Origin of the sequence: Stenotrophomonas sp. FR024 (genome assembly GCF_047500745.2) — a bacterium.
GTDB lineage: Bacteria > Pseudomonadota > Gammaproteobacteria > Xanthomonadales > Xanthomonadaceae > Stenotrophomonas > Stenotrophomonas maltophilia_A.
Window position 1 is genome coordinate 111,710 of record NZ_JAXAXM020000012.1, and the last position, 50,735, is coordinate 162,444.

At 62.7% G+C, this 50,735-nt stretch carries 55 protein-coding genes (1 of these 55 cut by a window edge); 26 read left to right on the forward strand and 29 right to left on the reverse strand.

Features of this window, described 5'->3' with window-relative positions; translation table 11 throughout:
• The 11 genes from ACMZ91_RS14330 to ACMZ91_RS14380 all read right to left on the reverse strand — a co-directional run.
• Positions 1-2,191, reverse strand: partial view of a VirB4 family type IV secretion/conjugal transfer ATPase gene (locus ACMZ91_RS14330; protein ID WP_414577175.1) — the 5' portion only. The gene continues 257 nt to the left of window position 1, outside the view; the window shows 2,191 of its 2,448 coding nt (coding positions 1-2,191); the start codon lies at positions 2,189-2,191; its stop codon lies beyond the left edge, outside the window.
• 81 nt (positions 2,192-2,272) lie between these two features.
• Positions 2,273-2,581: a VirB3 family type IV secretion system protein gene (locus ACMZ91_RS14335; RefSeq protein ID WP_006374695.1), complete on the reverse strand. Its 309-nt coding sequence runs from the start codon at positions 2,579-2,581 to the stop codon at positions 2,273-2,275.
• The gene (locus ACMZ91_RS14340) at positions 2,574-2,984 is read right to left on the reverse strand and encodes a TrbC/VirB2 family protein (protein WP_006374697.1); all 411 of its coding nucleotides are present in this window, start codon (positions 2,982-2,984) and stop codon (positions 2,574-2,576) included. Before ACMZ91_RS14340 ends, ACMZ91_RS14335 begins: the two co-directional genes overlap by 8 nt.
• 73 nt (positions 2,985-3,057) lie before the next feature.
• Positions 3,058-4,041 carry a lytic transglycosylase domain-containing protein gene (locus ACMZ91_RS14345; protein ID WP_071227599.1) on the reverse strand — a complete coding sequence of 328 codons (984 nt, stop codon included), beginning with the start codon at positions 4,039-4,041 and terminating at the stop codon, positions 3,058-3,060.
• Between the two features lie 3 nt (positions 4,042-4,044).
• Positions 4,045-5,088: a P-type DNA transfer ATPase VirB11 gene (virB11, locus tag ACMZ91_RS14350; RefSeq protein WP_049463036.1), complete on the reverse strand. Its 1,044-nt coding sequence runs from the start codon at positions 5,086-5,088 to the stop codon at positions 4,045-4,047.
• Between the two features lie 14 nt (positions 5,089-5,102).
• On the reverse strand, positions 5,103-6,356 hold the full coding sequence (locus ACMZ91_RS14355) for a TrbI/VirB10 family protein (protein WP_049463035.1): 1,254 nt from the start codon (positions 6,354-6,356) through the stop codon (positions 5,103-5,105).
• Positions 6,353-7,132: a TrbG/VirB9 family P-type conjugative transfer protein gene (locus ACMZ91_RS14360; protein WP_014037652.1), complete on the reverse strand. Its 780-nt coding sequence runs from the start codon at positions 7,130-7,132 to the stop codon at positions 6,353-6,355. The genes ACMZ91_RS14355 and ACMZ91_RS14360 overlap by 4 nt, the downstream gene beginning before the upstream one ends.
• Positions 7,129-8,184: a VirB8 family type IV secretion system protein gene (locus tag ACMZ91_RS14365; protein WP_049463034.1), complete on the reverse strand. Its 1,056-nt coding sequence runs from the start codon at positions 8,182-8,184 to the stop codon at positions 7,129-7,131. The genes ACMZ91_RS14360 and ACMZ91_RS14365 overlap by 4 nt, the downstream gene beginning before the upstream one ends.
• A gap of 89 nt (positions 8,185-8,273) precedes the next feature.
• Entirely contained in the window at positions 8,274-8,720 is a 447-nt protein-coding gene (locus tag ACMZ91_RS14370; RefSeq protein ID WP_049422460.1) for a hypothetical protein, read from the reverse strand.
• A gap of 427 nt (positions 8,721-9,147) precedes the next feature.
• A complete protein-coding gene (locus ACMZ91_RS14375) occupies positions 9,148-10,827 on the reverse strand; it encodes a type IV secretory system conjugative DNA transfer family protein (RefSeq protein ID WP_134950671.1) in 1,680 nt (559 codons plus the stop codon).
• A 36-nt stretch (positions 10,828-10,863) separates the two neighbouring features.
• Positions 10,864-11,121 (reverse strand): hypothetical protein, encoded by a 258-nt coding sequence (locus ACMZ91_RS14380; protein ID WP_006374755.1) that lies wholly within the window; start codon positions 11,119-11,121, stop codon positions 10,864-10,866.
• A 233-nt stretch (positions 11,122-11,354) separates the two neighbouring features.
• Here ACMZ91_RS14380 and ACMZ91_RS14385 point away from each other — a divergent pair, with 233 nt between their 5' ends.
• Positions 11,355-12,566, forward strand: a complete 1,212-nt coding sequence (locus ACMZ91_RS14385) for an MFS transporter (protein WP_005410130.1) — start codon at positions 11,355-11,357, stop codon at positions 12,564-12,566.
• 16 nt (positions 12,567-12,582) lie between these two features.
• On the opposite strand, the gene ACMZ91_RS14390 is transcribed toward ACMZ91_RS14385, so the two are convergent.
• Entirely contained in the window at positions 12,583-13,062 is a 480-nt protein-coding gene (locus ACMZ91_RS14390) for a MerR family transcriptional regulator (RefSeq protein ID WP_414577179.1), read from the reverse strand.
• Positions 13,063-13,151: 89 nt separating this feature from the next.
• Here ACMZ91_RS14390 and ACMZ91_RS14395 point away from each other — a divergent pair, with 89 nt between their 5' ends.
• From ACMZ91_RS14395 to ACMZ91_RS14425, 7 genes are all read left to right on the forward strand, one after another.
• Complete coding sequence (locus ACMZ91_RS14395) at positions 13,152-14,390, forward strand: NADH:flavin oxidoreductase/NADH oxidase family protein (RefSeq protein ID WP_134950672.1); 1,239 nt, start codon at positions 13,152-13,154, stop codon at positions 14,388-14,390.
• A gap of 93 nt (positions 14,391-14,483) precedes the next feature.
• Positions 14,484-14,960: a hypothetical protein gene (locus ACMZ91_RS14400; protein WP_049398236.1), complete on the forward strand. Its 477-nt coding sequence runs from the start codon at positions 14,484-14,486 to the stop codon at positions 14,958-14,960.
• Between the two features lie 70 nt (positions 14,961-15,030).
• On the forward strand, positions 15,031-15,738 hold the full coding sequence (locus tag ACMZ91_RS14405) for a hypothetical protein (protein ID WP_414577181.1): 708 nt from the start codon (positions 15,031-15,033) through the stop codon (positions 15,736-15,738).
• 86 nt (positions 15,739-15,824) lie between these two features.
• Positions 15,825-16,094 carry a hypothetical protein gene (locus ACMZ91_RS14410; RefSeq protein WP_414577183.1) on the forward strand — a complete coding sequence of 90 codons (270 nt, stop codon included), beginning with the start codon at positions 15,825-15,827 and terminating at the stop codon, positions 16,092-16,094.
• Positions 16,095-16,219: 125 nt separating this feature from the next.
• Entirely contained in the window at positions 16,220-16,465 is a 246-nt protein-coding gene (locus ACMZ91_RS14415; RefSeq protein WP_044570470.1) for a hypothetical protein, read from the forward strand.
• Positions 16,466-16,563: 98 nt separating this feature from the next.
• Complete coding sequence (locus ACMZ91_RS14420; protein ID WP_049422470.1) at positions 16,564-16,812, forward strand: hypothetical protein; 249 nt, start codon at positions 16,564-16,566, stop codon at positions 16,810-16,812.
• A 182-nt stretch (positions 16,813-16,994) separates the two neighbouring features.
• A complete protein-coding gene (locus tag ACMZ91_RS14425; protein ID WP_049422471.1) occupies positions 16,995-18,698 on the forward strand; it encodes an ATP-binding protein in 1,704 nt (567 codons plus the stop codon).
• An 8-nt stretch (positions 18,699-18,706) separates the two neighbouring features.
• Here the strand turns inward: ACMZ91_RS14425 and ACMZ91_RS14430 are convergent, their stop codons facing one another.
• A complete protein-coding gene (locus ACMZ91_RS14430) occupies positions 18,707-20,230 on the reverse strand; it encodes an FAD-dependent monooxygenase (RefSeq protein ID WP_414577185.1) in 1,524 nt (507 codons plus the stop codon).
• 82 nt (positions 20,231-20,312) lie between these two features.
• Here ACMZ91_RS14430 and ACMZ91_RS14435 point away from each other — a divergent pair, with 82 nt between their 5' ends.
• Positions 20,313-20,957, forward strand: coding sequence for a TetR/AcrR family transcriptional regulator (locus ACMZ91_RS14435; protein WP_049463028.1), 645 nt, complete (start codon positions 20,313-20,315; stop codon positions 20,955-20,957).
• Between the two features lie 74 nt (positions 20,958-21,031).
• Positions 21,032-23,173, forward strand: coding sequence for a TonB-dependent siderophore receptor (locus ACMZ91_RS14440; RefSeq protein ID WP_414577188.1), 2,142 nt, complete (start codon positions 21,032-21,034; stop codon positions 23,171-23,173).
• A 56-nt stretch (positions 23,174-23,229) separates the two neighbouring features.
• On the opposite strand, the gene ACMZ91_RS14445 is transcribed toward ACMZ91_RS14440, so the two are convergent.
• Positions 23,230-23,511 carry a hypothetical protein gene (locus ACMZ91_RS14445; protein ID WP_012511452.1) on the reverse strand — a complete coding sequence of 94 codons (282 nt, stop codon included), beginning with the start codon at positions 23,509-23,511 and terminating at the stop codon, positions 23,230-23,232.
• A gap of 208 nt (positions 23,512-23,719) precedes the next feature.
• Between ACMZ91_RS14445 and ACMZ91_RS14450 the strand changes: the two genes are divergently transcribed.
• From ACMZ91_RS14450 to ACMZ91_RS14485, 8 genes are all read left to right on the forward strand, one after another.
• Entirely contained in the window at positions 23,720-24,394 is a 675-nt protein-coding gene (locus ACMZ91_RS14450; protein WP_032128606.1) for a response regulator transcription factor, read from the forward strand.
• On the forward strand, positions 24,394-25,743 hold the full coding sequence (locus ACMZ91_RS14455; RefSeq protein ID WP_032128607.1) for a sensor histidine kinase: 1,350 nt from the start codon (positions 24,394-24,396) through the stop codon (positions 25,741-25,743). Before ACMZ91_RS14450 ends, ACMZ91_RS14455 begins: the two co-directional genes overlap by 1 nt.
• A gap of 341 nt (positions 25,744-26,084) precedes the next feature.
• Positions 26,085-26,483: a hypothetical protein gene (locus tag ACMZ91_RS14460; RefSeq protein ID WP_414577190.1), complete on the forward strand. Its 399-nt coding sequence runs from the start codon at positions 26,085-26,087 to the stop codon at positions 26,481-26,483.
• 135 nt (positions 26,484-26,618) lie between these two features.
• Positions 26,619-27,809: an efflux RND transporter periplasmic adaptor subunit gene (locus ACMZ91_RS14465; RefSeq protein WP_414577192.1), complete on the forward strand. Its 1,191-nt coding sequence runs from the start codon at positions 26,619-26,621 to the stop codon at positions 27,807-27,809.
• Positions 27,806-29,770: a MacB family efflux pump subunit gene (locus ACMZ91_RS14470; RefSeq protein WP_414577194.1), complete on the forward strand. Its 1,965-nt coding sequence runs from the start codon at positions 27,806-27,808 to the stop codon at positions 29,768-29,770. The genes ACMZ91_RS14465 and ACMZ91_RS14470 overlap by 4 nt, the downstream gene beginning before the upstream one ends.
• A 90-nt stretch (positions 29,771-29,860) precedes the next feature.
• The gene (locus ACMZ91_RS14475; protein ID WP_414577195.1) at positions 29,861-30,256 is read left to right on the forward strand and encodes a hypothetical protein; all 396 of its coding nucleotides are present in this window, start codon (positions 29,861-29,863) and stop codon (positions 30,254-30,256) included.
• Between the two features lie 27 nt (positions 30,257-30,283).
• Entirely contained in the window at positions 30,284-30,661 is a 378-nt protein-coding gene (locus ACMZ91_RS14480) for an EF-hand domain-containing protein (protein WP_414577197.1), read from the forward strand.
• Positions 30,662-30,776: 115 nt separating this feature from the next.
• On the forward strand, positions 30,777-30,974 hold the full coding sequence (locus ACMZ91_RS14485) for a hypothetical protein (RefSeq protein WP_032128612.1): 198 nt from the start codon (positions 30,777-30,779) through the stop codon (positions 30,972-30,974).
• A 293-nt stretch (positions 30,975-31,267) separates the two neighbouring features.
• Here ACMZ91_RS14485 and ACMZ91_RS14490 read toward each other — a convergent pair whose 3' ends face one another.
• The gene (locus tag ACMZ91_RS14490; protein ID WP_121503603.1) at positions 31,268-31,615 is read right to left on the reverse strand and encodes a winged helix-turn-helix transcriptional regulator; all 348 of its coding nucleotides are present in this window, start codon (positions 31,613-31,615) and stop codon (positions 31,268-31,270) included.
• A 101-nt stretch (positions 31,616-31,716) separates the two neighbouring features.
• Between ACMZ91_RS14490 and acuI the strand changes: the two genes are divergently transcribed.
• Entirely contained in the window at positions 31,717-32,706 is a 990-nt protein-coding gene (acuI, locus tag ACMZ91_RS14495; RefSeq protein ID WP_414577200.1) for an acrylyl-CoA reductase (NADPH), read from the forward strand.
• Positions 32,707-32,834: 128 nt separating this feature from the next.
• Positions 32,835-33,155 carry a hypothetical protein gene (locus tag ACMZ91_RS14500; protein ID WP_049463018.1) on the forward strand — a complete coding sequence of 107 codons (321 nt, stop codon included), beginning with the start codon at positions 32,835-32,837 and terminating at the stop codon, positions 33,153-33,155.
• 69 nt (positions 33,156-33,224) lie between these two features.
• Here ACMZ91_RS14500 and ACMZ91_RS14505 read toward each other — a convergent pair whose 3' ends face one another.
• Positions 33,225-33,449 (reverse strand): hypothetical protein, encoded by a 225-nt coding sequence (locus ACMZ91_RS14505; RefSeq protein WP_049463017.1) that lies wholly within the window; start codon positions 33,447-33,449, stop codon positions 33,225-33,227.
• Positions 33,450-33,612: 163 nt separating this feature from the next.
• Between ACMZ91_RS14505 and ACMZ91_RS14510 the strand changes: the two genes are divergently transcribed.
• Together ACMZ91_RS14510 and ACMZ91_RS14515 are read left to right on the forward strand one after the other, a co-directional pair.
• Positions 33,613-36,366 carry a UvrD-helicase domain-containing protein gene (locus ACMZ91_RS14510; protein WP_414577230.1) on the forward strand — a complete coding sequence of 918 codons (2,754 nt, stop codon included), beginning with the start codon at positions 33,613-33,615 and terminating at the stop codon, positions 36,364-36,366.
• A 60-nt stretch (positions 36,367-36,426) separates the two neighbouring features.
• Positions 36,427-36,627: a hypothetical protein gene (locus ACMZ91_RS14515; protein WP_478475998.1), complete on the forward strand. Its 201-nt coding sequence runs from the start codon at positions 36,427-36,429 to the stop codon at positions 36,625-36,627.
• A 90-nt stretch (positions 36,628-36,717) separates the two neighbouring features.
• On the opposite strand, the gene ACMZ91_RS14520 is transcribed toward ACMZ91_RS14515, so the two are convergent.
• The 4 genes from ACMZ91_RS14520 to ACMZ91_RS14535 all read right to left on the reverse strand — a co-directional run bounded on the left by ACMZ91_RS14520 (position 36,718) and on the right by ACMZ91_RS14535 (position 39,980).
• Positions 36,718-37,506, reverse strand: coding sequence for a DUF6988 family protein (locus ACMZ91_RS14520; protein ID WP_414577204.1), 789 nt, complete (start codon positions 37,504-37,506; stop codon positions 36,718-36,720).
• Positions 37,503-38,885, reverse strand: coding sequence for a competence protein CoiA family protein (locus ACMZ91_RS14525; RefSeq protein ID WP_414577206.1), 1,383 nt, complete (start codon positions 38,883-38,885; stop codon positions 37,503-37,505). The genes ACMZ91_RS14520 and ACMZ91_RS14525 overlap by 4 nt, the downstream gene beginning before the upstream one ends.
• Positions 38,886-39,082: 197 nt before the next feature.
• Entirely contained in the window at positions 39,083-39,790 is a 708-nt protein-coding gene (locus ACMZ91_RS14530) for an HNH endonuclease (protein ID WP_414577208.1), read from the reverse strand.
• A gap of 46 nt (positions 39,791-39,836) precedes the next feature.
• The gene (locus ACMZ91_RS14535) at positions 39,837-39,980 is read right to left on the reverse strand and encodes a ribbon-helix-helix protein, CopG family (protein WP_223276969.1); all 144 of its coding nucleotides are present in this window, start codon (positions 39,978-39,980) and stop codon (positions 39,837-39,839) included.
• A 322-nt stretch (positions 39,981-40,302) separates the two neighbouring features.
• Here ACMZ91_RS14535 and ACMZ91_RS14540 point away from each other — a divergent pair, with 322 nt between their 5' ends.
• Positions 40,303-40,608, forward strand: a complete 306-nt coding sequence (locus ACMZ91_RS14540) for a hypothetical protein (RefSeq protein WP_132810413.1) — start codon at positions 40,303-40,305, stop codon at positions 40,606-40,608.
• Positions 40,609-40,909: 301 nt separating this feature from the next.
• Entirely contained in the window at positions 40,910-41,224 is a 315-nt protein-coding gene (locus ACMZ91_RS14545) for a hypothetical protein (RefSeq protein ID WP_414577210.1), read from the forward strand.
• Between the two features lie 146 nt (positions 41,225-41,370).
• Here ACMZ91_RS14545 and ACMZ91_RS14550 read toward each other — a convergent pair whose 3' ends face one another.
• The 6 genes from ACMZ91_RS14550 to ACMZ91_RS14575 form a co-directional block, all read right to left on the reverse strand.
• Positions 41,371-43,113 (reverse strand): YeeR family protein, encoded by a 1,743-nt coding sequence (locus ACMZ91_RS14550; protein ID WP_414577211.1) that lies wholly within the window; start codon positions 43,111-43,113, stop codon positions 41,371-41,373.
• 28 nt (positions 43,114-43,141) lie between these two features.
• Positions 43,142-43,561, reverse strand: a complete 420-nt coding sequence (locus ACMZ91_RS14555; protein WP_414577213.1) for a hypothetical protein — start codon at positions 43,559-43,561, stop codon at positions 43,142-43,144.
• Between the two features lie 431 nt (positions 43,562-43,992).
• Positions 43,993-44,412, reverse strand: a complete 420-nt coding sequence (locus ACMZ91_RS14560; RefSeq protein WP_414577214.1) for a hypothetical protein — start codon at positions 44,410-44,412, stop codon at positions 43,993-43,995.
• A 2-nt stretch (positions 44,413-44,414) separates the two neighbouring features.
• Positions 44,415-44,933, reverse strand: coding sequence for an H-NS family nucleoid-associated regulatory protein (locus tag ACMZ91_RS14565; RefSeq protein ID WP_478476000.1), 519 nt, complete (start codon positions 44,931-44,933; stop codon positions 44,415-44,417).
• Positions 44,934-45,038: 105 nt separating this feature from the next.
• Positions 45,039-45,452 (reverse strand): hypothetical protein, encoded by a 414-nt coding sequence (locus ACMZ91_RS14570; RefSeq protein WP_414577218.1) that lies wholly within the window; start codon positions 45,450-45,452, stop codon positions 45,039-45,041.
• A gap of 31 nt (positions 45,453-45,483) precedes the next feature.
• Positions 45,484-45,699, reverse strand: a complete 216-nt coding sequence (locus ACMZ91_RS14575; RefSeq protein WP_414577220.1) for a hypothetical protein — start codon at positions 45,697-45,699, stop codon at positions 45,484-45,486.
• Between the two features lie 467 nt (positions 45,700-46,166).
• On the opposite strand from ACMZ91_RS14575, the gene ACMZ91_RS14580 reads away from it, so the two are divergent.
• The gene (locus ACMZ91_RS14580) at positions 46,167-46,643 is read left to right on the forward strand and encodes a hypothetical protein (protein ID WP_414577222.1); all 477 of its coding nucleotides are present in this window, start codon (positions 46,167-46,169) and stop codon (positions 46,641-46,643) included.
• Positions 46,644-46,808: 165 nt separating this feature from the next.
• A complete protein-coding gene (locus ACMZ91_RS14585) occupies positions 46,809-47,147 on the forward strand; it encodes a nucleotidyltransferase domain-containing protein (RefSeq protein ID WP_046272133.1) in 339 nt (112 codons plus the stop codon).
• Positions 47,148-47,285: 138 nt separating this feature from the next.
• Here the strand turns inward: ACMZ91_RS14585 and ACMZ91_RS14590 are convergent, their stop codons facing one another.
• Genes ACMZ91_RS14590 through ACMZ91_RS14600 form a run of 3 tightly spaced genes read right to left on the reverse strand, consistent with a single transcriptional unit; the run spans position 47,286 to position 50,574 of the window.
• Complete coding sequence (locus ACMZ91_RS14590) at positions 47,286-48,077, reverse strand: hypothetical protein (RefSeq protein ID WP_414577224.1); 792 nt, start codon at positions 48,075-48,077, stop codon at positions 47,286-47,288.
• Positions 48,074-49,843, reverse strand: a complete 1,770-nt coding sequence (locus ACMZ91_RS14595; protein ID WP_414577226.1) for an ATP-dependent nuclease — start codon at positions 49,841-49,843, stop codon at positions 48,074-48,076. Before ACMZ91_RS14595 ends, ACMZ91_RS14590 begins: the two co-directional genes overlap by 4 nt.
• A 23-nt stretch (positions 49,844-49,866) precedes the next feature.
• Positions 49,867-50,574 (reverse strand): hypothetical protein, encoded by a 708-nt coding sequence (locus ACMZ91_RS14600; protein ID WP_414577228.1) that lies wholly within the window; start codon positions 50,572-50,574, stop codon positions 49,867-49,869.
• Between the last annotated feature and the right edge of the window lie 161 nt (positions 50,575-50,735).

Consider the following 50,735-nt stretch of genomic DNA (forward strand, 5'->3'; position numbering starts at 1 on the left):
AGCGCTCGTCCAAGGCGGTAACCACATTGAACTCGGCCTCGGTCAACTTCAGGCCATCCATGTAGTCGCTCTTGCTGGCATTCGGGTTCGGCAGCAGGATCAGGGTAGCGGTCTGTTCGATCAGGGCGGCGGAGATATCACTCTTCAGCGCGTCCTCCGGGCTCTGTGTGGCAAAGATGCCGAGACCATTCTGCTTACGGATGGTCTTCTGCTTGTTCTTCGCGAACTCCTTCAGGCCACCCTCGCCATCCAGGATCTTCCAGAACTCGTCCATCACATAGATCAGCGGACGGCCGTCGATCAGCGACTCCAGGCGGTGCAGCAGGTAATTAATGACCGGCACGCGCACTTCAGGGTTGTCGATGATGTCGGTGTAGTCGAAGCCGATGATGTTGGCCTTGCTCAGGTCAACGGTATCGATCGGATTATCGAACACCCAGCCCAGCGAGTTGCCCGAGGTCCAGCGGCGCATGCGCGCGTAGAGGCCATCGTCGCCCATGTTGGGCAGGCTCTTCTGGAAGTTGGTCATGCTGCGCAGGTGCATCGGCGTATCGAGCATGCTTTCCACGGCGCGGTAGATGTCTTCTTCCTCGCGGGCGCTGTACTCGCGCTTGCCGGCCAGCACCTTGATCAGGTCGGCCAGGAACTGCACGTTGGCTTCGTTGTTCTCGCACTGGAACGGATTGAAGCCGGTCGGCGCGCCGTTCTCCAGGGCCAGATAGTTACCTCCGCAGGCACGCACGAAGATCTCAGCACCGCGGTCCTTGTCGAAGAAGAAGATGGTCGGCGAGGGCTCGTACTTCTGCACCTGGCTGAGCAGGAAGTTGATCAGCGCGGTCTTACCGGTACCGGACTTGCCGATCACCATGGTGTTGGCGATCGCCTTCTCGCCCAGCGAGTTTTCCGACGGATGGGTCGCGTGGAAATTGAAGTAGTACGGCTGGCCGTTGGTGGTCTGCAACGTGGTGACGCAGTCGCCCCACGGATTGTTGTGCTGCTTGCCGGTGGCGAAGTTGTGCAGCGGCGACAGGCCCAGGAAGTTCAGCGAACTGACATTGGCCAGGCGAGTGCGGTAGCGCCAGTTACCCGGCAGCTGCGAATAGAAGGACGAGGTAACCGCCAGGTCTTCCTTGGTCGACACGAATCCGGCGTTTGACAGCTCGGCACGGGTCGAGGCGACGTTCTGCGAAAGCTTGGCCTGCGTGTCGCCGTAGACCGCCATGATGAAGTGGTATTCACCCAGCACGAAGTTGCCCGACGACAGCTGATCCATGGCCTGGTCGAGCTCGACGATCTGGCTGACCGCCTTGTCGCCGGAGGAGATCATCATGCCCTTGGTGCGGTCGAGCACCTTCAGCGCATCCTGACGCCCCATCGGGCTGAACGAATGGGTGATGACGTACTCGTAGTCCAGATATTTCAGACCGTTGAGGATGCCCGGATAGGTCCCCTCGGCATACTCCTTGATGTTCAGAATGGCGCCGTAGTGATTGGCACCATTCGGGGTATTGATCGCGAAATCGCCCGTCTTAGCCGAGAACATATGGCGGCTGACCGGCAGGTAATCCTTGATCGGTGCCGAAAGCACCGGCACCGGCTCGTCGATGCGATTGATCAGGTAGCCGAACAGCTCCAGCGTTTCCGAAAACACAACGCCATTCTTGGCTTCGTACATACCCAGTCGATACGGCGCGTAGTCGCGGATCACGGCCTCGACGTTGCCGGCCAGTTCCATCAACTTCTCTACCGCCTGCTCCTGCTCGGCGCGCAGCTTGTCCACGTTCGCCGACTTTTCGACGAAGCGTTTACCCGCCACCACCGGGCGGTAGATCATGGTCAGGTACAGCTCGTTCTGCATGATGCGCTGCGAGGACAGCATGCCCATGTACTGGTCGGACACGTCCTGGTTGAAGCGCTGCTTGTAGCTGCTCTTGCCCTTCAGCGTGCGGCGGCGACGGATGTCGTGCACCCAGAAAGCCACGTTGACAAAGTCCGGTGCGCGCTGGGTCTGCAGCAGGCGGTTGAACGTGTTGTGGCGATGCTCGAGCTCCCACTCCTCTCGGCCGACAAACGGCAGCCCTTCCAGATGCCAGGTCAGCAGGTAGTCGCCGCCCGTGGTCTTGACCACGTTCGGGGCGACATGCGACGACAACGGGATGAACTCACTGATGGAGGTGTCAGGGCTGAACATACGACTGCTTCCAAAGAGGTACTGCCAAGAAGTTTCAAGAGACCTGGCGGGCGCGGATGCCCGCCAGGCCGGATCCGGACCTCAATCCATTCGGGCCGGCTTGTTGCGGTAATGGTTGGGGTTGAGCACCCACATGCCATCGTGCTCCTGCACGTTGCGCACCTTCAGCTTGAACATCAGGCGCAGGCCCAGCAGACGGAAGATCATCTCGTCACGCTTGGCCATGTGCCGCATGATGAAGACCGCCACCGGAATGGTGAGCAGGAACCAGAAGTTCGTGTACATGCTGAGCAGCAACAGCCCGCCTGCCACCATGAAGAATGGCAGGTAGGGAACGCCCAGGAACATCGCTGGACGCGTGCAGCCGCGGAACACGACGTTCTTATGCACTGTAGTACTGGATCACGTGGTTGATCAGGTAGGAGGTGCTGGTGCCACCACCGCACTTGCCGTCGCTGCCATCACCCAGCAGCATGCGCGCGATCTGGCCTGCGGCGCCGATCAGCACGCCACCGATCAGGATCGGGGCGACGTCAGCGATGCGCTTGTGCGCGAAGGCGATCTGGTAACCAGCGAAGATCACCGCGATGGTGACCACGGCGATCGAGGCGATGTTCAGCAGGCCGTTGATGTTGTTGAAGAAGCTGCAGACCTTCTTGTCGGTGCCGCCGAAGTCGGTGGCGCCGTTGGCGAAGACTTGCGGGGCAAACAGTGCGCCGACGAACAGAGTGGCCATCAGCAGGGTCTTCAGCGTGCGCTGGGCCTGGACGAGGTCGAGATTGGATCGCTTCATGGATTGATTTCCTTGTTGATGGACTAACACAACTGAATCGACCAGCCGGGGGACTGGCCGTACCACGACTTCGTCAGAACACGAAGGCCGCATCCCCTGCGGGAATCTGCTGCACCGGTGCGGACTGTGCCGGTGCGTTATATGAACTGCCATTGCCGGCCACTGGCTGATTGCGCTCATTCCAGGGCCGCAACATCACAGGGCCCTCGTTGCTGCCACCTGCAGCACCTGGCAACTGCTGCGGCATGGCCATCGCCTGCGCCGGACCCTGCTGAGGCAGCTGCTGCGGCATGCCACCGGCCTGTTGCTGCGGATAGGCGGCCCCTTGGGTGGGCTGCGCCTGCGGCTGCATCATCCGATCCACCGAGCCCAGTACCACTTTGGAAAGCGCCTGGTCGGCGATGTTCAGCAGGCTGCCCCGCGCCATTGCACCGGTGGACGGATACACGACATACGCACGTGCCGGGTCCTCCGACGGCACGTACACCGGGCCACTCGCCTGCGCAACGATGCGCGCCTGCGCCGGCGAAGCGAGCTGCGGGTGATGCTCGACCTTCACGCTGCGGCGTTCGCCGCGACTCACCACGTCGATCGGTGCAACACCATTGCTGGCAAGCTGCTGCCCACGGCGCATCGAGTCATAGACCTTCTGCACATAGCCATGGCGGAAGCCAGTCTCGAAATTGCCCGAGTAGTAGCAACTGAATGACTTGCCCCAGTCACCACCGGAGCGCTTGTAGCACTCGGCGAGGATGCGCGAACCGGCCTGCAGGTTCGGGCACTGCTGGAAGGCCTTCTCGTAGGAATCCAGACCGTACTTGCCGAGGTTGTAGCGATTGACCTGGGCCAGGCCAATGGAGAAGTTGTAGCCCTTCTCCTCCAGCATGCGAACGGTGGCCAGCGCCTCGTCCAGGGCCTTGGGCTGGCGCACCAAGGCACCGCCGACCACGCCGATGGCGTAAGGGTTGCGCGACGATTCCACGTTGATGACGTGCTGCATCACGTCCATCGAGACGGCCATTTCCGGGCACGCCATCATTTCCAGTCCTGGCAGCATTGGTCAGCCCTCCTGCCCCTGGGCACGCCCAGGATTGAAATCAATACCGGTGATATAGCGCGAGCCTGCGTGCGCCTTGATATGCACGACGATGTCGATGGTCATCATCAGCAGTCGCTTGATCACGTTGAATTCCAGGCCCGAACCTTCGGTCGAGGCCTTGACCATCAGCGCCAGCTGATCCCAGGTCTGCTCCGGGCTGCCGGCATGGCAACTGGTGATCGAGCCCGGATGGCCCGATGCGCAGTTGCGGATGAAGTAGAACGCCTCGTCACCGCGCAGCTCGGCCAGGATGATGCGCTCGGGTTTCATGCGCAGACAGGCTTCCATGCAGCTCTTTGCGCTGACATTGCTGGTGCTCTGCCCCCCCTTGGAGTACAGCAGGTGCACCACATTGGGTTGGGTCAGAAACAGCTCGCGCGCATCCTCGATCGTGACCAGGCGTTCGTTGTCGGGGATATGATTGACCAGCGCTTTCATGAAGGTGGTCTTGCCGCTGCCGGTCGCACCGGATACGACGATGTTCTTGCGGTACATGACCGCACGCCGGAAGAACTCGGCGTACTCGCGCTGCTGGCGCAGCTCCAGCAGCTCGCGATCCTGCTCGCTCAGACTGCCATCCTGTTCCAGAATCTGGTTGAAGAAACCATCCTCGTGGTACTGGGTGAGCGACTTGGTGTGCTTGGACGGCAGGCGGATAGTGATCGAAACCTTGCCGGCATCGCAGGCAGGCGGAATTACGAACTGCGCACGCTGCCCGGTCGGGAAGGTCAGCGAGACGACCGGATCAGCATCGGTGATGCGCTGGCCGGTATTGCTCTCATTGACGACGGCCGTGCAGAACTGCCGGGCCCGCTCGAAGGTCAGGCTCGGCACGTCTACCCGCTGCCACCCCGCCCGGGTTTCCAGGTACAGCTCACCGGGACGGTTGATGCAGATTTCCGTCACTTCCGGGGAAGTCATGTACTCGGCGATGCCCAGCACTTCGTACTGATAGCGCAGGAAATCGCTGGAGACGAGGGCGAGGGGTGACACTTCGGCGTCCATGATCGTTCGTTGGGTTACCGGCGGGGGTGGAGCACGTTGGTGAAGTCGACGTCCTTGGCGACGTAGACGTTCACGATCGTGCCCTGGTTGATGGTGACTGTCGGCGGACGACGGTTGCTGCTGAGTGCCTCGTTGGCCAGGCGCTCCATCGTGCGTGCGGTAGCACTCTCATAGGGCGACTGCACCGTCATGCCGTTGTTGGCGATGGTGGTCGTCTCCGGACCGTGTTCGGCAGCCGCGTACTTGAAGGCATCGGAAATCAGGCTGATCATCAGCGCCGAGGCGATACGGCTGCCCCAGTGCGCGCTGTACTGGCCCGGATGACCGGCGCCGCCCAGCTGATCCACGCCCGGGCTGGACATCGCAACATCGATGCCATTGGGGGTGGTGATGCGATCCCAGATCACTTCCACGCGCTTGCCGATCGGACCACCGCCGTAGGCGCCATAGATCTTGGAGCCCTTGGGCAGCAGCAGGTTGCGACCGTTGATCGAGTACACCGGCTCGGTCAGCAGGCACGACGTGTAGCCGGCCAGATCGGTGATGATGCGGGTTTCCAGCACGCACCGCAGGTAGGTGCCGCGCACCAGCAGCGCATCGGGGCTCTGGATGTAGGTGGCACTGGAAACGTCTTCCACATCCGGCCCACGGCGGATCTTCTGCTGCCCCTGCTGGTTGGGCATCATGTTCGCAAGCAGCGCCTGGCGGGTCTGTTCGTCGAGCGCACTGCGCTGCGGTTGCGCGCGATTGCCTGCCGCAAGCGCGGCATCATCCACGCCAGCCATCCGGCGCTCGACCAGCGTCGGCTCACGGGGTCCCATGGCTTCCGGCCGGGATGCGATGGGCACCAGCTTCGGACCTTCGTCCTGTGGCATCGGCGGAAGCATGGGAATCGGTTCGGCGGCAGTCGGCGGCGCCTGCGGAGGCGGCGCAACGTCCGGCAATGTCGGCGTGCTGGCACGTGCGACATCCGGCACCTTCTGCACGGCGTCATCACTATCCTGGCCCTTGCGGAACAGCAGGAAGCCCATTGCCATCAGCAGCAGCACGATGCCGCCGAGGAACAGCAGGGCCTTGCGATTCAACCGCTGCTCTTCGGCCGAGCGCAGCTGCGGCGCGGCCGCATCAAGGTCCGGCGCTGGCTCGGCCTGGGCCGTGCCGAAGTAGGGATTCGACGGCGCGTCCGGGGCACCCTGTGCGCCATACGGGCTCTGGCTCTCGTCGCGTCCGTTGTTCGGGTCGTTTCCGGGAGTGTTCTGCTGGCTCATTTCTTCACGTTCCTTCGCAGGCCGACGACGAAGTCGCCGTGGCGGATGACCAGGTACGGGTGCGTCCCGTGCACGATCAGCGTATTGCCTTCAACCGTGGTGTTGACCACGAAGTCTTCACCGTATTCCGTTTCGCGACCGAAAACCGCCGGGAAGATGCCGGTCTTGTACTCCGGCGAATTCGGCAGTTTCAGATAGGTGAAACGACCATCGTCATAGGCGTTGACCGGGATCAGCCATCCCATCTTCTTCGCCTTGCTGGTCGAATAGGAGTAGTTGAAGTTGTACTGGCGGTCCTTGGCCAGTTCAGAGCTCAACAATGGCTTGGCCTCTTCTTCGACCGCTTCCTGGGCGACGCCGAACACGGTGTCGTTCGGATAGACGAAGGCGATCTTGTACTGCACGCCTGCACGACGCGCCTGTTCCAGCTGGCGCCAGTCAGTGGCTACCACCTTCAGCTCGAAGATGTAGGAGTGGGTCTCGGTGCGCACCATCATGTTGGTGTCCACGTCGACGTTCTTCGGCTTGAGGTAGAACACGTTCTCGCGGCGGGTCAGCTCCCAGCCGCTGCTGAAGCCGGTGCTGTAGTCGAGGATCTTCTCGTTCGGGCTCAACTCGATCTGGGTGGTCAGGCCCAGGCCGGTGCGAACCGGATAGATGCGGTCCTTCTCGTACTCGTAGTGGTCCACCGCCTGCGCCATCGCTGCTGCTGAAAACAACAGCGACAACATCGACAGCAGCGCCAGCGCGCTTCCCCTGATATTTCGACTACTCATCGGTTGCTTGCTCCATCAGCAGTTCCGGTGGAATTGTTCTGCGCCGGCCTCATGGCCGGCTGTCCGGGCATGGCGTGCCCCGGCGTTACTTGCCCCTGCACCGGCTGACCCGGCATGGGTTGACCCTGTACGGGCTGGCCCGGCATCGCCTGACCCGGCACCTGGCCGTTGACCGGAGCCGCGACCGGTTGGCCGGTGGCAGGATCGATCATCGTGGCCGCAGCCGGATTGTTCGGATCGTAGACGCCCTGTGCCTGCTGCGCGGCCTGTGCAGCCTGCTGCGCCTGCGCCTGCATGGCGCCGTCATCCGGCACCGGGACGCCACGGGAATAGTCGTTGTCGACGCGATACTCGGTGACCTGGAAGGCCAGCGGATTGAGGATACGATCCTGCTCGGACAGCGCGAGGTTCTGGTTGTAGCCGAAGCGCATCGTCACCAGCTGATTGTCCAGGTAGGTGGCAACGCCAGTGCGCTTGTCCAACAGGCTGCGCTGGATGCGCACCGACGCACCGCGGAAGCTGCCGTTCGCTTCGGCGCCCAGCGGCGTGATGCTGAGGATCTTGACCCGGATGGCGCGTTCGCGGCCATACATCACGAACGGGTTCTGCGGGTTGTTGCCGGCATAGCGCACGCGCATGGACTGCGCCACCGGATCGGTGGACATCACGAACACCAGTTCCCAATCGCGCAGGCCCATCACCGCCGAGTCGTACGACTCGCGCGCCAGTACGTACTGGGCCACATTGCTGCGATTGATCGCTTCGTTGCTGGTAATCGTCTCGCCCTGGAAGGTCCCGCTCAGGCGTGCGACCGTCGCGGTACCCGTGTACGCATCGGCCATCACCAGGAACGGCACCTTCTCCTTCAGCGGCAGCATGTAGTAGTAGCCGCCCGCCAGTGCGAGCGACATCAGCAACGAGCCCGTGGCGACCCACCAGGCACGGCGCTCGCTGCGACGCGCCATGTCGGCCACGGTGATCTCGTAGCTGACCGCCTTGGCGACCGACTGCTCGACCTTGGGACTGTTGCCGGGATCCTTCTTGCGGAACATGGATTCTTCCGTACTGCTGAAACATCAATGGGCATGGAGCCCCTGCGACAGGCGCGGGGAGCGGCACGTTCGATGGTTTCGAGGTGGACTCAGGTGCCGCTGTTGGAATCAGCGCTCTGCGCCGACGCGGTGGGCGTCGAGCCAGCGCTCTGCACAACGATCTGGTTGCCAACAATGGAGACGGAGATGCCTTGCGCCGAATACGCCGAAGTCAGATCGATCACGGCCTGCTGCGCATTGGTGGTGTCGATCTTCGAGACCGCGCCATACAGCGTGAAGTCCGAGCTGAGGCGGTAGTCCAGTGTTCGTCCGGAATCCTTGGCCCAGCGCTCGAGCATGGCTTTGAGCGTTCCATCCATCGGCGAGGCCTGGTAGACGTAGCTGGAATACAGCGGGATCTCGGTCGTCGCCACGGCAAAGCGGTTGACCGGCTTCCAGCGCCCACCGAAATCGGGGGCGGACTTGGTGGCACACCCTGCCACCATCAGCGCCGCGACTGCGGCGATGGAGATTTTCGCGATAAACGCCTGATTCATACGGGCTTCACTTTGACGTACGAAAAAGCAGTCCCGAGCGTTGGTTCCCTGGCCGTCCGGCGCTGCATGGCGCACGCCGGAATCGGGGAGACGCGCTGGCATGCAGCACACCTGCCCCGGCTCCCCTGCAGCCCGAAAGCTGCCAACCAGGTCGCGGGGCCGCCAGACGTTGCCGACGACACACCCGCACACCCTCACCAACGTCGAAACCATCCTTGTTTCCATGGCACAAACTCCTGGCCACCCTGCGTTACAACTTTTGGCATCCAGCACACACTTCTGGATGACGCACACAGAGTTACACAACCACGCGTCAATTCCATGTCAGACAAGTCTGAAAATCTATGAACAGATGCCGAATTTTTGACTCAGCTCACGGTTTCACGTCGGTGAATATGAATCTACGTCACAAATTTAGCGACGTGAATTAGACGTTAAGCATCGGAACGTCGACCTTCGGCAGCAGCCGCGATGTGAAATAGCGATCCTTGTAATAGCGGATCTTGTCGCACTTCACCGGATGCGGTATGCCCTCGTAGAGGAATACTTCCTTGTCCGGCCCCATCGCCTTCAGCTCCTGCGGCAGCATCAGTGCACGCCGCTCTTCGGTGAAGTTGTGGGTCTTCTCACGGGCATGGGTGACGTTCTTCTTGCGGACGGTGGTGTAGCCCAGCATGTCCGAGTAGTCGTTGGCGTCCTGCTGCTCGCGCGGCGCGTACAGGATCTGCAGTGCGTGGTTGGTGATGATCGTGCGTGACACTTCCCGGCCGTAGGTGGCATCAAGCTGGGACATGCTCTGGATGATCGGCAGCAGGCGGATGTTGTAACCGGCCATGTAGGACACCGCCGAGGCGATGATCTCGACCTTGCCGATCGAGGTGAATTCGTCCATCAACAGCAGGCACTGGTACTTCAGGTCCGGGTTGGACTTGGGCAGTTCCTTGGTGTTGAGGTTGATCAACTGGCTGAAGAACAGGTTGATGATCAATCGGCTCTCGGCCAGCTTGTTGGGCTGGATGCCGATGTAGATGGTCATCTTCTTCTTGCGGACATCGGTCAGCAGGAAGTCGTTGCTGCTGGTGGCCTTGTCCAGCACCGGATTGATCCAGGGATTGAGCGGCTCCTTGAAGGTGCCCAGGATCGAGGCGAAGGTCTCATCGGCCTGGGACAGCATGTTGGCGAATGCCGAACGTGCGTTGCCACTGAGGAACGACCGCTCCGACAAGGCCTTGAGGTACTTCTTCAGATCGGTGCCGTCGCCCGATGACAACCGGTAGACAGCGCCCAGCGTCGGCGTGCCCGAGCCGCCCGGGAATCCGCTGCTGCGCTCGTCATCCCAGTTCTCGAACAGATACAGGGTGAAGGCCATGAACGCATTGCGCGCCTGGCTGACCCAGAATTTCTGGTCCTCGGCCCCGTCCGGATACAACATCGCGGCGATGCTCATCAGGTCCGAGACACGGAACGCCGGGTCATCGGAAACATAGCTGAGCGGGTTCCAGCGGTGCGTGCGCCGATCTTCGGCGAAAGGATTGAACAGGTAGATCTCCTGCCCTTGGCTGGCACGCCAGCCGCTGGTCAGGTCGAAGTTCTCCTGCTTGATGTCCAGCACCACCAGCGATTCGCCGTACTCCAGCAGGTTCGGAATGACCACGCCCACGCCCTTGCCCGAGCGGGTGGGCGCTGCAAGGATCACGAACTGCTGGCCGTCCAGCCGCACCAGCTTGCCGCCATGGCTGCCAACCACGATGCTCTGGCCGGTCTTCTTGAACATGCCGTGCTTGGACAGGTCGGCGCCGGTGGCAAAGCGCGCGTCGCCGTGCAACGAGCGCTTGTCCTTCTTCAGCAGCAGCACCAGGCCGGTCACCAGCAGCACCAGCAGCGGCAGGCCGAAGCCGAGATAACCGGCCCACTTGATCTTGCCCACGAACGGCGCGACCTGCGGCTGGCCAATGGCGTGGTAATACTGGTAGTACGTGTTCCAGGTGAACAGCTTGGTGTCCAACCCCAGCAACAACAGGGTCAGGTAACCGGAAAACACGAAACCAAGCAGCAGGGTCGCCAGCGTGATGATGGCGATGAGCAGATACTTCTTACTGGGCAACACCCGGATCCTCCATGATGCGCACAAGGGCGCGACGGCCTAGCGGCGGCGCCAGCGCGACGCCTTCTTCCGCAGGTGGTTTTCGTTCTCCAGCCCGGGCTCTTCGCCCTCTTCACGCACCAGTGCCTGCAGGCGTTGGCGCGCTTCGGCCAGCGACATCAGGTCGGTCAGACGATCCCCATCGTCGGCGACGACCGCATGGCCGACCACATCGCCCGGAGCGTACACCGGCGCGTAGGACACCGCTACCAGCTGATAGCGGCCGCGCGTCTCCAGCACATGCCTGAATTCCTGCATCGACATCCTCCTTGTTCCAGCACTCCGCAGCCCCTGTGTTTCGCATCATGCCGACGTCCATGTCGTCATTACATGCAGGACGCCGACAACAATGCGCCGAACCTGCTTTCGTACCGAGCCCGTGCCCGGGTTGCCGCAACCCCACGGATCAAACGCTGATTTACCCTCAGCATGGCTGCTGCTGTTGCGGTGCAGCAGTACAATGCACGGCTCCCCGCCCCCATCGGCCCCGCATGAGCCCCAACTCTTCCCTGGCTGCGCGGCTGACGCCCCGTCAGCGCACCCTGATCATCCTTGCCCTGTCCCTGGGCGGCTTCGCCATCGGTACCAGCGAGTTCGCCAGCATGGGCCTGATGCTGGAGATCAGCCGTGGCCTGTCGATCTCCGAAACCCAGGTCGGCCACCTGATCAGCGCCTATGCCATCGGCGTGGTCGTCGGTGCGCCGATTCTCGCCTTCGTCGGCGCCAGCTTCCCGCGCCGCAAGCTGCTGCTGGCGCTGATGGGCTTCTATGCTGTCGGCAACCTGGCCAGCGCACTGGCACCGAACTACGGCACGATGCTGATCGCACGTTTCGTTGCCGGCCTGCCGCATGGCGCCTACTTCGGCGTGGCGATGCTGGTGGCCGCCGCAATCAGTCCGGCCGGCCAGCGCGGCCAGGCGATGTCGCGCGTACTGCTGGGCCTGTCGATCGCGATCCTGGTCGGCAATCCGCTGACCACCTGGCTGGGCCAGCAGCTGAGCTGGCGCACCGCCTTTGCCCTGGTCAGCGTGCTGGCCATCGCCACCGTGGCGATGATCGCGCGCTTCCTGCTGCCGGACCCGGATGAGGTGCGAACTTCGCCGATGCGCGAACTGCGCGCGTTCAATACCACCCAGGTGTGGCTGGCACTGGCGATCGGCGCGGTCGGCTTCGCCGGCATGTTCTGCGTGTTCACCTACCTGGCACCCACCCTGGTGCAGGTCACCGGCGTGGCCGAATCTTGGATGCCACTGGCCGTGGGCGTGTTCGGCATCGGCGCGATCATCGGCAACATCGCCGGTGGCTGGCTGGTCGACAAGTTCCACTTCAAGGCCGCTGCGGTGGTGCTGCTGTGGTCGATCGTGATGCTGCTGCTGTATCCGCTGGCCGCGCAATCGGTGTGGACCATCGGCCCGATGATCATCACCGTCGGCACCATGGGTGCGCTGGCGGCAGTGCTGCAGACGCGCCTGATGGACGTGGCCGGCGAAGCCCAGACCCTGGCTGCCGCCTCCAACCATGCCGCCTTCAATACCGCTAACGCGCTCGGCCCGTGGCTGGGCGGCATGGCGATCAGCGCCGGCTTCAGCCCGGCCAGCACTGGCTATGTGGGCGCGGCCACCGCCATCGGCGGCCTGCTACTGTGGTGCGTGGCGGTGATGCTGGACAGGAAGCGCAAGACAGCCGGCGTGGGCAGTCACTGACCTTCGCGCCGGATCGTCAGCTGCTGCCCGCGCGGCGGCGGCGATCCGGCCGCAGCAATGCCGTATCGCCGGCCGCAAGTGTCGGGCGCGCCAGCTCACCGCGCTTGACGCGCTCCAGCACCCGCCGCGAGTTGGCCGCGCAGTCGATGCCCTCCGGCCGCGCCTGGATGTCCTCGATCAGGGCCAGCAGGTGCGCCCGGCTCTCTGCCAGCCGCAACTGCAGCGCCTCGATGTCGGCCACCTTCTGCTGCAGCATCGAGATCAATGCGTCGTGCTGCCACTGGCCCATGTCCGGCGGCAACAGCGCGCGGATCTCTTCCAGGCTGAAACCGGCGCGCTGCGCACCGGTGATCAGTTCCAGCAGCAGCACCGCCTGCTCCGGATAATCGCGGTAGCTGTTGGCCTGGCGCTGGACCACGAGCAACCCGGCCTCTTCGTAGAAGCGGATGCGCGACGCTGCCAGGCCCGTGCGGCGGGCCAGCTCACCGATCTTCATCTGCCTGAATCCTCGACATGGAAGCCTGTTGACCTTCAATCAAACTTGAAGGTTAGCGTAGCCCCATTCCCCTGTCCTGGAGCTGTCCGATGTCGCTGTTCTCGCCCCTGGCACTGCCCTCCGGTGCCGTCATCCGCAACCGCATCGCCAAGGCGGCGATGGAAGAAAACATGGCCGACGCCGACCACGCTCCCTCCGAAGCGCTGCTGCAGTTGTACCAGCGCTGGGCCGACGGCGGCGCCGGACTGATCATCACCGGCAACGTGATGGTCGATGGGCGCGCCATGACTGGGCCCGGCGGCGTGGTACTGGAGGATGATCGCCACCTCGACCGCTTCACCGCCTGGGCGGACACTGCCCGCTCGCGGGGCGCACAGATGTGGATGCAGATCAATCACCCCGGGCGGCAGATGCCGGCCGCACTCGGTCAACCCGCGCTCGCGCCGTCGGCCGTTGCATTGCAGATGGGCGCGCTGTCCAAGCAGTTCGCACCGCCGAAGGCGATGACCGAGGACGACATCGACTCGGTGATCGCGCGCTTCATCCGCAGTGCCGAACTGGCCGAGCGCGCCGGTTTCAGTGGCGTGGAGATCCATGCCGCGCACGGCTACCTGCTCAGCCAGTTCCTGTCACCGCTGTCGAACCGGCGGGAGGACCAGTGGGGCGGCAGCCTGGAAAACCGTGCGCGCCTGCTGCTGGAGATCGTGCAGGGTGTGCGCGCGGCGGTGGCGCCCGCCTTCGCAGTGGCGGTGAAGCTCAACTCCGCCGATTTCCAGCGCGGCGGTTTCTCGCCCGAGGATGCACGCGCCGTGGTGGAGATGCTGGCCCCCCTCGGCGTGGATCTGGTCGAACTGTCCGGCGGCAGCTATGAAGCACCGGCCATGACCGGCGCCGCACGCGACGATCGCAGCGTGGCCCGCGAAGCGTACTTCCTCGAATTCGCACGCGAGATCGCCACGGTGGCAACGATGCCGTTGATGGTCACCGGTGGCATCCGCCGCCGCGAAGTGGCAGAACAGGTGCTGGCCAGCGGCGTGGCCATGGTCGGCATCGCCACCGCACTGGCGATCGAGCCGGATCTGCCACAGCACTGGCAGCAGGGCCGCGACCCGGTGCCGACGCTGCGCAACATCAACTGGCGCAGCAAGCCGCTGGCGGCCAGCGCGCACATGGCGGCAGTGAAGTATCAGCTGGGCCGGTTGAGCCGGCGCCGCCCCACCGCACCCACGGTTTCACCGGCGTGGGCACTGCTGCTGGCACAGGCGGCCGCAAAGTGTCGGACCCGCCGCTACCGGCGCTGGATCAGCGCCCGCGCCATCGCACATTGAGCCGCGCGGTCTTCTCATCGCCGCAGCGATGCTCCACCATCTGCAGGATCGGCGGCAGTCCGTCGCCGGTCGCAGCATGGAGATGGAACCCACGTGGCAGCAGGATCAACCAGGAACCGCGAGAAGCTGCTCGATGACCTGCTCTCGCTGGGCCGCAACTGGGCACTTGCCATCGCCATCGCCGGTGCCGGGGCTGCCGTCCATTACAACGAATCGGTCTACGAGGCCGGGCTCTGGCGCGGCCTGTTGCCCACGCTCTGCTTCCTGGTCGCGATCATCTGGATTGTGCTCAGCATCATCCGCTTCGACCTGACCATCCAGCAGCACTTCGAGCGCAAGCTGTCACGCTGGCTCAGCCGCCTGCTCTACGTGGTGCTGCTCGGTACCGGCATCACCGCCGTGTTCTTCGTCACCGAGCTGGCAGAGAACAATCATATTGCGCGGATGTGCGACTCGGTAGCCAACGAACCCGGCAGCCGCATCCACAGGTCGGCCGAATGCCAGCGTTTGTATCAGCACCGCGCTGCCTACCGGCAACGGCTGGAATCGGCCGAGGGAGAGTTCGACTGAGCAGATGCGTGGGCGAAGGCGCACGAGGACTCACACAGAGGTCCAGCAAGGGTGGATTCAAAATAGTTGCATGGACTTCATTGCAACGCGACGCCACGCTCTCTTGCCGGAAAGCCGTGATCGAACACAGTCCTTGAAGTTACCCATCGCCCACTCCCGCCTCCCCGCCCGGCCCCGGAAGATCGACAGTGAAGTGCGCATCTTCAGGCGCTATCACCTGTACGCCATGTTTGCCATCGGGGCCGTACCACTGGCAACACTCCTGTTCGCCCGCGCACCCGAACTTGGACTTCTCACCGCACTGGGTGCGGCAGCGGTTTTCACGCTGTCGGCGTTGATCCTCGCCTTCGCTGTCTATCCCCCTCGACGGGACCGGGTGGCACTGGAACATGATCGTCTGGTATTCCAGCACCGTGCTCCTCTCCCGTTCAAGCAGATCCGGTCCTACAACCTGGACGATCATGTTGATCTGACCCTGATCGATGGACCGAGCGTGCTGCTCCAGCGCACACGGGCATCGACGCATGAATTCTCAACCTTCCGGGACGCGCTGGCAGAGGCTCTCGCGAAGCGGCCCGCCAATGCTGCCGCCGCTCCGCAACGTCGCCACTTCTTCGGTGCCTGGCCCGCACGCGCTTGGGGTGCGGTCCTGTTGCTGGCGACGGCGGCACTGGTGATCACGGGCGTACTGCATGGCTGGCCGTTGTACAAAGCACCGATGCTTGGGATCGTGCCCGTGGTGGGCATTGGGCTATTGCTGTCGCGCCGCCGTCACTGATCACGCCGTCGGCGAAGTACACATGGCGTGGATGTGTATTCGGGCACAGTACGCGCGCCGCTCACGCTTGGAACCATCCAGCCACCATGCTCCACGCGCCTGCCCCCGCACGTCACGATGCCATCGCCCTGCAGGCGGGCGTGCTCGGCAGCGTGTTGGGCGTGGCTCTATACAAGGCCATCGCGTTGTCGGCGCTGGCGACCGGATCCTTGATCGTGATCGGGCTGTGGCTGCTGGCCTGCGCGCTGCTGGCTGCCTGGGCACTGGCCGCCTGCCTGGCCTGCCTTGCGCTGAGCCGGCGCGTATTCGTGCTGATGCTGGCGCTGAGCATGATCCTGATGATCTGCGTCGCCTGACAGCAGCAGGCGCCGGACTATCGCGCATCTGTTACAGAATAACAAGTGCGGTTGGACGGATTGCTCGTGCCCGGGGTCACGGATTTGAATTCCATGGCCAGCCCGGCACCACCCGAGACCTCCCCATGACCCTGCAGCCCCTGCTTCGCGCCTCCCTCACCGCCATTGCCCTGGCCACGCTCAGCGCCTGTGCCACGTACGACGACAGCAACATGCACCAGGCCTGCCAGGAGTCGCCGCATCTGAAGGACCTGCCACCCGAAGTGGCTGCCCGCGAGAGCCGCTGCAACAAGAGCATGGAAGTGTGGTCGAGCGAGCGCAAGGGCAGTGACAGGCCGATCGACCTGAGCGGCAAGAAGAAGGATCTCTGAGCCGCCGGGCATCTTGATCGTTCCAATGCATGCGGATGACCAGCCCGTCACGATCGGGGGGGGCAGGATAAGGCCTCCCCATCACGACGACTTTCCCGATGCCGGCCACTGGTCACCCTGTCATCCATGCCTTTGAAGCTGTTTTCGACCTGTCTGGCGGGGTGGAGCGCATTACGGCGCTCACTGTCATCTGCCGGCATTGCTCTGAAACCCGCTCGGCCAACGAAGACAATCTGGTCCAGCTGCCGGGCGGCGCCTTGTTCCGCTGCGACGGATGCGGCAGTCATCAGGCGGTGAGCCATGCGCGGGTTGCCGATTGGCAGGTGAATTCGCTTCTGGGTGTCTGAGGCTGCGATACGACGGTGCCACGACGCAGGCTGTTGGCGCAGGGATGATGGTGCAGTCAGAGGGCGCCCCGTGAGCCATCTCGTCCGCCGCGCAGGGCCGATGACAGCCAGGGCAAAGGAGCTGTGCAGGGCGCAATGACATCACCTCGGCTAAGCTGCGGCACCTTTCTTCGCGCACGGCCATGCATCCCTTCCCCCTTCCTGTCTCGGCACCCGATCAACTCGCCTACCGACTGCTGCAGGACAGCGACTGGGCCCGTTCCACCGACGCGATCAACACGCCTCCCGAACTTCGCGCTCTGCTGGCGATGATCCTGGATTCTCCGGAGCCGCTGTGGATCGCATGGGGCCGCGACAACAAGGCGTTCTTTTTCAACGATGCCTACCTGCCGATGCTGGGCGGCAAGCTGCACGGCGCCATGGGCAGCCGATTGGAAGACGTCTGGGCGGACGTCTGGGCCGACGTCGTCGATGCTGTCAACGACGCCTTCGGCGGCACGAGCCGCAGTTTCAAGAACATGCCGTTGATGATGGACCGTGATGGCACGTTGCGCGAGACATTCTGGACGTTCTCCTACTCGCCGCTGCGTGCCGGTTGCGGAGGCGTGGCCGGCATCATCTGCATGGTCAGCGAGCAGACCGAACGGGTGATCGAACGCGACCGGCACACCCGCCAGGTAGCGGCCATCACCGAGCAGGCACGCGAGGCCCATCTTGAACTGGTACGCGCCCGCGAACAGCTGCGGCAGTCGCAGAAGCTGGAGGCCATCGGCCAGCTGACCGGCGGCGTTGCCCACGACTTCAACAATCTGCTGCAGGTCATCACCGGCTCCGTAGACATGCTGCTGCATACCTGGCCGGCCGAAGATGCGCGCCTGCGCTATGTACAGGCGATCGAAACCGCCGCTGACCGCGCCACTCGCCTGACCGCCCAGCTTCTGGCGTTCTCGCGCAGGCAGAGCCTGTCGCCGCAGGTATTCGACCTCTGCGAGAGCATACGCGCGCTTTCAGACATCATCACCACAGTGCTGGGTGCACGCATCTCCGTGTCGGTGAACCTGCCCGACGCCCCGTTGCCGGTGCTGCTGGACCGGACCCAGCTCGACACCGCACTGATCAACATCGCGGTGAACGCGCGCGACGCCATCGACGGCCACGGCAAGGTGACGATCGATGTGGAACAGCTGACATCGGTGCCTTCCGTGCGGTTCGCGGCGCCGATGAAAGGCAACTTCGCTGCGATCAGCGTCAGCGACACCGGTTCCGGTATCGATCCGTCCGTGGTGGACCGGATCTTCGAGCCATTCTTCACCACCAAGGGAGTGGGCGCGGGCACCGGGCTTGGCCTCAGCCAGGTGTTCGGCTTCGTCAAGCAGTCCGAGGGCGAAGTGGACGTACAGAGCCAGGCCGGTGTCGGTACGCGCTTCACGCTGTATCTGCCGTTGGCCCAGGCAAACGCCTCCATCGAGCTGCCGACCGCGCAACCGGGATTGCTGCATGGTCACGGATTGTGCGTGCTGGTGGTGGAAGACAATGTGGATGTGGCCGAATTTGCAGTCGGTGCGCTGCGCGAGCTTGAGTACAACGTCGTACTCGCGCGCAATGCCGACGAAGCACTGGCGGAGCTCGAGCGCGACGCTGCGCGTTTCCACGTGGTGTTCAGCGACGTGGTCATGCCCGGGACCAATGGGCTGGATCTGGCCCGCACCATCCGCAGCCGCCTGCCCGATCTTCCGATCATCCTCACCAGTGGCTACAGCGAACTGCTGGCCCGCGATCCAGGCCACGGTTTCACGCTGCTGCGCAAGCCCTACTCACTGAAGCAGCTGGCCTCGGTGATGACCGAGGCCAGCTGTCGCTCGCAGACGATGGTGACTGCGTATTAGCCGGCAGATCACCAGGTCGGACCGGTCCAGGAAGCAAGCGCTGAATCGAGGCCGGACATATCCCCGCGTGTGCCACAGGCCCAGGCAACGATGCCATCCGGGCGCACCAGCAACGCCCCCAGGCCCGACGCCGCATCCCCGGTATCTGCGGCGCAGGCGATGGAAGGTTGCCAGCGTCGGCCATGCTGCGGCGGCGAAGAGGCCGGGTCGAAAACAAGCAGCGCCCCCTGCCCCGCTCTCAGCAGTTCGCCCAGACGGCGGCCATCGACCAACCGGAAGTCCGGCGCGCTCCTGCCGACCAGCGGGTGGTCTCCGTCAAGATCCAGCTGCTGCGAAACACCCCAGATCCGCTCGGCCAGATACGTGGCCCCATCGCGGGTGCCGGCCAGGTCGGCCATGATCGCTGCCAGCGCGCGCGAACCGGGCCCGGGTCGCATCAGCGCAACCTGCGCGCGCGACCAGTCCAGCACCTTGGCACCCACCGGATGGCGCTCCGCCTGATAGCTGTCCAGCAGCGCCTCATCGGCCTTGCCCCGCGCTACGGCGGCCAGCTTCCAACCGAGGTTCATCGCATCGCCGATGCCGAGGTTCAGTCCCTGGCCGCCCAACGGCGAATGCATGTGCGCGGCATCACCTGCCAACAGCACACGTCCGCTGCGATAGGCCGTCGCCTGGCGCGCAGCATCGGTCCATGTCGTGGCCAGGTGCAATGCAGTGATCGTTGCCCCGCGGCCAGACACCCGCCGCAGCAACGCTTGCGCGGTGTGCCGGTCCAGTGGCGTGCGATGGCCGGCGCCACCATCGAAATCGGCCAGCGCCAGCATGCCTGGCGGGTTGAAATTGCACATCCCGTGATCGGTGAACTGTCGGCCTGGTGTGAGTACACACCCATCTGCCAGTTCGACCAGCAGCGTGTAACCGGTGAACTCTGGCCCGGTTCCAGCGAAGAGGAAGCCCGATTGTTTGCGTACCGTGCTGCGGGCCCCATCACAACCGACCAGCCAGCGGCCGTGGACCCTGCCGGAGCCGGTGTGCACGGCAACCTGCGCCTCGTGCGCATCCACCGCCTGTACCGCACGCCCGCGTTCGATGCGCACGCCCAGCGTGGTCGCACGTTCGGCCAAGACCGTTTCCAGGGCCTGCAGCTCCACCGCCATCTGGGTGCCCACCGGCGACGGCAGGCGCCAGGTCCAGCGCGTGCGGTCGACGTCGTCCAAGACAAACGGTATTCCGGCGAAGTGGCCGCCCAGCGCCCGCGGCTGCGCGAGCCAATGGGCGGTGCCGGGCGGCGGCGCCCCCTTCTCGGGCTTGAGCACCTGTGTCGCGGCGACCGCGTCCAACAGGCCGCGCCGATCCAATGCCTCCAGCGTAGGGGCGTTCAAGCCGCGGAGCCCGAATGGCAAGCGCTTCAACGGCGAACCGGCGGACCTGGCCTGTTCCAGCACCAGCACTGAACACCCGGCCTGGGCCAGTTCACTGGACAGGAACAGGCCGACCGGGCCGGCACCGGCAATGACGACGTCGTACAGCATGGGAAATCCTTGTGAGCACCGGGCCGGCGCTCTGGCGGGTCAAATGTTACACTCGGTGCAAGTTTCCACAAGTGAACCGCCCATGACCCCGCCTCCAGGTCGTCGCGAACAACGCAAGGCCGAGACCCGACAAGCGATTTCGGACGTCGCCACCGAGCTGATCATCCGGCGTGGCTTCGAGGCCGTCTCCATGTCCGAAATCGCCGAAGCCGCGGGCGTCTCACGCAAGACGGTCTTCAACTACTTCGCCAGCAAGGAAGACCTGGTGTTCGATCGCGATGAGGAGGCGCGCATGCTGCTGCGCGAGGGCATGATGGCGCGCAGCGGCATGACCCCGTTGGCGGCCTTCCAGTCACTGGTGCGCGAGTTGCTGGAGGCTGGCCATCCGCTGCTGCGCATCAATGCCGGCGCTGCCGCCTTCTGGGGCACCGTGGCGGAGAGCCCGGTACTGGTCGCGCACGCGCGACGGCTCCAGGCGCAGTTGACTGACGACCTGGCGCGATTGATGGCCGGCGCTGCCGGCCGGCCAGAACATGACGCCGAAGCGCGATTGGGCGCGGCCATGCTGCTGGCGTCGATGGTGGCGGCCTATGAGAAGGGATTGGCAAGCCAACTGCAGGGCGAGGACCCGCGTGAGGCCATGCTGCAGCTGATCGTGCGCGGCGCCACCGGGGTACTTGTGGCCTTGGCGGGCACCCCGTACACGGACCCCGGCGCGCGTCCATAACGCATTCGGGGGATAGGTCACGAAGTGTTGCAAATGCTAATCTTTCTCATTTGTAGACACACCCCCCTCTCCCGATGCCTTTTCCAATGCCCCTGCAACGCGCCTTGTGCCTGGCACTGATCCTGCCCCTGGCAACCCTTGCCCATGCTGTCGAGCCCTCCACTGCCGCGCCAAAGGACCTGGACAAGGTCGAAGTTCGCGGACGTGCACAGACCCTGTACCGGGTGGACGATGCTGCGGTCGGCACCCGCACGGATACACCGCTGGAGCTGGTCCCACAATCGATCCAGGTCATCCCGCGTGAACTGATCGACGATCAGGCCGCGCGTCAGGTGACCGACCTCTATCGCAGCATCAGCGGCATCAGCTACTTCAGCTATGCCGGGGTGACCCTGCGCGGCTTCCGCCAGGAGAACGTGCTGTATGACGGCCTGCGCGGCGACCCGTATGCAGGTTTCTCGGTCCCGCAGTTGTTCAACATCGAGCGCGTGGAAGTGCTGAAGGGACCGGCAGGCGCGCTGTATGGCGGTGGTGATGCAGGCGGCGTCATCAACTATGTAACCCGCAAACCGAAAGCCAGTGCCGGACGCAACATCGAGATCCAGCTGGGCGACAAGAACTTTCGTGCCGGATCGATCGAGGGTACCGGGCCGTTGAATGCCTCCGGCAGCGTGCGCTATCGCGCCGGGCTGTATGCCGACAGTGAAAAGGGCGTGCGCTGGAACACCGACAGCGAAAGCGTGATCGGCGACGCCTCGCTGGCCTTCGACATCGGCCAGACCGGCGAACTGGTGCTGCAGTTCACCGACATCACCCAGAACCTCGGCGGCAACCGCCTGCGCGGCGTGCCGGTGAATGATGCGGGCACCTTCCTGACCGACCGCCGCTGGAACCACAACGAGGCCAGCGACTTCCTCGACATGCGCGCCAAAGTGGCGCTGGCGCAGTACCGCTTCGCACCACGTGACAATCTGGATGTGGACTTCGCCGCTCGCTGGTTCAGCAACAACGAGCACCAGATGTACCACGAGCCGATGGGCCTGATCGATCGTAACCGCGATGGCGTGGCCGAGTGGATGACCCGCCAGCTGCGCAACCAGATCCGCGACAACGAAGCATTCACTGCCAACGGCAATGCAGTCTGGCGGGTGACGACCGGCGCGGTTGAGCACAAGGTGTTGTTCGGTGCCGATGTGTACCAGCTGGATGCGGATTTCACTGCACAGACCGCCAACAGCGCCGACCTTGCCCGTGGTGCGGGGCCGGTGCGCGGTATCGACCTGTTCAATCCCGTGTACGGCGCCAGTACCTGGCACGACTACAACCTGGCGGCCCTGCCCTGGCGCAGCACGTCCACCCGCAGCATGCGCTATGGCGGCTATCTGCAGGACGAGCTGGCACTGGGCACACGCTGGCATGTGCTGGCCGGGCTGCGCTGGGATGGCTTCAAGGACGACGACCGCATTGCCGGCAGCAGTGTGGACGGCAACGACCTCAGCTGGCGGCTGGGCAGCACGTTCACCGTGCGCGAGGGCCTGAATGTCTACGCCAACGTGGCCAGCGGCTTTGTACCGCAGAGTGCCGCCAACCAGAATCCGGCTGCCGGCGGACCCTTCGATGCCGAGCGCAGCAAGCAGTGGGAAGTGGGCATGAAGTCCCTGCTGGCCGACCGTGTGACCTTGAACATGGCCGCCTACCGGATCGACCGCAGCAATATCGTGCAGGCCACCGGCGAAGTGATCGGTGGCGTGAACCAGTTGGCCGCGCTCGGCCTGGTGCGCAGTACCGGCATGGAGCTGGATCTGCTGGCCGACCTCAGCGAGCGCTGGGTGCTGAATCTGACCTACGCCTACAACGATGCGCGGGTGAAGGATGCAGGCCCGAATGGCATCACCAACGCTTCCGGCGACCGATTCGCCAATGCGCCGCGCAACAAGCTGGGTCTGTGGACGCGCTACGACCTGCCGTCGATCAATTCGGCCATCGGCTTTGGTGCTGACCATGTGGGTGAGCGCGTCAGTCTGGACGGGCAGACGGTCAAGGCTTACACCGTGTTCGACATGAGCTGGAAGACCACATGGAAGCAGTGGCAGTTCCAGGCCAACGTCAAGAACCTGTTCGACAAGGTATATGCAGCCAGCGGTTTCATCGCGCGCAACGGGCACTTCCCGGGTGAGCCGCGGCGGGTGTACGTGCAGGCCGCTTACAGCTTCTGACGCAGGGCTGGGGGCGGTGATGACGGGGAGGTGGCAACCCACCTCCCCTGTGGGTGTCAGTGCGAGCAGGCCACCAGCATCGAGCGGGTGGCCATCTGGGTGGAAGTGAAGCCATTCTTGTTGCCCACCGCGATGGCGTTGCCGTCGTCGCCATCCTTGCTGAAGACTACATAGCCGCCTGGGCACATCTGTCCGGCCTTTTCGTAGCAGCCACTCCAGGAACTGGAGCCGCTGCAGTCGATGGAGACGCCGCGCCGGCCATCAGGGGTTACGGTCATCTTCGCGGTGGTACAGCCACTCAACGCGGCCACGAGCAACAACGGAACGAACAACTTCATGGGTACTCCAGGGATTGGGGGGCAGCGAGTGGGCGCCAAGGCTGGAGTGCCTGGATTGCGCGAACCTTGCGCCGACAGCGTGTTTCCTGCGTCACCACAGCCGTGCGGAAGATCGGGAAGGCACGCCATGTTCACGCAATGTTCCTGTAATACGGTGCCGGCGCGTGCCGAACCGCCCTGCCACGCCCTTCCTGCCCAAGCCCTGCCGATGCACATCCTGCTGATCGAAGACGAGGCCGAACTGGCCGCCACCCTGAAATCCGCCCTGCAGCGCGAGCGCTACGTGGTGGACCTTGCCAACACGCTGGCACTGGCCCGCGAAGCGGCCCTGTGCGGATCGCACGATCTGGTGCTGCTGGACCGCACCCTGCCCGACGGTGACGGGCTGGGATTGATTTCCCTGCTGCGTGAGCGCAACCCAGGGGTGCCGATCATCGTGCTGAGCGCGCTGGGGCAGCTGCCGGACCGCATCGCCGGCCTGGATGAGGGCGCGGACGACTATCTGACCAAGCCCTTCGCACTTGAGGAACTGTTCGCCCGCATCCGCGCTGCAGGGCGCCGGCCGAGCGGCATGCAGGTGGAACTGGTCAGCATCGGCCGGTTGGTGTTCGACCCGGCATCGGGTGAAGCCAGTGTGGGCGGGCAACGGCTTGAGCTGCCGCGCCGCGAGATCCGTGTGCTGACCGCGTTGGCCCGGCGGCTGGGGCGCACCGTGCTGCGCGAGTCGATTGAAATGGCGGTGTATGGATTCGATGACGGCATCCATTCCAACACGCTCGACTCGCACGTCTCTCGCCTTCGCCGCAAGCTGGCCGATGCCGATGCAGGAGTAGAGATACACGCCATCCGCGGCGTCGGCTATCTGATGCGGGAAGCCAAGTAATGGCGCGTCGTCCCTCGCTGAAGCGCCCGTTGATCGTCAAAACGCTGATCTATCAGCTGCTGGCGTTGCTGGTGGCGTTCTTCGCACTGCTGATGGTGCTGATACGTGCCGACAGCGGTGGCTACTACACCATCCAGACCTTCGCGCCGGTGGCGGCCGACGCGGTGCACCGCGACCGCAATGGCGACCTCTACGTGCAGAACACGCCGGAACTGGCCGAACTGCTGAAGGTTGTTCCCGGTGCATGGTTCATCGCCGAGGATGAGCACGGCCACCACGTTACGTTCGGGCCTGTGCCGCCGGCCTATGCCTCGCTGGTTGGCGCACTGGATGGCATCCCCTTTGGCGACCTGCGCGGGCGCGACCGCAGCGATGGCCTGGCCGTCGTGGTCCGCCAGCACAGCGGGCCGGCCGGCAAGCTGACCATCATGGCCCACGGCGAAACCGATACGCTGACCTGGCAGATGGCGTTGGCGGCACACATCATCACCCTGCCGATCTTCCTGCTGCTGGGCCTGGCCACCATCGTCCTGACACCGATCATCGTAAGACGAGCTTTGGCCGGGGTGGAGCGCATCGCCCAGGAAGCCCGCAACATCTCCGCCAGCCGCCGCGGTGTCCGCCTGACAGAAACCGCGGTGCCGGTGGAGATCGCTCCGTTGGTGACGGCGGTGAATGAAGCACTGGAGCGGCTGGACGAGGGGCACGAGCGGCAACGCCGCTTCATCGCCGCCGCCGCGCATGAGCTGCGCACCCCCATTGCGATTCTGAGGGTGAAGGTCGATGCGGCCGACGACGCCACCTCGCGCAACCTGGCCGTGGAAGTGGCACGGTTGGCGACGCTGGCAGAGCAGTTGCTGGATCTGCACCGCATGGACGAAGACGGGCCGAAGGAAACCATCAATCTGGCGCGGGTGGCCAAACGGGTGGCCGCCGATCTGGCGCCGCTGTTGATCCAGTCGGACAAGACCGTAGCCGTGGCGGTGGAATCGCACTTCCCGGTGTTCGGCGAGACCGGCGCAGTGGAGCGGGTAATCTCCAACCTGGTGCTGAATGCTGCCGAACATGGCGGACGCCAGATCATCGTGCGCGTTCAGGGCAGCTGCCTGGAGGTCGAGGACGACGGCCCTGGCATACCGGTCGACCAGCGCGAACGGGTTTTCGAACCCTTCCAGCGGCTGCGGCCGCGGCAGACAGGCGCAGGCCTGGGGTTGAACCTGGTGCGCCAGGTGATCGACCGCCACGGCGGCCACGTCACGATTCTGGATGCACCTGGCGGTGGTGCATTGATCCGTGTTGAGTTTCCACTGCACCCGGGCGTGACCAGCGCGCCACCGCTGGAGCACTGAACACACCGCATGCACCTGTGTAACTGGCACCTGTCCATGCGAAGCCGGTAGCGAGGACAGGCAAGGTTGCGGCAATGTTCGCTGCACAGCATCGGGGTGTGGCACCTGCCGTGCCACCGCGTTCCGATCTGACAGGAAGCCTGCATGTGACCCAGGGAGCTCCTCCACCGTCCTCTTCCACGCGCACTGTGCCACCGCGGAATTCGCCGGGCCTTACCGCTGCCGCATGGAATCGCCGCCCACGCACTGGCCGCGCACTCGGCCTGGAACATTGGCCGCTCTGGCTGCGGGCAGTTCCCGAAACCGAGCGCGCAGGTGTATTGATGCGGTTGTTCGGCGCCTTGTTCCTGCTGCTGCCCGGCATTGCACTGGTGGCTTCAACGTATAGGCACGCCAGCGCTGCGGCGGCCGCTGCCGTGCTCCTGTTCGTTGCCGTGCATGCCGCGCTGCATGGGTTGGCGGCATGGCGCGCGGCAACCTCGCGCCCGATGTCACCACTGCTGCGCGCTCTGGATGATCATGCCGCTGGGATAATGATTGCCAGCGCGCTGCTGATCGCCATCGGTGCAGGAATGACGAAGCTGCCTGTTCCAACATTCTTCTGGTTGTTGGCCGGCGTGGTGAGTCAACTCTTCGCTGCGCGATTGTCAGGTCACCGGCTGCGCAACGCACTGCTGGTTCTCGGTAGCGCCCTGCAGTTCATCGCCGTAGCATTGCTCGCCCTTCCTGCCGCACGCTGACACAGCGACAGCCCCGCAAGGTTCACGCAACCCAGCGCATCGAGACTCGACGGCCAACCCCGTCTGCCACGCCAGACGTGTGTCTCTTCTGCCACGAGGACCCGCGATGACCTGTCTCTACTGGATGCTGCGACGATGAGCGCCGCACCACGCAAGCGCCGCCGGGCGCTCATGATTGCTGCCGCCCTGCTGTGCAGCGCGCTGATTCTGTTTGCATGGTTGCGGCCCGCACCACCTCCGAACCTGCAGGTTGCGCCGGTCGTTCGCGGCAACATCGAACAGGTGGTAGAAGCCACTGGCACGCTGAAGCCCTCGCGGCTGGTCAGCGTGGGTGCGCAGGTCTCCGGCCGCATCGACACCCTGCATGTGAAACTGGGCGACAAAGTGAAAGCCGGCGATCCCATCGCCGATATCGATTCGCGCACGCAGCGCAATGCATTGCTGAGCGCGCAGGCCGCACAGCGCACCGCGCGCGCCAACCGCGATGCACTGGCCACCGACCTGCGCCAGTTCGAATTGACACTGCATCGGCAGCAGCAACTGGCTGCCGCGCAACTGGTGGCCCGCGCCGACTTCGATGCAGCCAAGGCCAAGGTCGACGCCACCCGTGAACAGATCGCCGCGTTGGACGGTGAAGTTGCGCGTCGACAGACCGACGTCGATGTCGCGCAGACCAATCTGGAGTACACCCGCATCACCGCCCCCACCGACGGCACCGTACTGGCCGTGGTCGCGCGCCAGGGGCAGACCGTGAATGCGGTGCAGAGCGCACCGACCATCGTGATGCTGGGCAATCAGGACGTGATGACGGTATACGCCGAGATCTCCGAGGCTGACGTCGTACACACCTCTGTTGGGCAGGAGGCGTTCTTCACCATTCTTGGTGATGCCGGTCGCCGCTACAGCAGCAGGCTTCGGGACATAGCACCAGCACCGGAATCGATCACCAACGAAGACAGTTCCAGCCTCGCCGCACCGGCGGTGTCGGGTGGCAGCCGCACGGCCATGTACTACAACGGCCAGTTCGACGTGGACAACGCCGATGGCCGCCTGCGCAGCTACATGACCGCGCAGGTTCGCATCGTGCTGGGCCGCGCCAACGACGTACTGACCATTCCCTCGGCCGCATTGGGTGCGCGCACCGCCGATGGCAGCTACAGCGTGCAGGTCCGTGGTGCCGACGGCCGTGCCAGCAGGCGGCGCATCACCACCGGGCTGGATGACCAGATCCAGGTGGAAGTACGCGACGGCCTGAACGAAGGCGAACAGGTCGTGCTGGCGCAGGCCAACGTCGAAGCCACCAGCGCACCCGCTCAGCCCAAATGAGTACGACCATGACCGAGCCACTGCTGCGCGTTCGCGGTGTACGCCGTGAATTTGCCGCGGGCGAGCAGACACTGGTGGTACTCGACGGCATCGACCTGGATATTCACGCAGGTGAACTGGTGGCCATCGTAGGCCAATCCGGTTCGGGCAAGTCCACGCTGATGAACATCCTGGGTTGCCTGGATCGCCCTTCCGCTGGCGTCTATCAGATCGCCGGGCGCGAGACCGCGCAGATGTCGCCTGATGAACTGGCCGAACTACGCCGCGAGCACTTCGGCTTCATCTTCCAGCGCTACCACCTGCTGACCGATCTGACTGCACTGAGCAATGTGGAGGTGCCTGCGATCTACGCCGGCATGCCTGCCGAAGCACGCCATGCACGGGCAGCCACGCTGTTGTCGCGGCTGGGTCTGGGCGAGCGCATGCAGCATCTCCCTGGCCAGCTCTCGGGCGGCCAGCAGCAACGCGTTTCGATTGCGCGTGCGCTGATGAATGGTGGCGCGGTGATCTTCGCCGACGAACCCACGGGTGCGCTGGATACGCATTCCGGAAAAGAGGTGATGAAGATCCTCGGCGAGCTGCACGCCGAGGGCCATACTGTGGTGCTGGTCACGCATGACATGGCCGTGGCCGAGCATGCGCAGCGCATCATCGAAATCCGCGATGGGCGGATCGTGGATGATCGTGCAACCGGTACAGCTCTGGCAGCGGGCGTGGCGACGCCAGCCGCGCCCCAATCCGTGGGTAGCAGCGGCTGGCAGGTCTGGCGGGACCGGTTCGCTGAAGCCTTCCGCATGGCACTGCGCGCGATGAACGCCCACCGCATGCGCACCTTCCTGACCATGCTCGGAATCATCATCGGCATTGCTTCGGTCGTGGCGGTGGTAGCACTGGGCACCGGTGCACGGCAGGCCATCCTGTCCAACATCTCCTCGTTGGGTACCAACACCATCGAGATCTATCCCGGTTCCGGTTTTGGCGACCTGCACTCGGCGCGGGTGGAAACACTCACCCCCGGCGACAGCGTGGCCCTGGCCCGGCAGCCATTCGTGGACAGCGCCACCCCGGGTGTTGCCACCAGCGGCACCGCCCTGCGCGGCAATCGCTCTGCCAGTGTGCAGGTGCAGGGCGTCAGCGAGCAGTACTTCCGCGTGCATGGCCTGAAGCTCGGCGAGGGCGCCTTCTTCGGTCCACCCGGCGTGGCCGGCTACCAGCAGGTGGTGGTGATCGACGCCAATACCCGCGCACGCTTCTTCGCCGCGACCGACAACCCGATCGGGCAGACCCTGCTGCTGGGCAATGTTCCGGTGCGCGTGGTGGGTGTGGTGAAGAAGGACGCCGGTGCGGCTGGTGATGCATCGCTGCTGCGGGTATGGCTGCCCTACACCACCGCAATGACGCGCGTACTGGGGCAGAGCCACGTCTCCAGCATCACCGTGCGCGTCTCGGATGCGATCAGCATGGAAGCGGCTGAGCAGGCCATCGCGCGACTGCTGACTCGCCGCCACGGCAGCACCGATTTCTACATGAGCAACAACGCGCAGATCCGTAGATCCATTGAACAGACCACCGGCATCCTGACCATGATGATCAGCTCCATCGCTGCCATCGCACTGGTGGTGGGCGGAATCGGGGTCATGAACATCATGCTGGTCTCGGTGACCGAGCGAACCCGCGAGATCGGCGTGCGCATGGCGGTGGGCGCGCGGCGCAGCGACATCCTGCAGCAGTTCCTGATCGAATCGGTGCTGGTCTGCCTGCTCGGTGGCGTGCTCGGCATCGGCGTGGCGCTGGCGCTGGGCGCGGTGATGGAGCTGGCCGATGCGGGCTTCAGCCTGGTGTTCTCCGTCAATTCGATTCTGGCTGCATTCGTGTGTTCCAGCCTGATCGGCGTTGGTTTCGGCTTCCTGCCGGCACGCCGTGCCGCACAGCTGGATCCTGTGGAGGCGCTGGTTCGATAGCCGCTGCAATTGCTCGCCCTGACGGCAGGTTCGCGCAATGTCTGCGGGGTGTACTACGGCTACCAACGATGTCCGCACAGGAGCTGGACGATGTTTCTGAAGACAGGAAGAACCGCGCTGATTCTAGCGGTCACTGCGCAGCTGGTGTTGATGCCGTACGCCGGCGACGCCCATGCGCAGCGTGGCGACCGCTACAACCCGCAGTGGAACCAGGACTACCGCGATCGGGAGCGCGATGCATGGGAACGGCGCGAACGTGAGCGGAATCATGAGCGCGACCGCGAGCGCCGGCACGATGCCAAGACCGCCGGTGTCGTGGTGGGCGTGGTAGGTGCAGCGGTGGTGGCCGGCGTGATTGCCGCTGCCGCCAAACGTGAGCGTGAGACCCGCGAGCGCGCCGACTACTGCATGAACCGCTACGGCAACTACGACCGCCGCAACGACACCTATCGCGGCGCCGACGGCTACACCTATCCCTGCCGCTGACTTGTATCTCTCAAGGAAAAACCACCCATGACCAGGATCACTCTATTGATCGCGCTGTGCGCTGCTCCGTTGCTGGCCCAGGCCTCACCGACCGACCCGAAGCAGACCTACATCGACGCCACATTCACCGCCATGGATGCCAACAACGACGGACGCGTTGACAAGGTCGAGTACGCGACATTTCAGCAGGAACGTTTCAGCAAGCAGGCCGATTCCATCGACGCCGCGTTTTCCGCGATGGACAGGAACAAAGACGGCAGGATCAGCAAGGAGGAAGCCAACGTGGTGCCGGAGATCGCGAAGTACTTCGCGGGCCTGGACACCGATGGTGATGGCTATCTGTCGCTGAAGGAAATGCAACAGGCCATGGTTGCCGCTCAGACTGCAGACGCACCAACAAAGTAAATCCAGGGCGGGGCGCTGAAGATGGATACCCATCCGGGCTCGGTGCGGGTTGAATACACCCTCTTCCCACGTTAGCCTCCGAGGTGCCCAAGGAGGGCTATCAACGGAGTGAAGCATGAAGATTGGATTCAAGCTGTCTGTTGCTATTGCGGCTGCTGCACTGACCCTGGGAATCGGCAGTGCCTCCGCGCAGTCCCGCTGTACCCCGTGCTACACCGCCTACGAGGCCTGCCTCGCAGCGGGCAATGGCGAGAAGGTGTGCTACCCGGCTTTTGCCCGCTGCCTGCGGAACAGCGGCTGCACCATCCCGTAAGTCACGCACTGCCGTGATATGTGCTGGCCCCCATTTCGGGGGCTGGCATTGGCTGCCAGGCGCTGCCCCTTGCTACTGAAAAGGTTCCATACGCGATGGGCGGAGTGATTTCATCCCATCCGCATCGCGTTATTTTCGCGCGCCTGCACTTCGATATCCTGCTCGCCGCCCTTCACGAAGCGAGGCAGCGCCCCACATGCGCTGCCTCCTGCACTACCGCGATTGCTGTGGCCTCCGAAACGCTGCGGGGTGCGCGTGACATGTCGACCACGCCCGGCGCTACGCTTCAGGCCTCAGCCGTCGCTGTCCGTACTTCTATGGCCACGATAGGTTTCGCCCCACTCGCGCATGGCGAGCAGCACCGGCACCAGCGTGCGCCCGAATTCGGACAGCTCGTACTCGACCTTCGGTGGCACCTCTGCATAGACATGGCGGATCACCACCCCGTCAGCTTCCAGTTCCCGCAGTTGGCTGGTCAGCATGGACTGGGTGGCGTTGGGCACCCGCCGCGTCAGCTCCATGAAGCGACGCTTGCCGGTCATCAGGTGGAAGAGGATGACAGGCTTCCACACGCCACCCATGACCGACAGCGTGACCTCCACGGCGCAACCGCTCTTGCCATCCCAACGCTTGCTACGCATGCATACTCCGGAAAACCATAGTACCTACGGAAAATCATCGTTCTTGTTGCAATAGCAGTGCGAGCCTAGCATGGCCCCATTCCTTGAATGTGAGCCCCTCCATGACGTTCAAAGCACTGCTCGCCCGCAAGACGAACAACCAGGTTTCGACCGATCTGGTCGATTTTGATGAGGCCGATCTGATGGACGGCGACGTCCTGGTGCAGGTCGAGTACTCCACGCTCAACTACAAGGATGCGCTTGCCCTCACCGGCAAGAGCCCGGTCATCCGGACGTTCCCGCTCATTCCCGGCATCGATCTGGCAGGCGTGGTGCTGGAATCCAGCAGGCCCGACTTCAAGCCAGGCGACCGCGTTGTGCTCAATGGCTGGGGCCTGAGCATGAGTCACCACGGCGGCCTGGCACAGCGTGCGCGCGTGCGTAGCGAATGGCTCAACCGGATTCCCGGCAACCTGAGCACCCGCGACGCCATGGCCATCGGCACCGCGGGCTATACCGCCATGCTGTGCGTGCTGGCCCTGGAACATGCCGGCGTGACGCCCGACAAGGGCGATGTGCTGGTGACCGGCGCCAACGGCGGTGTCGGCTCGATTGCAGTGGCGATCCTTTCAAAGCTGGGCTATCGCGTGGTGGCCGCCACCGGGCGCCCGGAGCATGCTGAGTATCTGCACAACCTGGGTGCGAGCGAAATCATCGACCGCGCGCAGCTTTCGGAACCACGCGACCGGCCGGTGAGCGCCGAACGCTGGGCCGGCGTGGTGGATGTGGCCGGCGGCCCTACCCTCGTCAACGCCATTGCCGAAACGAAATACCGTGGCGCCATCGCCGCCTGCGGCCTGGCGCAGAGCGATGCGCTGCATGGCTCGGTGCTGCCTTTCATCCTGCGCAACGTAACCCTCGCAGGCGTGGATTCGGTGAACGCGCCGCAGGACGTCCGCCAGCGCGCGTGGGACCGGCTTGCCACCGACCTGGATCCGCAGAAGCTTGAAAGCACCGTGCAGTTGATCGGGCTTGCCGGCGTGCTGGACGTCTACGACCAGATCATTCCGGGCAAGGTGCGTGGGCGGATAGTGGTGGATGTGAATGCCTGAGGAAGCCTCCCCAGCGGATTCCATCCGGCAACGAATGGTGAACATGCCGTGAAACCATGCGCGCAGCAATGGCCGCTTGCCACTGCTGCTCGCATACGCTCAGGTTTCCGCCGACTGTGGACACCGCCATGTCAATGACTGCACTCGCCCTTGCGACCGCTCTTTCCGGCCTGCCCGACATTGCCTGGGAGCGCGAGCGCGGCGAAGACGCACACCAGCTGATGCTCTGCCAGATCCATCGCGATGAGCTGATGCAGGATGACGCGAAGAGCGATGCCTACCAGCGCGCCAAGGCTGTCTGCGATCTCCTGGCGCGTGAGTACAGGAACAAATGGGATTTCGATGCGCAGGAGGCATTGGCGGCATCGGCAGTGGATCTGGATGAGCTGATCCGACGGGGAGACCTGGTTGAGGTGCCTCCAACAAGGCAGGACCGCGTCTACGAGTGATTCCGTGCCGGCAGGTGCTGGCACCTGGAGCTGCCGCAGGGCAACCAGGTCCAGTGCCGACCGGCGAGGCTAGCGGATGCGACTCCGCGCCAGTGCCAGGCGCCTGATCTCGTCTGGCAGAAACACGACGCCGTCCTCCATTTCGATGCGCATCTGCGAGGCATCACCTTCGTGCCCCTGCATTGCAGCGGTCACCAGAATCTTCAGTGCATCCGTGCGGATATCGTAGCCGCCGACGGTGTGCTTCAAGGTACCCACACTGTTCCAGTCGATTTCCATGATCGGCGTCCACATCCACAGGCTTCATGCTGGCAACGGCCTTCGCCCACGTCAATGAAACCGGTCGCACGGCCGACCATGAAGCGAAAGGCCACGCGCGTGGTCAAGGCCCCTTATCATGGAGAGGTAAGGGCTCTGCAAGCCCAGTCGACGTACGCAAGGCAGTATCTGGATGTCTATGGAATGGCGCCCCTCGGGCTGGGGCCTACGTGTGACCCGCTCGCCGAACTGGTGGCTGCGACTTGACGGCGAACATGTTGAGCTTTTGATTGAAGGTCGCAAGTACCGGCAACACGTAGCTGACGACGAGCGCGTGCAGGTCATCCCTGGACTCTTCTGGGCCAAAGTCGTCCTGCAGACCCAGGGCGACGGCGTGCTGATCATGGATGGACTGTCCAACAGCCAGGCTTCCCGGCTTGCGGCAGCGCTGCAGCAGCTGCGCTTTACGGGTACCACGCGCGGGCGCAAGGCACTGTTCGACACGATTCTGGAGCAGATCCAGTCGTGGCTGGCCGAGGCAGATGCCCTCATCGACCGGGGCAGCACCGGCCGCCGCTGGATCACGCACGAACAACAGCAGGCACTGCTGGCCGGTCGCCCCGCCCTGCCGCTCCCGCCGCGCGAGCTGGAACAACTGTTCCTGGATGAGGATGTGCACGAGGACCTGCATTCGCCCAGCCACCGTGCAGCACTGGACGCCCTGGGCGACTGGCAGCTGGACTGGCCCGAGGCGTGGGTCGACGCAAACGCAACCATGGCAGCGCGCGAACGAGTACTGGCCAAGGACTTCCTGGACCGGGTCGAGAGCAAGCCGCTGACCGACGAACAGGCCCGCGCCGTCATCTGTTTCGACAACCGCGTGCAGGTCGTCGCCTCCGCTGGCTCTGGCAAGACCTCCACCATGGTCGCCAAGGCCGCTTATGCCATCGATCGCGGCTTTATCGAACCCGAACGGATCGTGATGCTCGCCTTCAACAAGGATGCCGCCAGGGAGCTTGCAGAGCGCGCGCAGCGATGCTTCGACCGGCTCGGCATGGGCGACACCGTGGTTGAAGCCCGGACCTTCCACGCCCTCGGCCTGGCCATCGTCGCCAAGGCCACCGGACGCAAGCCCGACATCCCCGAATGGACCACTGACGCCACGCTGGGCTTCAACAAGCTGGCCGAACTGGTGGACGATCTGAAGGACCGCTCGACCCACTTCCGCACCCAATGGGACATGTTCCGCCTGGTGTTCGGGCGCGACCTGCCGCCATTCGGCGCGGAAATGGAGGCCGACGGCTACGACCGCGATGGCACGCCCTATATCCGTACCCTGCAGGGGGAACGGGTGAAGAGCCTGGAAGAGTGCGTCATCGCCGACTGGCTCTTCTACAACGGCGTGACGTACGACTACGAGCGACGCTACGAGTTCGACACCGCGACAGACACCCATCGCCAGTATCGCCCCGACTTCTATTACCCGGACGCCGGGCTGTATCACGAGCACTTTGCGCTGGATGCTGATGGTCAGCCGCCGAAGCACATTGCCAACTACAGCGAAGGGATGCACTGGAAGCGCAAGCAGCATGTGGCACGCGGCACGGCCCTTGTCGAGACGACATCCTTTGGCCTGCGCAGCGGGCATGCCCTGCTGGACCTCGCAGAGAAGCTGGGCGAGTGCGACATCGAGCTCGACCCGAACCCGGACCGCGAGCTCCCCGAGCAGGGCGCCAAGCCGATGCCGGACGCGGACCTGATCGGCTTGATGCGCACCTTCATTGCCCATGCCAAGAGCAACTGCCTGACGCTGGATGACATGGCCGCGCGCCTGCGGCAGATGCCCGAGGATCAGTTCAAGGAGCGACACCGTCGCTTCCTGGAAATCGCCGGGCCGGTCTTCCAGGCCTGGGACAACGCGCTGGCTGACGAGCGTGGCATCGACTTCGAAGACATGCTCAACATGGCGGCCGGGCTGCTGGAACAGGGCCACTATGAATCACCCTACGAACTGGTGATGGCCGACGAATTCCAGGACGCATCGCGCGCCCGCGCACGCCTCTGCCGTGCGTTGGTCAGCCGCCCCGGCCGGTATCTGTTTGCAGTGGGCGATGACTGGCAGTCGATCAACCGCTTCGCCGGGGCCGACGTTTCGGTGATGACCGGATTCCGCGAGTGGATGGGCCATGGCCAGGTGCTGAAACTGGAGCAGACGTTCCGCTGCCCACAGGCGCTCTGCGATGTGTCCAGCCGCTTCATCAGCCGCAACCCCGCGCAGATCGCCAAAGCAGTTCGCTCAGCTGCAACGGCCATGGGCCCGGTGCTGCAGGCGTTCCAGATGAATCGGCGTGAGGAGGTGCAGGATGGCGTTCGCCAGTACCTCGCCAAGCTGCATCAGCAGTTGTTGTCCGGGGCGGTGCCGCAAGGGCACAACGGACGCGTGACGGTCTTCATCCTGGGGCGCTACCGCGCCGATCGCAGCGCGATGCCTTTGGATTGGAAGACAGCCTTCGGCAGCACGATGGAGGTCGAATTCCTGACCGCACATCGATCGAAGGGGCGCGAAGCGGACTACGTGATCCTGCCGGGCATGATCAACCGCAGCTTCCCGAGCCTGCGCGCGGATGACCCGGTGCTTTCCCTGGCAATGCCGGATGGGGATACCTACCCACTGAGCGAAGAACGGCGGTTGTTCTATGTCGCGCTGACGCGGGCGCGACGGTCGGTAGCCATGTTCACCCTGCAGGGCAAGCACTCGCCGTTCCTGGACGAGCTGGTGAAGGACGGGGCAGTGGAAATAACAAGCCTGTCTGGCGTGGCCATCAATGAAGAACGCTGCCCAGTGTGCAAGGTCGGCGTGTTTGTGGACCGCAATGGGCCGCATGGGGCTTTCCGGTCGTGCTCAAGTTATCCGTTGTGCCACAACAAGCCGAAGGTTGGGCGACGCGGGTAAGTGCGTTCAGCTGAACCCATATGCGCCCGCCCATACCGACCCACCCGGCCCCCTGTTGCCATGACGACGCTGATTGAACTAAACATGTTGGAGCTCAACGCAGCGGAGGCCAGCAGCCACGTTGAACTGAACCCACCGGGGTATGGAGCAGCACTTCTTGAGAGATTCAAGGCATCGGCCCAGCTTGTCCTCATCGAAAAGCCCCTAATTGACGCAGCAGACTCAATTTTGGACCTCTTGGTCAGAAGGCACGCCGCCTGAATCGAGGATTCGCGGACCTGCGATTGCAACTCCCCTGCCACCGATCGTTGGTGAGGATACAGAGCCGCGCGACGATGCGCGTCCGGTCCTTTAAGGCGGCCAGGCCAGCTCTTCCATGCGAGCTTTCCTCCGTTGCATGTAGTGCAACATCCCGCTGGCGCACTGCTCAACAACGGGGCTTTCCTCGAAGGCCCCAACCCCAACTGCCGTCAGTGCTGCAATGACGCACAAGTTGGTGGTGGCCACCGCGTTGACGGTGGTCTGAAAAAGAATGGCTGCTGGCACGTGCGCCCCGATCTGCCCATTGGGATCTTGATACATCACCCGAATGGCCTTCCCGCCATGGACCAGTCCGCACAGTGGGTCCCACGAATTGGTCACCGTCCGAGCCAGCTTCTGAGGCTCATCGTCCTGCCCGATGCGTGCAATGGTCTGCTCCACGTCCGCGGCCAGGTCCTTGAGGGCAATAGCCACCCACTTTCCTTTCTCGTTCTTCTTTCGGGGGCCGCGATCTTCCTGGAGAAAGTCCTCCAACTGTTCATCGTCGGCAAGGGACTGGACAAACACTGCCCGCAGGAATTGCTCAATCTGGGAGCGGTGCATCGCCAAGCCCACTGCGGGGAGATCGATGGGATGGGTCTCCAGGAGGAACAGCAGCGCACGGCCGTAGTCCATCGATGCCCTCAACAGCTGGAAGGTCACCCGGTGGCGCTCACTGCCGGCGGGAACAGTGATGCGGGCCATGCAAGACATGTTCGATTCCAGGCTGGCCTTGGCCTCTCTGGCCTCCGGTGCGATGTCCAACGCCGTGGGCTGGCGCTTGGTAGCACGAGCGTCCAGCGCCGATTGAATGCCGCGGCTCAACGGGTCTTCCTTCATGCCATCGCCTCTTGGAGTTTCTTTGCCTGCTGGCGCGGCTTCAAGGCATCTGTCGCCACCTGCCTTGGATCCGCCAACCACAAAGGCCCCACCTCGGGGAACAGTCGGAGCATGAGGGGATCCCAGGACCGGTGGGGCGCAAAGGTGGTCTCCCCCCGGGCCAAACCGGTGAGCACGCCTTTCATCTTTGCCTGGAGCTTTCCGGTGCGATCTTGGGACACGACCGTCTTCAATTGGTGGTGAGCACGGAGCATGCAACGGTAGAACCACAAGCTCTTGGGCCAGATTTTGTGGGCGTGGTGGCCCAGCTCGGCCAGCGTTTCAAACCCAATGCCCATCGGGCGCCCTTCGCCGTGCTTGATCGAATAGCCAATCACCAGCAGTCGGTCCAATTCGGGGGCGTCCTTGGCATAGACCGGCAGCGTGATCCCCACCGGGGAGAACAAGCGGCGCAAGTCTTCCCAACGGCGGTCGCGCTCCTTGTAGTCGGTGATCTCTCCCCGCAGCAGGGCCACGTAGAAGGTCTCGAAAGCCTCTCGCCGATGGCTCCAGACCTGCTCCTCCTGCCAAGCTATTCGGTCCCTTTCTGCTTGGGCTTTGTGCCCTTCGTAGTCGAAGGCATAGGCCCGAGGGATGCCCCGGCTACACGTGTCGAACGTGAGATCGTCGAAGCAAACCTCCCGCCGCACCTCCACGTCGCGGATCGTGCCCCTCTCCAGGCGGGGCTCCAGCCAAACGCCTTCCAAGCAGAAGCGGCCCTCGCGCTGGGAGCGGGCCACGGTGGCGGGCGTGACCCGAAACGCGTTGCGGTTGTTGGCGAAAAACAGGTCGTCTTCGGACAAGCGGAACTGATCCAGATCCAAGTCCTTGAAGAGCCACAGCATGCGCGCTCCGTTCTTCCGGTAGTGCAGCATCCGCTTCGCGATGACGTGAACGAAGGTGGTGGAAAGCTGGATCTCGATGGCCCACCACTGGCCGTCCCGCCGCGTCTGCACGTCGGGCTGGCGCCACTTCACACCCTCGATGTCCCACCAGCGTTCTTCCAACTTGGTCTCATGGAAAGACGGATCAGCATCCAAGCTGTCCCTCACCCACTCCTTGAACGCCTTGTGGAGCGCGCCCTCCTTACACAGCCCAAACCGGCGCGCCAGGATGGCTTGGGGCGAATATCCCTTACGCCCGGTGCAGGTTTCGCGGTGGCGAGCCGTGAGGTGATCGAAGTAGAAACGGTATTCGGTTCGGGCACGGATGGCTTTGGACCTCACGCCCATGGTGTCCTGGCAATAGGGGCACATGAACCTCGGGATGCCGCCGAGCACCTCCAGTTCGGCCGCCAGCCGCCCATCCCGGACGACCTCTCCGTAATCCCGGCCTTCCATGAAGGCCTCCAACGTCAAGCATTCGCCACCCTTCCGATCCCAGACCAAATCGTGGGATCGCTTCGCAGCTGGCATGTAAAGGACGGTTCTCTCCATGGAACTACTTTAGTCAGAACCTGTCTCGCCAGATGAGACCCTGATCCGAAAGGCATTGGCACCCAACACATCAACGCCGGCAGGGGAACAGCAACCAAGGGTCAATCGTCGCCAGCATCCACCACCACCTCAACCACCAAGCGAAAAGCGTTCGCTGCTCGATTCTGGTGGATACGCAACAATTGACGGCGTCTCGCCAGCGTTGCTTGCTCGAGCGCCTCCCGAACGAAATCGTCCCCATGCAGATCCGATTTGCGCGAGTTGCAACTCACACATGCCAACACGATGTTGGAGATGAAGTGGCTCCCCCCGTGATGCAAGGACACGTAGTGATCCTCGTGGCAACTGGTGGGCTCGCCTGGGCCGTTCACAGCACCACCCGGTCCCTCGAGGGATCTGTAGCAGTAGTAGCAGCGACGCTCCTGGAGTGCCAGCACCGCCCTAATCTGCTCAGCGGTGCGCGAGCCCGGCGCCGCCTTCGACTTCAAGGCCCGGTGAAACGACGTTCGTCGACGTGTCTCTCGGACGCGGACTTTCCAATGTGCATGAAAGGTATCCAAGGGCAAGAGCACCTCCAGATCGGAGGACTGGAAGAAACGGCGAGCACCTGCTTTGCACGCCTCGTGAATGCTCCAATCCTCCAGCGTTCCGTTGCAGCGTGCACATCGCCCATGCTGGGTAAAAAACTGCCTCAGCTCGTCGCTGATCCCAAAACGTGCGTTGAGATCCACACGCTGAAACCGGCAACCGATCATGCCGTCGGAAAAGACCTGATCTCCCAGGCGCTCATAGGGATAACGACGGACCATGCCCCACCCGCCTTTGTCAGACACCCGAGAATGGTGCCCGCTTTCCCTACCAGCTGCCAGCAGAGATCGCCCGTGGCTGGTCCAGACCATCTCTCAGCAACAGCCGTACCAACTCGCTGACGTGAACCCCCTCCCGGGCCGCCGCCTGCTCCAGCCGCTCTTTCAGCTGCCGTGGCACGCGAACGGCCATCTGCACGTAAGGTGGCCGGCTCACGTGGACAGCCTCGCCACGGTGAGCACCCACGCCAACGCCGAACCACTTGTCGATCAGCGGTGATCCGCATGGCTACTGGGGCCGGAACCGTGTCGGCCCGGGCTGAGCGAACTTCGACTACCCAGATGCAAAACGGCGGCGAGTGGCCGCTATTTTTTTCTCGCGGCTGTCTTTCCTCCCCCCAACCTCCGGACGCGGCCAACAAACCGACCTAGCCCAGCAATAGGAGGTTCGCTTGAGCACAACTTTGTACCTGACTGATGCATGAGAACATTCCAGAAGGAATCTGGAGAACGCCATGTCCACCATCACCACCTACGCTCTCATCGCGGCTCTCGCCGTGGTCGTTGTTGCGGCGCTGTTCTACGCCTTCAGGCGAGACGCCGAAGCTGAGCGAATTAAGACGACGAAGGTGCTAATGCTCAAGCAGGTGCTCCCAGCTTCTCGACCACACGACGAAGCAGCCAGCGAGGCAGACGCGACACTGCCGAAAATCGAGATATCCTTGTTCAGTAACACGGACGATGCGTATCGCAGGAACCACGTTTCGGTGATCGGTGAACGCGATGGATTCCACGGAACAAGTAACATCGGCCCTCCTTAAGATCGAATGACAGTAAGACCATTGAAACCCGATTTCAGCTAGCCATACTGGAAACGCATCTAGAAACCTTAGGACTATTGTTTTTGGCCAGTGACCGAGAGTGCGGGGAACCACCAAGTGACGCGCCACAAGGGAGTGTCACCGGGCAGCTTCTATCCATTTTCTGCAGGACAGCCTGGCCAGAACATGGCAAGTCAGAATATCAAGATTCTCGCCGTCGTTCCGATAAACCTAAGTGCCAAACACGTGGCGCGCACATGCTTGGAATCCAAGCGAATTGACAAAATCTCAAGGACTCGGGATGAAACTCTTTTATTGCACCACCACCCTCGCTCTCGTTGCTGTCTTGGCCCTGCCAGCGCTTGCCCATGCGGAAATCCTGAAGGGTGAGCGCATCGTCGGCCATTATGGATGCGGGATCATGACCTGCAACTTTGAAACCCCCGATGCAGGCACTTTCGATTTCGAGGTGGAAGACAAGAACGTTGCACCGAAGATCTTTGCTTCTTGCAAGATCGACGACATCTGCGCCATCACCGGAGACTTTGACATCGACAATGCGACCATCGTCAAAGTGACCAAGGTCGAGAATAGCGACCAGAAGCACCAAGACTGACACCGCGACGCAGAGGTGCCCACGGAGCAAAAGAAGACCCAGAGCCTAATCAGGCGCTGGGTCTTTTCTTAGGGGACGCTCGAAGAGACTTTCAGCGCCCCCCCCCTAATACCCGGTACCAACTCTCCGGGCCACGGCCAGCCGCGTTACTCAACCTCGTTCAGCACCTCTTCCTCGATCTCGTCGAGGGAAGCCTGAACGACGGCCTCCTTCGGCAGCGTGACCGTTGGGCGCGCCTTGGCCATCTTTTCGCAATCCGGTTCGAAGGCTTGGTAGACGAACCGAGCCCTGTCCTTGCTCGCATACATGTCCCTCAAGAACGACGCGTTGAGCCGAGACTTGATGATCTCAACCAACGCATTGGTCTCCGATTCGGATAGCAAGTAGTCATTCGCCACGGCTTCTACATAGCCAGGAAGCAGGCGTAGCATCTCCTTGGCATCGTCCTCCACCAGCCCATCAAGCAGGTATTTGGACGCCACACTGGACGCAGTACCACCCGCCAGCGCTCCCAGAATGCCACCGATCACCCCACCAGCAGCGGTGCCAATGACCGGAACCACCGAACCAACGGCAGCCCCACCCGCAGCGCCAGCCATCCAGCCGCCAGCACCGCCGGCTACGCTTGCGCCGTTGACCGCCAGATTCTTACCGAACTGCGCCCAAGAAATGTTGCGACTGAACGCAGCCCGGTAGAAGTCCGGGCCAGAAATCACGGCAGTGGTCACAGCCCCTGTGACAGCATTGGTCCGCAACAGCTTGGCGACGTGGTTGACTGCAGCGGCCCCGTAGACAGCCTTGCCCAAGGACACCTGAGCGACCTTCTGAATTGCACTGCGGCCAAGGGCGCTCTGGGACACGAACTTGACCCCATCCCGGGCCGCCACCACTCCAATGGCCGCGGCCTTGGTTCGCAGGATCTGGGCGGTGGCAATCCCAGAAACAAAGGAAGTTGCACCGGATTCCAGTGCCATGGTCAGCGCACCATTGAGCGCCTCCATGTTGGTCCGTCCATCCCACTTTTGCCGAGCGAAGTTGATGGAGAAGGAGATCGCAAACGCATAGCTGGAGGCGATGCTCTGCGTCTTCATGTCGTAGGTCAGGCTATCGATGTTGCCGGCCCGGGCGATGTTCCTCGCCTGGCGATAAGTCGTGCTGCCTTTCTTGATGATGCGCTCGGCTTCCGCCGGATCGCTGATCCCCGGCACCTGACCGCTGCTGATGCGCTTGCGCATCAGCTCGATTGCGTCCTCATACTGATCGGAGGGCACTTCGAGCAACTGCCCTTCGTATCGATACCCATCCGCTCCAAACGCCGATCCAACCGTTTCCCTCGCCGTCGCGAAATACTTGGTCTGAATCCGAACGCCATCGACGATTCGATCCGGGCCATTGAGCGAATTGTCCGCGCCAACCTGCTCAACCTTACGGCCAGCAAGGATGTCGGCAAACGCGTTTGCCTCTTCGGCGGCGAAGCCCGTTCCACCTTTGGTGTGGAACTTGTTGATCTGGGTGCGTTCCAAGGCGACGGCTACCGCCGACGTTGACAACATTTCATACAGGTTGCCGATACCGGGCGGATCGGACAACGCCACCGTTCCCATGACCACGGACGCAGCAGTCTCATCCCAACGGATCACCAGAATCGGGCATTCACCCTCCCCTGCGACGTTGGAGACCACAAAACCCTGAGCATCGAGTGATTTCAACACCCGCTCCAATCCGCCAGCGATCGCTGGGGTATCCATCACAAAGCGCAGCGCGCCATGCCCGCCGCGGGACGCTGCATCGATGTGGCTGGTCAACGTGGACAGCACCTTGTCCGCCCAGGCGTCGGAACGCTGCTGCGCCGTCCGGCGGAGGTCTGCAGCCGAAACAATCGTGTTCAAAACGAGCTCCTTTCGCTTGGCGAGGTGATCAGATCAACGGCGCCGGGGTCAGCGGCAGGCTGAAACCACTTGCGTCTTCGGACACTTCCTCCTCCTCGGCCCAGCTGATATCCAACACCACATCTTCCTTGTGACCCGTCTCGCCCTCCGGCACCGGATTGCCGGCAGCGAGGTCAGCAAGGCTGCGTCGCACAGCCGACTTCTTAACAACAGTGCGCTTACCACGCCGAACTACAGAGAATCCTTGGACCGTCAAGGCCTCCATGACTCGCTCAAGCCCAGCCTCCTCGCTCACGCCCACCTGGAGCTCATACGAAGCTGCCATCTCGCCGCTATCGGAGGCGGTCGAAATCACCGCAGTGATCTGCTCCAAGTGTGCCGTCACCCACTGATCGCGCACCGCGGACATGTTGTCGCGCGCCTGGGCGGCCGAAATATCCAATGCCATCTTGAAGCTCCTTGTGTTGGTTGGGACGCCAGTGGAACCGAATCTTGTCGCACGCATTGAGAAAGCGGAGAACATGGTTTGTGCCCCCGCCCCTTGCGCAACTGGCACCACAAGCCTGGTCGTCCGTGAGGTTAGCGGCCGACAAGCGCCCAGCTTGAGATCCCGATTACTGCAACCACTGGGTGAAGCGCGGCCTCGATCGAAGGAGCTAACGATCTGAAAATAGAGGGGCTTCTCGAACACGGCATTGCCGGCCCAAAGAATGCCAACAAGACAAAGCATCTGGAGCCAAACATGCTCTATCCACAATCGGCGACCAGGGGCAAGATCGAGGTCAAAGCATGCCTAGAGGCGCTAGGGGTGGTGGCGCCTCCGATCACAGACGGAGATTGAGCTGACGGATCCGCTGCCAACGGCCCGATGCCATTTTGTTAGACGCTTGGCCCCGCGCCGCTCGCCGCACCGTTAGAAGCCTCAGCCAACCACTGCTCGACTGTCTTTCCTCTGAGTTCGTGAGCAAAGTCACTCGCGCACAGCATTCTCCCGTCTTGCCGCACGTTTCCTACGGCATGGGCGGCCAGGATGGAAGCGGTTTGGAGGTGCTGCTTGGTGCGACCGCGCTCCGACCAGTCGTTTGGCAGCGCCTTTAGCGCGCCCAGGGCTTCCTTTCCAGAGAGGTATTGAAGGCAGGTCAGCATTGACCACTGAAGCCCTACTTCCTCTCGCAACCAACGCCCAGCCGCCTTCTCGTCAAGATGGCCCTCCATGGTGTCCAGGAGTGCGTGGGCGGCCGCAATGGCCTTGCCTTGGGGCGAGAGCCGGCTCTTCTTCTTGGGGAACAGGCCGCGCATGGTCAGGCCTTCTTGCTCGCCTTTTTGGCAACGGGCTTTTTAGTAGGTTTCTTGACGGCCTTCCGTGCGGCTTTCTTCACCGGCTTGCCCGCCGTCTTGGCCGCCTTGGCCGGAGCTTTCTTGACCGTCCCATCGGCCGACGGGAACTTGCTGCCCGGGTTGGCCTGCGCCCACGCCTTGCCCTCGGCGGACTTGGCCCACACGGTGAAGGCCTTGGGGGCCAAGCCACGGCCCGCCCACGTCTCACCAGTTGGGAGGCGATACTTCGGCGCCACCTTGCCAAGTTTGCGTCCCTTGAGGGGCCCCGCGGCAGCCTTGGCGGCACGCACCGGCTTGGCGTCGATCGTTTCCCCGATGAGCTTGGCCACCTGCCGCCGCTGAGCCGGACTGAGGACCTTCGCATACTTCTGGAGGACCGCCAGGGCTTTGGGAACCTCACCGTCGCGCTTCTCGACCAGCTTCTTCTGGGCTTCGAGCTGTTTGATTTCGGCGTTGAGGGACTTCAGGGTGGTCAGGGCCAAGGGAGGGCTCCATTAGGGAATTCAAAGGTTATAGCCGATCCCCCTGAAGTCTTCCATCCTAAGCACCAGCTCTCGACGCCTCTCGCTCCTTGAGCGAACCACGGGTCAAAGAGCCGGCACAAGTGCCACGTAGATCTTCGTTCCCTTCGGCAGGGACGCACGCACCTTGCCGACCATCTGGCCTTTCTTCAAGTCAAACCAGGGGTCCATGTAACCCCCTGGGACCTTGAGGACGTAATGAAAATCGCGGTAGCGAACTCTGCTGTAGATACACAGGATGGCGCCGTCAGGGACTGGCGAAGAGGGATTCCAGTCGGCAATCAGCTTCGTCCCCCTTTTAAACAGGGCGTTGGCTATCTCGTCGATTTCGAACCCATAGGGCTTCTCCGACACCGACAGCCCCTTCTCCTTCTCCAGCCATCTTTTCGCTCGCGCATACGGAATGGCCATGAGAGAGGCCACGCAGGCGGCTGCGCAGCCCCATGGATCTTCCTGGGAAACCTCTTGGTATCGATGCATCAGCACTGATTCTCAACCGGAGGTCCAGAGCTCAGCGCTCGTCTTTTTCAGCCACGATGGTCCAGACCACGCTGACCACACCGGGCTTCGCTGGCTCCAATGAGCTTTGCGGAAACACGGAGACCACCCGCCAACCCTTCGCGTAGAGCTGCGCGACGGTCACCGCCCCGGTCGTCTTGCAGCGGAAGACGGTGGCGTCCTCAAAAGGCTTCATGATGCCAGCGGGCGTGTTCTGGCTATCTGCCAAGCACACCTCCCCCTGACCCGCCCAAGCCTGACCACAAACGGCTAGCAGAGCGCCAGCCAACCACATGCTCTTCCTTTGCATATGCGTCCCCTGTAGACCGCCGAACCAGGCGGCTTGGACACGTTAAACCATTTTCGAGCTTTGTTGCTACAAGCTATTTGGGCTAAAAATCTTGCCAGGAGAACTGCCCGTCCCACACCCAAGTCTGCAGGTGACTCCGCGACATTGCCTGCCTTGAAACGTAAGGATCATAACCGCCACCGCCACCGCCACCGCAACGCTCACGCCTTGACTTCTCGCCACCGCCCAGGATCACCCTCCTTCCTGGAATACGTCTGTGTTCCTTGTCCCCCTGCAAACAGAGAGCGGCGCGGTGTCCAGTGCTACGGGACGGCTAAACTCATAATCTGCGGCGTCTGGCCGACAGATTCAAAAGCCCACGTCCTCCACCGACCTTGAAGGCGCCCATGCCCGTCTCTGATCTCCTCGCGTTCGACCTGCTGCGGGCGTTCGCGCAGCTGGAGTTTCGCCTCAAGAACGATCCAGGCTTTCTTCGCGCCGGACCCTACCGAATGGCCCAGGTGAACTGGTCCGCGGTGGATGAGGCGGTGTCACGACTGGACGATTCACTCTTCTTCGATCGGGTGTCGGACAGCACGCGCGAGCAAATCCTCTCACCTCCGCGTGACCGCCCGATGGTCCAGGAGGTGGCGGTGGTCAACGGCCTCAACCACGCTGTCTTCCAGCGCCTGTCCCTTCAGCAATCCAATGCCGGTGCTTTGGTCGAAGCGGCACGCCGGGTGCGCAACAACCTCTTCCACGGGGGCAAGGAAGAGCCGCATTTGGGCGATGATGACGAGTGGGCCGCCGCCGCACTGGACGTGGCCGAGTGCCTGCTTCACCTGCTGAACTATGGAACGCTTAGATCGGGGGTAGGCCCGTGAGGGAGATGGGACGCCCATGCTTTACCTGAAGACCGAATAGCTTGTCGCCGGCATACACCGCCCGACCGGTAAGCTGCTGCGCGCGCGGCAGCAGATCCAAGAGCACGCATCATGGGATGATAGAGTCCGCCCCAGCTGGACAGAAGATCTGACATTGGAGTTGCAATGGACCTAGAAGTGATCGAAGCAGTGCTGCTGAAATGGGCTCGCCAAGAACCTATCATCGCGAAGATCCACTTGTTCGGGAGCCGACTAAGAGGCGATCATCGCCCCGACAGCGACATTGACATCGCGGTGGAGCTTGATCTTTCAGCGGCACCAGGAGTCGACTTTAGCGATGGGTTCGCGACCTTCAGCCGATACTCCGAGCACTGGGAGGCCGAACTAGCGCAACGACTGCCCATCCCGGTTGACTTGGAGTTCTACCATGGCCCCGAGGAAACCCCGATCCTCCATGCGGGGCTCGAACGGTCGGGAAAGCTCATCTACGAAAAGTTTCGTTAGAACATCGCGCTCCGGAGCACCTAACGCCGCCGCCCCAGCCCCGACTTCCGCCCTGAGCCACCAGCGCTTCGATTCCACCATTTCACTATTTCGATGGAACCAAGCGCTCACCCGGGCTACTCAAAGAGACAACACCGGTTAAATGTCGTGCTGTTTGACAAAGCGAGATACCTTCTGCGCCTCAAGGTCTTTGTTCCAGGCCTTTGCAAAATCGTCTGGAACATTTAGGTTTGCCTCGTCGAACTTTACGGTAGCCGGCAATTCACGCCAGAACAGTTCAATAGACGCAGCAAAGTCATCGACGTGAACATCCGACACCTCCATGTCGGTGTCGTCGAACAAGTTCCATCCGTGAGAACTTGCTCGCAAGAACTCCGGGTAGCGCAGCTGGAGATCGTCCAATGACTTCCCCTCCCCGTGCTTGAACACATTGACGACCAACCGCATGGCATCAATGCGTGGGTAACAGGCGAGAGCAGAAAGGTCCAAGCCGATGGCTTCAAGCAACTTCTCCAGCTTCGCGCTATCCAGCTTCCAAAGAGCGCGCCGCGTGTTGTCGCCGATCACCAACTTGGGCCACCTGAACTCACGAACGAGGAAGCGTCGAAATGTCTTGTCCCAATGGTGATACATGCCAGCCACGACACTGAGGCGGGTTCGATCATGCATCTCACTTAGAAGCTGGTAGAACTCGAGGCCGTGATCGCGCGCAGCGTCCGCTAGATCGCCAGGGTCGTGCCAGTCAGGGTCGAAGGACTGACCGCTGCGCTCCCAGTGCTCGGATTCCGCTTGATCGGCCTCCGCCTCAATGTTGGCGAACTGAGACAGAAGGCGGGTCTTGGCCTGGTCAACGTAGAACCGATGCTCCGAGACGCGGAGCTCCCGTTCGGAATCCACCAGCTGATAGGCGCTCCACTCGCGGCCGCTCATGCCGGCTGAACCGCAGGCGGGGCATCCAGCCATTCGATCAAGGATCGAATGCCATCTGCGTCCGAGCAGCAATCTTCCAGTGGCTCGCTCTCCAATCGGACTTGGAGAGATAGCCAGGCGTGTTCCGACTTCTCCGAAATCCCAAGGTGAGGCTCAATGGCACCAGCGCCCCACAACCAAAGGCCTTGAGCACGCAGTTTCTGTATTAAAGCAGCGATGTGGGGCTTTGCTTCGTCATCGGCCGCAAGCAACTCGAATGCCTTCGAAGCCGGCCCTTGAATCCCCTTGCAAGGCAACGCTCCGTCTAAAGACACGAGGCCCGCGCCTGCCATCCTCGCGAGAACGTTCTTGCACGCAGCAACATCGGGATCATCCGCCTGCAGGAAACCATGCTTTGTTGCTTGGCGGAAAGCGAAATCCAAGTCCACGATGGCACACGCAGGCAACCCGAGGGCAGACAAAACTTCCATTGACTTACGAGTATCCGAGACCCCACTCATCGCAACAATTGCCAACGATGACTGCCCCATGGTTTTGCCCGCCACCAACTGGAAGATGGATGGCAACAGCCGGAGTTCGGTCTTCCCTTCTGTGAGCACGACTTTGTCGGCAAACAATATCTGAGACGAATTTGTCAGGCTGAATAGCTGCTGGAGTTGATGCGTGGGATTGTCCACTAATTGTTCTACGACGGATTGCATGCGCGGACGTGCTTTGGTTCCCTCCGGATGCTTTTTCGTCATTAGCAGCGCGTTCTTCGCGTCCTTGGCCAAGATCATCTGAGCAGAGTGGGTTGAGAACACGACCTGATATCCAGCCTCTGACAACGCACGCAAGGCTTCACGCACCTGCTCCACTGCAAACGGGTGCATGAAGAGTTCCGGCTCGTCCACCAGCAGTAGCGTTACTCCGCCCGCAGCCGCTGCTCCACGCTTCAGATCCGCTAGATGCCGGACCATGGCCATCTGGATGGCGCGCTGAGCGCCATGGCCGTATGACCCGAAGGCACGTCCACGCCCCTCCCCTTCGTAAACTTTGACAGTTCCCGCCTTAATGAGGTCGTTGAAGACCGGCACTGGGAAATCCAGCTTGATGTGGATACCAGGAAAAAGATCCGAAATCTTACGATTGATTGAATCGTCGATGCGACCCAACTCTTTAAAACGATCCCCACCTTCTGCAGAGATCATTCCTAGGATGGCTGCCAAGTGCGGGGTCAAGGCCTCCTCGTGCTGCTCTTGGATAGCGGCAAGCATCGAGGCCAGCAGCTTGCCGATCGTGGTCGTCGTCTTGGCCTTACTGGCGTCCTCCTCAGCATTCTCCATTGCTCCGATGCGAATAGGATCTGGAAAGAGTGCTGAGATGGCGTTATCGATGCCCGTAGGGTTCGGCTCCCAGTCGCCTGTGTCGGGATTCATCACGGTCAGTTCGGTGTCGCCCCCAGGCACCTGCTGTTCGCGACGAACCATCAGCGCCCCGTCCCGAACGTGTCCTTCAATCTTCTTTCGGTGCTTTTGCTCCAGGACCGCCAGATCAGCCTCGGTGATCCCACGCAGTGTTCCCATCACTTGCACCGGCAGGGTCGGCTCGTGGAAATCTTCCACACCAAGCTTTGCCTTGCGCACGAGCCATTGGAGCGCGGTAAGGCAATTGCTCTTCCCGCAATTGTTCAACCCAACCAGCGGTGTAAAGCTGGTCAGCTGCAAGCTTGTGGAAACACATGATCTAAAATTCAGAACATCCAAACTTGAGATGTAGACAGCCATTCCATTGCCCCCTGTTATCCTGATTACTCACCGATCGCTGCCTTCAGCTGATCCGTAAGGCTGCTGTTGTTTTCATCCCTCAACTGCGCCATGAGGTAGACGGCCCGCCCGTCGCTGCGCTCGGCCCACAACTGTCCGACCAACCGCTTCTCCTTTTCCTGATCAGCGGAGAATCGGTCACCTCCCTTGTATTCCACCACCAGCAGACGCCCATCGGTAAGACGAGCGACGAAATCCGGGTAAGTGCGCTGCTTAGAAGTTGGCATCCAGAACTGGGATGGGTGAACCAAGTTTCGCACCCAAAACTCAACCTCGTCCATCATATCGATGGCCTGAGCGCAATCGAACTCTTCGGTGACCTTGCCCTTTCCCGTCTTCCAATTCAGATCGCCAGGGACCGGGTAGTAATGCTTCTTGAAGCGATATGGCCCCTGGTAGTAGTAGCGCGCAGGATACGCCGTCATGTCGGCCGGGTAGGTGTAAGAATGACCAGGATCATCACTGGTCACGACGTCCATGCCACCTCCGAACAACGCCTGTTGAAATCCTCGCTTGTAAGCGTTCGCCTTTGAGGCAGCGAGCTGTTCGACGAGCTTTCGACGCAGGACGAACTGCCCTTTGAGCAACTGCTCCAACGAAAGACCCCTATTCAGCAGACCATCAACGGACTTTCGAAGCCACTCGCGCAGCACCGGCTGCTTGACGGTGTGATCGCGGACCTCGTGATCCAACCAGCCAACCAAATCGGTGACCGTTCGGTCCTGGGTGAAGTAACCCCCTGGAGTTGGACGCTAGATCCAACCCCGAGGGATACATGAACAAATACGACGCGCGTTTCAAACTGCAGGTCGCCAAGGAGGCCTGCAAGACCTCCACATCGGTCAAAGCCATT

What these genes read in the sequence shown, in the direction of transcription:
- ACMZ91_RS14475 (WP_414577195.1), top strand. Translation starts at nt 29,861, where the DNA reads ATGTTTCTGAAGACAGGAAGAACCGCGCTGATTCTAGCGGTCACTGCG.
- ACMZ91_RS14490 (WP_121503603.1), bottom strand. Translation starts at nt 31,615, where the DNA reads ATGCGTAGCAAGCGTTGGGATGGCAAGAGCGGTTGCGCCGTGGAGGTC.
- ACMZ91_RS14395 (WP_134950672.1), top strand. Translation starts at nt 13,152, where the DNA reads ATGTCGCTGTTCTCGCCCCTGGCACTGCCCTCCGGTGCCGTCATCCGC.
- ACMZ91_RS14570 (WP_414577218.1), bottom strand. Translation starts at nt 45,452, where the DNA reads ATGCATCGATACCAAGAGGTTTCCCAGGAAGATCCATGGGGCTGCGCA.
- ACMZ91_RS14360 (WP_014037652.1), bottom strand. Translation starts at nt 7,132, where the DNA reads ATGAGTAGTCGAAATATCAGGGGAAGCGCGCTGGCGCTGCTGTCGATG.
- ACMZ91_RS14410 (WP_414577183.1), top strand. Translation starts at nt 15,825, where the DNA reads ATGCTCCACGCGCCTGCCCCCGCACGTCACGATGCCATCGCCCTGCAG.
- acuI (WP_414577200.1), top strand. Translation starts at nt 31,717, where the DNA reads ATGACGTTCAAAGCACTGCTCGCCCGCAAGACGAACAACCAGGTTTCG.
- ACMZ91_RS14560 (WP_414577214.1), bottom strand. Translation starts at nt 44,412, where the DNA reads ATGCGCGGCCTGTTCCCCAAGAAGAAGAGCCGGCTCTCGCCCCAAGGC.
- ACMZ91_RS14500 (WP_049463018.1), top strand. Translation starts at nt 32,835, where the DNA reads ATGTCAATGACTGCACTCGCCCTTGCGACCGCTCTTTCCGGCCTGCCC.
- ACMZ91_RS14390 (WP_414577179.1), bottom strand. Translation starts at nt 13,062, where the DNA reads ATGAAGATCGGTGAGCTGGCCCGCCGCACGGGCCTGGCAGCGTCGCGC.
- ACMZ91_RS14555 (WP_414577213.1), bottom strand. Translation starts at nt 43,561, where the DNA reads ATGGCATTGGATATTTCGGCCGCCCAGGCGCGCGACAACATGTCCGCG.
- ACMZ91_RS14465 (WP_414577192.1), top strand. Translation starts at nt 26,619, where the DNA reads ATGAGCGCCGCACCACGCAAGCGCCGCCGGGCGCTCATGATTGCTGCC.
- ACMZ91_RS14420 (WP_049422470.1), top strand. Translation starts at nt 16,564, where the DNA reads ATGCCGGCCACTGGTCACCCTGTCATCCATGCCTTTGAAGCTGTTTTC.
- ACMZ91_RS14510 (WP_414577230.1), top strand. Translation starts at nt 33,613, where the DNA reads ATGGAATGGCGCCCCTCGGGCTGGGGCCTACGTGTGACCCGCTCGCCG.
- ACMZ91_RS14415 (WP_044570470.1), top strand. Translation starts at nt 16,220, where the DNA reads ATGACCCTGCAGCCCCTGCTTCGCGCCTCCCTCACCGCCATTGCCCTG.
- ACMZ91_RS14405 (WP_414577181.1), top strand. Translation starts at nt 15,031, where the DNA reads ATGGACTTCATTGCAACGCGACGCCACGCTCTCTTGCCGGAAAGCCGT.
- ACMZ91_RS14445 (WP_012511452.1), bottom strand. Translation starts at nt 23,511, where the DNA reads ATGAAGTTGTTCGTTCCGTTGTTGCTCGTGGCCGCGTTGAGTGGCTGT.
- ACMZ91_RS14340 (WP_006374697.1), bottom strand. Translation starts at nt 2,984, where the DNA reads ATGAAGCGATCCAATCTCGACCTCGTCCAGGCCCAGCGCACGCTGAAG.
- ACMZ91_RS14545 (WP_414577210.1), top strand. Translation starts at nt 40,910, where the DNA reads ATGAAACTCTTTTATTGCACCACCACCCTCGCTCTCGTTGCTGTCTTG.
- ACMZ91_RS14385 (WP_005410130.1), top strand. Translation starts at nt 11,355, where the DNA reads ATGAGCCCCAACTCTTCCCTGGCTGCGCGGCTGACGCCCCGTCAGCGC.
- ACMZ91_RS14440 (WP_414577188.1), top strand. Translation starts at nt 21,032, where the DNA reads ATGCCTTTTCCAATGCCCCTGCAACGCGCCTTGTGCCTGGCACTGATC.
- ACMZ91_RS14520 (WP_414577204.1), bottom strand. Translation starts at nt 37,506, where the DNA reads ATGAAGGAAGACCCGTTGAGCCGCGGCATTCAATCGGCGCTGGACGCT.
- ACMZ91_RS14530 (WP_414577208.1), bottom strand. Translation starts at nt 39,790, where the DNA reads ATGGTCCGTCGTTATCCCTATGAGCGCCTGGGAGATCAGGTCTTTTCC.
- ACMZ91_RS14585 (WP_046272133.1), top strand. Translation starts at nt 46,809, where the DNA reads ATGGACCTAGAAGTGATCGAAGCAGTGCTGCTGAAATGGGCTCGCCAA.
- ACMZ91_RS14425 (WP_049422471.1), top strand. Translation starts at nt 16,995, where the DNA reads ATGCATCCCTTCCCCCTTCCTGTCTCGGCACCCGATCAACTCGCCTAC.
- ACMZ91_RS14540 (WP_132810413.1), top strand. Translation starts at nt 40,303, where the DNA reads ATGTCCACCATCACCACCTACGCTCTCATCGCGGCTCTCGCCGTGGTC.
- ACMZ91_RS14345 (WP_071227599.1), bottom strand. Translation starts at nt 4,041, where the DNA reads ATGCTGCCAGGACTGGAAATGATGGCGTGCCCGGAAATGGCCGTCTCG.
- ACMZ91_RS14430 (WP_414577185.1), bottom strand. Translation starts at nt 20,230, where the DNA reads ATGCTGTACGACGTCGTCATTGCCGGTGCCGGCCCGGTCGGCCTGTTC.
- ACMZ91_RS14365 (WP_049463034.1), bottom strand. Translation starts at nt 8,184, where the DNA reads ATGTTCCGCAAGAAGGATCCCGGCAACAGTCCCAAGGTCGAGCAGTCG.
- ACMZ91_RS14525 (WP_414577206.1), bottom strand. Translation starts at nt 38,885, where the DNA reads ATGGAAGGCCGGGATTACGGAGAGGTCGTCCGGGATGGGCGGCTGGCG.
- ACMZ91_RS14435 (WP_049463028.1), top strand. Translation starts at nt 20,313, where the DNA reads ATGACCCCGCCTCCAGGTCGTCGCGAACAACGCAAGGCCGAGACCCGA.
- ACMZ91_RS14370 (WP_049422460.1), bottom strand. Translation starts at nt 8,720, where the DNA reads ATGAATCAGGCGTTTATCGCGAAAATCTCCATCGCCGCAGTCGCGGCG.
- ACMZ91_RS14580 (WP_414577222.1), top strand. Translation starts at nt 46,167, where the DNA reads ATGCCCGTCTCTGATCTCCTCGCGTTCGACCTGCTGCGGGCGTTCGCG.
- ACMZ91_RS14595 (WP_414577226.1), bottom strand. Translation starts at nt 49,843, where the DNA reads ATGGCTGTCTACATCTCAAGTTTGGATGTTCTGAATTTTAGATCATGT.
- ACMZ91_RS14380 (WP_006374755.1), bottom strand. Translation starts at nt 11,121, where the DNA reads ATGCAGGAATTCAGGCATGTGCTGGAGACGCGCGGCCGCTATCAGCTG.
- ACMZ91_RS14590 (WP_414577224.1), bottom strand. Translation starts at nt 48,077, where the DNA reads ATGAGCGGCCGCGAGTGGAGCGCCTATCAGCTGGTGGATTCCGAACGG.
- ACMZ91_RS14515 (WP_478475998.1), top strand. Translation starts at nt 36,427, where the DNA reads ATGACGACGCTGATTGAACTAAACATGTTGGAGCTCAACGCAGCGGAG.
- ACMZ91_RS14535 (WP_223276969.1), bottom strand. Translation starts at nt 39,980, where the DNA reads ATGGCCGTTCGCGTGCCACGGCAGCTGAAAGAGCGGCTGGAGCAGGCG.
- ACMZ91_RS14450 (WP_032128606.1), top strand. Translation starts at nt 23,720, where the DNA reads ATGCACATCCTGCTGATCGAAGACGAGGCCGAACTGGCCGCCACCCTG.
- ACMZ91_RS14480 (WP_414577197.1), top strand. Translation starts at nt 30,284, where the DNA reads ATGACCAGGATCACTCTATTGATCGCGCTGTGCGCTGCTCCGTTGCTG.
- ACMZ91_RS14485 (WP_032128612.1), top strand. Translation starts at nt 30,777, where the DNA reads ATGAAGATTGGATTCAAGCTGTCTGTTGCTATTGCGGCTGCTGCACTG.
- ACMZ91_RS14470 (WP_414577194.1), top strand. Translation starts at nt 27,806, where the DNA reads ATGAGTACGACCATGACCGAGCCACTGCTGCGCGTTCGCGGTGTACGC.
- ACMZ91_RS14355 (WP_049463035.1), bottom strand. Translation starts at nt 6,356, where the DNA reads ATGAGCCAGCAGAACACTCCCGGAAACGACCCGAACAACGGACGCGAC.
- ACMZ91_RS14505 (WP_049463017.1), bottom strand. Translation starts at nt 33,449, where the DNA reads ATGTGGACGCCGATCATGGAAATCGACTGGAACAGTGTGGGTACCTTG.
- ACMZ91_RS14455 (WP_032128607.1), top strand. Translation starts at nt 24,394, where the DNA reads ATGGCGCGTCGTCCCTCGCTGAAGCGCCCGTTGATCGTCAAAACGCTG.
- virB11 (WP_049463036.1), bottom strand. Translation starts at nt 5,088, where the DNA reads ATGGACGCCGAAGTGTCACCCCTCGCCCTCGTCTCCAGCGATTTCCTG.